Here is a 57,671-nt window from a genome sequence, read left to right as displayed (position 1 = left end):
TTTCTGGTGCAGTTTAATAGCGAATCCAAAGGACGCGTATTATTTACCGCGGATTCCGCAGGTCGACGTGAAAACTTACTTGGCTTACTAAGGGACAACCGTTTTGATGTTTCCTCGTTTAAAAGCTGGGAAGCGTTCATCGAATCAGATGCTGAAATGGGATTAGTCGTAGCACCGATGGAAAATGGTGTCTGGATTAGAAGCAACGACAATTCTGGTCCGCTAGCCATTATTCCTGAAGCGATGTTGTTCGGACAACAGGTCCAGCAAAAACGACGTCGCCAAAAACCAACGCGTGATGCTGATACCATCATTCGAAATCTGACCGATTTAACCGAAGGCGATCCAGTCGTTCATGAAGAGCATGGTGTGGGTCGTTATCAGGGTATGCAAACACTCACCACTAGCGGTATCGAACAGGAATTTATCCTGCTAACTTACGCCAAAGGCGACAAGCTTTACGTTCCTGTCTCTTCTTTGCACCTAATCAGTCGTTATACCGGCGTAAGTGCAGAACACGCGCCATTGCATACACTCGGTACCGAACACTGGGATAAAGTACGTAAAAAAGCCGCACAAAAAGCACACGATATCGCCGCCGAATTATTAGAAATTCATGCTCGCCGTGCGGCACAAAAAGGCCATGCGTTTCCGTTTAATGAGCTGGAATACCTGGCATTCGCAGATACCTTCCCGTTTGAAGAAACACCGGATCAAGCGCTTGCGATTGGTACTGTAATCAAAGACATGACATCAGCACAGCCGATGGATCGTGTTACCTGTGGCGATGTGGGCTTTGGTAAAACAGAAGTTGCGATGCGCGCGGCTTTTGTCGCCGCCAACTCGGGCAAACAAGTGGCGCTGATTGCACCCACCACATTATTGGTACAACAACACGCGAAAAACTTCCGTGATCGTTTTGCTGATTGGCCGTTTAAAATTGGTTCTTTATCGCGCTTTAAAACAGCGAAAGAAACCAAAGCAACCATCGAACAAATGAAATCGGGCAATATTGATATTGTCATCGGTACGCATAAGTTATTACAAAAAGACATCGACTTTAAAGACCTTGGATTGGTCATCGTCGATGAAGAACACCGCTTCGGTGTGCGCCATAAAGAACAGCTAAAAAAGCTACGTGCAAACGTCGATATGCTGACCTTAACCGCCACACCTATTCCGCGCACGCTGAATATGTCGTTATCTGGTTTACGCGATTTATCCATTATTGCGACCCCACCGACGCAACGTCATTCGATAAAAACCTTCGTTCACGAATGGGATAAATCAATGATACAGGAAGCCTGTGCGCGCGAATTAGCACGTGGTGGTCAGGTGTATTTCTTACATAACGAAGTGAAAACCATCCAGAAAATGACGGATGATTTATCCGCTATTTTGCCTGACACTAAAATTCGTTTTGCCCACGGCCAGATGCCAGAACGCGAACTCGAAAGCATCATGAGTGATTTCTATCATCAACGCTTTCAGGTACTAGTCGCAACCACCATTATCGAAAGTGGTATCGATGTCCCTACTGCGAATACCATCTTGATCAATCGTGCCGATAAATTAGGCTTGGCACAGTTGCATCAGATTCGTGGTCGTGTCGGTCGCTCACACCATAAAGCGTATGCTTATTTGATTATTCCCGGCAAAAAACTGATTTCAGCAGATGCGAAAAAACGTCTGGAAGCCATCGAATCACTGGAAGATCTGGGTGTTGGCTTTACCCTGGCCTCACACGATTTAGAAATACGTGGTGCAGGTGAATTACTGGGTGATGACCAAAGTGGTCAGATTCAGGAAATTGGCTTTAATATGTACAACGATTTATTGGAGCGTGCCGTCAAAGCACTCAAATCTGGCAAATTGCCTGATCTTGATGGTCGTGAAACCCGCACTACGGTAGATCTTGGTTTACCTGCGTTAATTCCTAACGATTACCTACCTGATGTTCACAATCGCTTGATTATGTATAAACGCATTGCCAGCGCCAAAGATGCCGATGCCTTGCGTGAATTACGTGTTGAAATGATCGACCGCTTTGGACTAGTACCCGACGAAGTTAAGAACCTGTTTGAAGCAACCAGACTTAAACAAATCGCTCAAGAATTAGGCATCTTAAAACTAGATGTCGGCGAAGAAGGCGGACGTGTACTCTTTAATGAAAAACCCAATATCGACCCAATAAAAATCATGCAACTGGTTCAGAAACGCCCTTGGGAGTTCACCATTAAAGGACAGGATAAACTGTACTTTGAATACGAACCAATGATGGAGTTAGACCAGCGCGTACAATGGGTAAAAAGATTGTTTAATGATATTAAGAATGGGGAGTGATTTATATTAAGTCACCCCCCTACTTTGAGGCATATTTCTAGACGAACCTACCTTCAAGCTGTTGTTTGTCTATATAAAACCCTTGATAGTAAATAACCTTATTCAAATTATATTTAGAGTAAAAACACTGATCTCCAACACGGGCAAAAACCTGTTTATCGCGCTTGTCTTGTTTAATCTTGTCTAATAAAGCACCCTCACTATGTAGAACTCTGGTTAAAGAAAACTGATCAATAATATATTGTTGTCCCTTTGCTAAAAAAGAATCTCCCGCTTTAAGCAGCCAGACATTTGGCTTGGGTAAGTGATAGATTTTTCTCAGGAAACAGCATACCCCATCTTTAATGATGAGTAAGGCATAACCATAGTTTGGAGCGTACAGCTGATATTCCACCCAATCTTCTTCCTTACCTTGTAGGGTTTCATAAACGACCAGGGCACTAATCTTAAAAGTAATTCCTTCGATATTGGCCTGCATTCCTATGCGCAAATGACTAGCTGGCTTCTGAACCTCTGTATATGCGTAGAGCGCACGCAGCTCATTTTTGTAATCCATGACTGTACCGCAATAGCCACAAACCAATAACTGACAACGCTTTGGGTTACCGATAATTTCAACAGGTGCATGACAATTTGTACATTGAACCGATTGGGCTTTTTTTATTGTATTCATTAGCTGTTTCATGGTTGCACAAGATCCATTGGGTCTAACCACCAACCTTGATAGGCTGTATATGGGTAGTGTGCACTTCCACTTTTTGGCTGGCCAGTAGATACCAATACCAGACATTCGCCTTCGGTATTACTCAAATAACTGCATTGGATTTGACTATTTTGTAACGGTAAATTTTGTAATTCGCCATAAAAAGCGACGAAATTGACTTCCCTTTTCTCTACGACCAACCACTCTGCAGTTTCAATTATCAACTGGGTATTAGGCTGCATTGAACTCCATGCGGGTAATGCGGCTTCTATCTTGGGAATCTGTTTCACAAAGAAAAGGTTCTCTTCTTCCTGATTTAAAATGTACGTGTTCTGATCATTATCTACTAACTCCCATTCGACTCTAAACCCATCTTCATACTCATAGAGGCTATAACCTTTGGGTATGCAGGACGCATTTTTTATCTGGACTGAATGGCCAATATCGAACAAATATTTATCTGTGTTTTTCACCACATTTAAATCGGAAAGACTCGTCGTATTGTTCTGAATATAGATGCTCGAATTACAAGACGGGCAACTCATTAGTTTTGTTGCACCAGTATCGATTAAATAGCCACATTGAGGGCATGAAGGCGTCATTGGCTTACTCCCATCTTTCTATCATTTGAAGCGGAGTGTCTACATTGCGTCTTTTCAAGACCCTTTCTGCGCTGGCTCTTATCAACAGTTTTTCACCCGCTATACTGTTACCCGTGATTAGATTGGCTTTTTTGAATTCTGGAAAGACTCGTCTCCATTCTGCGAGAAAATCATTCGCATCGCTTTTATTATTACCGATCAATTTAGGGATACTAAATAAATCCTGTATGGCGGGTTTTGCATATAATGCCAATAAATAACGACTGCTTCCCAATGGTTGTAAAAACTCATTCAATACTTCGAGGAAGTTCTCATTTTCCTGACGCGTATAGTCATTCAATGAAAACCTTAAAATACCATTATCTACAAAGCAGATATTAATCACGTCGTTAGTCTTATCTCTTTGTAACGCCGTTTTCATGACCCCTTTATTATGTAAACTTAGCAAAATTACTTTAGCTATTTTTTGCCCAATATCGATTGAATTACGTTTGTCATTCAGTCCTTTGGCTTTGATTAAAGCAAACGATACTGCGCCACCTGCTGACCCACCAAATGCATAAGCATAACCACTGAAACCACTATTGAATAATGTATAAGTGACTGCGGAACCCAAGCCCATCAGACCCAATGCGGTTAATTTGTATTTATTACCATGATTTCGTCTACGTTCATTCACTACGGTTAGCAAACGCTCCAGACTATATAACTTACCGTGATCATCAACCTGATGGTGTAAACCCACCTGAAATACCTGATGCTTTGCTTTGGCTAATGCGTTCTGCCAGCGTGCTTGTAGATTAAAGAGATCGTCCGTTAAACGTGTTTGCATTATTTGATTGTTCGTCTGGATAACATCTTGTTTGGGTTCGGGTAATTTCTCTTTCTTTAGCTCATTTTCTGCAACGTTTGATCCTTCTATCTCATCAATGGTTCGCAGAGATAATCGCTCAGTGCCCGACTCGATCTTCAAATCATAAGCATGCAAGCCTGCAAAAGTTCGAAAACGTTTTTGCAGGTTTTCAAAAATCAGTCCATTCAAACGTTTTTCAGGCGCGGTGGCTACAATGTGCCAGATGCTGGCAGTTTTAAAGTCATCCTGTGGATCAACACGCATCACTCTGCCACGTAATTGATTAGTCGCCACATAAGCCCTTGTCTGGGTTGCCATCACCAAAGCATTTAAAAATGGTGCATCCCAACCCTCTCCTAATAATGCACGGGTGCCTACAATAATCTGCAGATCACCTGCTTCAAGTAAACGCGTATAAGCCGCAGAAAGATAACTCGTTGCACCGCCGCACACCACAAAATCTTTATGCTCGCTAAAAGCTTTTATCGTGGGTTGAGCATGAGATGGTATGTGACTAAATAATGTATCAACCAAGTGAGATGAAAGAATACAAAGTCGCCCCGTTAACAAAGCAATTTTTGATATTACCTTGCCATTGACGCCAACGCGGTTATCTCTGTCATCGAGGCCATCAAACTTGTGAATAAAATGATGAAAAATCGGATAGGCGCCCGTTGTCACTCCAGTTGAACCGGCACTGGTATCGATCGACAAAGCCAGCTCTTCGTCTCTAATATAATCAGCCAGAACCACCATTCTCAATAATGACTTTCGGTTAGCTATTTCTATTTTTGCAATTTCGTAACAGGCTGAAATACGTTCTTCTGTTTTATTGAAGGCATCTATTTTGCTTTGGGTATTATCGAACTGAACCTGATTGTATTTGAGATAACGCTTTCTTTTTAATAAGGCGGTCAGAGTATGTCTAAATGATTCTACCGGCTCTGCCTTGGGGTAATAATCACCCTGCATAAAAGACTCAATCAGGGTTTGCCAATTATTCACGGTGAGAGGTGGAATATCATCAGCGCTAATATCCAACGCTTGTAATAAATGCAGAGGCAATGGTTTTTGCCAATGTTTCAGTAACTGCAATAAAGCGATGACCGTTTCAATATTGAGTAACAACTCCCGTTCGCTGATGGTAGTTGCCCCCTCCGTTTCAACTAAGAACTCATGTAACAGAAGCTGATAATTCAATTCATCATTTGTCGTTAGCTCTGCTAAAAACGTTTTAAGATTATCTTCGTAACGTTCTAATGACTGGATGTTTTTCTCATCGGTTTTCACCAACCAGATATAGTCTTGATGCGGACAAAGAGAACGTGATTTAACCAGTTCCGGAATGCTGATTTCTTCATCTACTGGACCACATAACTTTTTATAACGTGACCATTCCGTGGTGTTCGAGTCATAAGGGGGTGTTGCTGTAAGGCTTACGACGATTAAATCATCATTATCTTTAACCAGATCGTAAAGCACTGCCCACCAACTCGCTTTTAAATGATGCGCTTCATCTAAAATGATCAGACCAAATTTTTGGGAACGAAACCATTGTTGTAAATCGTACTTTTGATTAGCTGGAGATTCTATTTGTTTTTTCTTTAACTGCTTATCGAAACTATATAAGGCCTGATAAGTCGTTGAAGTGAAATATTCTGGTTCATCTAAAACCGAGCTTACCCAGTCAGGCAATACACTATTATTTTGATCAAGGACACTTTCATCACTATCGATAAATAAAGATAGTCGTTCGATCCATTGATCTTTGATTAGAACAGTAGGCGACAGGGTTAGGGTTTTAACGTTTAGCCGATTGAAAATCTCCAGACCTAAAACCGTTTTGCCCGCTCCAGGCGCGGCAACGATATGGACACGCTTGTCTTCCATATAATCATTTAAACGACTCAACACTTTTAATTGCTCAGGTCGCCATGGATGAATAAAACTTAAATCAGCAGTGCTAGCGTTCAAATTATTAGAATTTCCTGAGATATTTATTCATCATTAACTTAATTATAGATACGATAACTGATAGTAAAACGACACCATCATAACGAAAAAAACGAAAGTCACCCCCCTACTTTGAGGCTGTTTTTCTAGAACAGTTTTTATAGTGCTGTTTTTTTATAAAGACTGTTTATATAAATAATGTATTTAAAACGAACAGCTTTAAGCGTTATGTAGCTTTTATATTATAATTAAGCAATATTAATTTATTCACTGAGTATTACCATGAAACTTTTCACATTCCTGTTTTTATTATGCGGATTATTTTTAGCGCAAGGGTGTGATAGTCAACCACCACCAAAAAGCAAAATTGAAAATCCACTCGAAGGACATTCAAAAGCATTAGAAAAAGCGAAAGATCTACAGCGACAACTAGATGAAGCGGCGGAGAATCAACGCAAAGCGATTGAAAGCATGTCTCAATAATCTCTTCTTAAGATGTCATTTACTTAAAAAGCAATTGTCACCCCCCTACTTATGAGGCTTTTTTTAAGCGCCTTGTTATATAGCTTTAAACAACAAGTGATATTTACGACAAGCACAAAAAAGGCCAGAGCAAGCTCCGGCCTTAAAAATGTAACTATTACGGTAGTTATTTAACTACCTAAAGACTTAACGTCTAATAGTTACCTTGCGCTGACCCGATACCGAGATATCTACTCGACGGTTTTCAGCGCGCCCCGATTTAGTCTTATTACTGGCTACAGGATTCATTTCACCCTGACCCGACACCTTCATTACGCCACGATCGATGCCCTGCGCTGCAAGAAAGTTAGCCACTGAATTAGCGCGCCTTTCTGACAGTTTCTGGTTATAAGCTTTTGCACCGATGCTGTCCGTGTGACCCACTACAGTAACGTTATTCGGTGTTACGTTTGAAGACTTAACCGTCTGGGCAAAGCTAGTGAGTTCCCCACGTGCTTTATCACTTAGCTTATCGCTATCAAACGCAAAGTTAGAACCGCCAGCCTCATTGAGTCTTAACACTTTTACAATAGGCTTTGGTGGTGGTACATACACTGGCTTTGGCTTAGGTGGCGCAACGTATACAGGCTTTGGTGGAACAACTGCCACAGGAACCGGATCAGCCTTGATCGGTGCAGCTATTGGGAGCTCACCACAACCAGAAACCTTACTTCCTAAAGAAGCTGTAACACAATCGCCAGAACCATCTGTTACACCATGATTGGAACCATCGGTTACATATCCACCGATATTTGCTGATGCTGTAGAAGTCATGGTTAAAGTCACCATCACTGCACTACTCGCAATCACTAAATGTTTAAAAGCTTTGTTACAAGTCAACTTCCTGATATTCATTTTGGTACTCCATACTTCATAATAAAATTTTTTTAAAAGTGATCTCTCACTTGCACTTGCATGTTATCTGTATCAAAAATAATACAATGTATCTTTTTTGCCACACAGTAGATAAGAACACGCTGTATCAGGAAAAGTTCCGAATAATAGTTTCTTAAAAAGTGATTTATATTTCGAATTCAACCCAATCACGCTGGTCAAAATGATTATGAAAATGATTGGATAGTGCTTATAAGTGATTGAAACTATTATTCTAAAAATTCATAAAAATGCTTATTTTTATCGTTATAAAGACTCAGCAAATTGATCAAAAAATAAGCAATTTATTTTCATTAAAATTAATTAATATTCTGTAAAAGAGGGATAAAAACTTTAAAAGGGTCAAGAACAGACCAGAAAACTACTTATAAATAACACATAAAAATGACGTTAAAAACGAATTAAAACTCAATCGGAAGCTCACATAAAAATAAATGAATTAGATTAAACGCTACTAAAGGAAAATAATCCCAAATAAACGTGAATAAAATCTGATTAAGCCTTTTAAAAAAGTGCCAGCAAACTTATCATACACCCTTACCCCCTTTCTTACTTTTTAGAAGATAATTTATTCGCTATGTTAATACTCCCCGGTAGTCGTGCGTTTTCTGATTTCAACAAAACTAAACTCCTAAAATCATTACAAAATTCCATTCCAGAATTAACGGATATTCATGCCCGTTACTGGCACTTTGTTAAAGTTGCAGAAACTTTAACGGATGAAGAAAATGACACCCTCACCGAATTATTGCACTACGGCGAGCAGGAAAGAGAGAAAGAGTCCGATGAAAAACCATTAGGAGAATTATTCCTGGTCACTCCACGTCCCGGAACTATCTCACCGTGGTCGAGTAAAGCGACAGACATTCTGCATAACTGTGGCATGAGCAAAGTCGTTAGAGCAGAACGTGGCATCGCTTACTTTGTAGAGTATAAAGACGATTTTACGAATCTATCTGAAGACCAGCGCGTATTTATTACCAACCGTATCCATGATCGTATGATCGAAGTAGTGATGGAAGACGAACAAGATGCCGTTATCCTATTCAACGACGCTGAACCTGCACCACTTAAAACCATTCCTTTGGGGGAAAATGCGCAAGCCGCATTAAGCCGTGCGAATATCGATTTAGGTTTAGCATTGTCGGAAGACGAGATTCAATACCTTGCAGACAACTACGCCGATTTAAACCGTGATCCTACCAATGTTGAGTTAATGATGTTTGCACAGGCCAACTCAGAGCACTGTCGACATAAAATATTCAATGCTGACTGGGTTATCGACGGTAAAAAACAAGATCAAACCCTGTTCGGCATGATCAAAAATACCTACAAACAATCTCCTGAAGGCGTGTTATCTGCGTATCACGATAACGCTTCTGTGGTTGAAGGCTCACAAGCGACTAAGTTCTTCCCGAACAGTGCCAATCAGGAATACGGCTATTCAGAAGAAGCTGTGCACATGCTGATGAAGGTGGAAACACATAACCACCCTACGGCAATCTCTCCGTTCCCGGGCGCAGCTACTGGCTCTGGTGGTGAGATACGTGACGAAGGTGCAACAGGCAACGGTTCTAAACCCAAAGCAGGTTTGTGTGGGTTCTCAGTATCTAACTTAAAAATTCCAGAATACCCAATGCCTTGGGAAATCGATCATGGCAAACCATCTCGTATCGATAGCGCGCTTGACATCATGCTTGAAGGTCCTATAGGTGCAGCTGCATTTAATAATGAATTTGGCCGTCCAAACATCACTGGTTATTTCCGCACTTATGAAGCGGAAGTACCTGGCGCAAGTTCAGAAAAAGAACTACGCGGTTACCACAAACCAATTATGCTTGCGGGTGGTTTAGGTAATATCCGCCCGAATAACATCGAGATGAAAGACATCCCGGTAGAAACACCGATTATTGTATTGGGTGGCCCTTCAATGCTGATTGGTTTAGGTGGTGGCGCGGCTTCGTCTATGGCAAGTGGCACCAGTACTGAAAGCCTCGATTTTGCTTCGGTACAACGTGGCAACCCAGAAATGGAACGCCGTGCGCAAGAAGTTATCGACCGCTGTGTCGCAATGGGTGATGACAACCCTATTCTGTGGATTCACGATGTGGGCGCTGGTGGCGTTTCTAACGCTATCCCTGAAATTGTAAATGATGCAGGTCGTGGCGGAAAATTCGAAATTCGTATGCTTCCTAATGACGAACCAAGCATGTCACCGATGGAAATCTGGTGTAATGAAGCTCAGGAACGTTATGTATTGGCAATTGACGCTGATCGTTTAGATGCTTTTAAAGCTTTATGTGAACGTGAACGCGCTATCTATGCGGTAGTTGGCACTGCGACTGAAGAAAGACATTTACTCGTTGGTGATGCACTGTTTGAAAATAACCCCGTAGATATGTCGATGGACATGCTACTCGGTAAACCACCCAAAATGCTACGTGATGTACATCACAAAACCTTCCACAAGCCAGAATTAGAGTTAGATGGAATCGAACTGGACGATGCCATTGAGCGTGTTTTACGTTTACCAACGGTAGCTTCAAAGTCGTTTTTGATTACCATTGGTGACCGTACCATTACGGGCATGGTTAATCGTGATCAGATGGTTGGTCCCTGGCAGGTTCCGGTGGCTGATGTCGCGGTAACCTGTGCCGATTATATCGGTTATAACGGTGAGGCAATGGCATTGGGTGAAAGAACTCCTATTGCATTGGTTAACCCACCTGCATCGGGTCGTATGGCAATTGGTGAATCGATCACTAATATTGCTGCGGCAAGAATTGGCAGTATTTCTGATATTTTCCTTTCTGCAAATTGGATGGCAGCAGCAGGATATGAAGGTGAAGACGCGGCATTGTTCGACACGGTTAAAGCCGTGGGTGAAGAGCTTTGTCCGCAGCTCGGTATCGCGATACCTGTGGGTAAAGATTCGTTATCGATGAAAACAGTTTGGGATCAGCAAAGTGATGAAGGCGTCATCGAACGCGAAATGGCGGCTCCTTTGTCATTAATCACGACCGCATTTGCGATTGTTGATGATGTGCGCAAAACACTCACTCCTCAAATTAGAACGGACAAAGGTGATTCTGACCTTATTCTGATCGACCTAGGTAAAGGCAAAAATCGCCTTGCTGCTTCTGCTTTGTCACAGGTTTATTCACAAATGGGCGCGCATACCCCTGATGTGAATGACCCACAGGCGTTGATTAATTTCTTCAAAGTGATTCAGGAGCTCAATCAGGAAGGCAAATTAATGGCCTACCATGACCGCTCTGACGGTGGCTTGCTGGCTACATTATGTGAAATGGCGTTTGCTGGTAAAACAGGGATTACTATTCGCCTGGATGATATTGGCAAAACGCCACTCGAAGCATTGTTCACAGAAGAATTGGGCGCGGTGATTCAAGTTCATCATACCGATACCGAAGAAGTACTGTCTGCATTACGCGAAGCTGACTTAGGCAATTGCTCTCACGTCATTGGTAAACCTGATACTAAGGAAGCGGATTCAAACCAAGCTGATCAAATCACGTTTACCTGGGCACATGAAACCATTTACGAAGAATCTCGTGCAACCTTACACAAGGTTTGGACAGAAACCAGTTATCGCATGCAAGCCTTACGTGATAACGATCAATGCGCTAAGGAAGAATTCGAGAAACTAGACGAAGACTACAATGACACTGGTTTAATCGCTGAACCAAGTTTTGATATTACTGAGAATATTGCTGCCCCTTACATCAAAACAGGTGTGAGACCTTCGGTTGCGATTCTTCGCGAACAAGGCGTCAATGGCCAACAAGAAATGGGCATGGCATTTGACCGCGCTGGTTTCCGTGCAGTTGATGTGCACATGACCGATATAATATCTGGTCGCACTTCATTAGATGACTTCAACGGCATGGTTGCTTGTGGTGGTTTCTCTTACGGTGATGTACTTGGCGCAGGCGGCGGATGGGCGAAGACTATCCTCAACAATGCTCGTGCTAAAGACGAATTCAATGCCTTCTTTGAACGTAAAGATGTCTTTGGCTTAGGTGTCTGTAATGGCTGTCAAATGCTGTCGCAGTTACGCGATTTAATCCCCGGCGCAAGTCACTGGCCAGAATTCTATCGCAACCAGTCAGAGCAATTTGAAGGGCGTTTTGCGATGGTAGAAGTCATGGACTCACCGTCTATCTTGCTCAAAGATATGCAAGGCTCAAAAATGCCAATCGCTGTGGCACACGGTGAAGGACGTGCAGTATTCACTGGTGTGAATACTGCAGAAAATGCACTAAGCAATAGCTTTGTCAGCATGCGTTATATCGACCATAACAGTCAGCCAACGCAACACTATCCAGAAAATCCAAATGGATCTGAGCAAGCCATTACTGGTCTAAGCAGCACTGATGGTCGTTACACGATTATGATGCCACATCCAGAACGTGTGGTGAGAACAGTGAGTAATTCATGGCACCCAGACAATTGGGGAGAAGATAGCCCATGGATGAGAATGTTCAGAAATGCTCGCGTCTGGGTTGATTAAATAGAAATAAAATCATTCTTGAGCGACTTATTTCAAGTCATCACAACTTTTCATTACACTCGTCACCACGCCTTGAAACAAGAATCGTTTCAAGGCGTGGTTTCGTTCTGTTAGTGATAAGCCTAGAGAACCAGTCTAGATACCAGGTCTAGAGAACAAGTCTAGAGATAATAGTTAGATATTGAATGACTTCAGCTTTTGCTCAAGCTCGACATAAAGAGCATGCAGAAAAGCTATTCTTAAACAGCACGATTTTAATTAAGCAAACAACAAATTCTAGAAGGTCACCCCCCTACTTACAGCCGTTTTTTTTAACGCTTTTATTAATGGCCTTTAAAAAGCTGATGCTATTTAAACAAACTCACTCAACGATGAGAATGCTCATTAGCGCCATTTGGATGCACATGTCGCATCTCAGGATAACCATCTTTTGCAGGATGAATATGCGCATTGGTATTTACCTTCGTGCTTTCACATGAAATTGAATGCTCATGCTGTTTATCACCGCCAACATGCGAATGAGTTCTTGCGCCAAGACAGGCATTTTCAGGATGAATATGTGGTTTTAAGTTTTTACCCGACTTTGCTGCCGCAGAACCAGGCTTCCCAGAGTTATCACCAGAGCCAGAACAAGCTACTAACATCACGCTTAACACACAACAAAACATCGCGACAAAATACTCTGATGGCTTGTTCGTAGAGTGTTTTTTAGAATTGCTGTTTAAGTGATTTGTAAATGGGCGCATAACTATCATCAGTTGAGTAAAGTAAGTAACCGAGTATATGACAACTTTATAAAATCTTCACTACCATAAAAAAAGCCTCGACTGAATACAGCGAGGCTTTTTTGAATCTACCCTGTAATTTACTTTCAGATAGTCTTATTTTCCATAGTTATGTGTGTGTGGACGTCTTCCTGCTCTATGCGTATGCGTAACAGAATTGGTCAGACTATTAGCTGGATGCGTATGTGTGTAACCAACGCCTCTACCATTACCCATACCTTTTTTATGACCCATGCCTTTACCCTGACAGCTATAACGATGCGCGTGTTTGCCGTTGCCATTTGGGTGCGCATGTGAAACTGAGCGTGTGCATTTGTTTGCTGGATGCTTATGCTGATTTGCACTCATTTTAGCGTTACCTTGGCAACTATAACGATGTGCATGTTTACCTTTGCCATTTGGATGCGCATGTGAGATGGAACGGGTGCATTTATTCGCTGGGTGCTTATGCTGATTCGTGCTCATTTTAGCGTTGCCCTGACAACTGTAACGATGCACGTGCTCACGTTTACCGTTTGGATGCGCATGCGAGATTGTGCGTGTACATTTATTCGCAGGATGCGTGTGCATATTCGCACTCTTTCTCATATTACCTTTACAGTTATAACTGTGTGAATGGGTACTCCCACCATTTGGGTGAGAATGAGAAACCGAACGTGTACATTTTTGTGCAGGATGCGTATGTGCAACAGAAGGCTTTTTAGTAATCACTCTGCTGTTTGGCTTACAATCATAACGATGTTTATGGGCATTGCCACCATTGGGGTGCGTATGTGTGATTGAATTCGTACATTTATTAGCAGGGTGTGTATGTGCGATTCCTGTAGGAGCTACAGAGGCCACTTCATCTTGTGGTGATTGCTGACCAGTGAGAGTACCTGAGGTTTGAGAACATGCGCTAAGCATTAATCCCGAAAACAAGATTGTGCTTGTCGTGGATAATCGTTTTAAATTCATATCTTCTTCCTTGAATAATAATTTTTTAACAAAAATATTGTGATTTTATTTGTTTATTATTTTCTTTTAAATTTTTTATAGGCTCACAACCCCAGAACAATAAACCAAATACCCTTACAAATAAAGGTATTATGCTGGGCACTTATTGCGCAGCTATTTTTGTATTATTCCGTTTCTACTTTATTGCCTGAAAAGTCATCGAAGCCCATAAACTTTCCCATACTGCATTATATTTGTGGCTTGTCTCAGTGTCTGGTTCAATCATTTTTACAGCATTGATCAAATACTTACTGTTCTCTTTCAAGGGTAAATTAAGAATGCCATTATCATCCGTGAAATAGGAAGTGTGCACAACGTCATTTATTGTTTTGTTTTCTGTTGTTTTGCTTTTTGTTGTTTTGTTTTCTGTTTCTTTGGATGTAGTTTCACTAGATGAAGGTTCCTTTGTAAACCTATTGAAAACATTCACCTTAATACCTGCGTAAGGTTTACCTTCCGATAATAACTGCAGCTTGATACTACCTTTAATTTCATAAGGATTAGTTAGCGCAACCCATTCAAGTGGCATGCCCAAAGGCTTATCCTGACCTACGCCATTACCTACTTTGACCAGCGATTTAGGAAAACGACGATAGACTTCAGCAAAACCTGACTCAGGCAGGTTGCGATCCTTATGCGCTTTAAATACCCACTCAAGTCCTTCTGCGTTCAGGAACTTCTCGAATATTTTTCGATCCTTATACGTCAATTTTGATCTAGTCGTCATTGCAGATAATATCAATAGTCCTTCTTCCTGAATATTCGTTTGAATAGCGGGCAGAGAACCTAAACGTGGCGATAAAAGATGCGTCTTACCATTAATGGTGTAATTCAATCGTTGGTAACTGGAGTGCAAATAGGCGTAGTTATTCCCCTTGAAATCCTGGCCGACCTTTTCATTAGCAAGCAATTTATCACCAGCAGCAATTTCATAGTTAAGCGGTTCCAGCCACATTTCATGCGCCAAAACATTATTAAAGCACATAGATATAACAAATAATATCAGACACTTAGAGGCAGCATCTCCACCTCTGAATTGTCTCTTTCTTTTAATCAAAAACACGGTATGATTCGATCCTTTAGTTTTTAATGAGTAGCCAAGATACGCATTATGCATTTACTCCATCGCCCACAGCAAGACACTATATTCAATAGCATAATTAAGTTTAGCTTACTGTTTTTATTATTCTTTTCTTCTGTAGCAAGCGCACATGAAATACGCCCGGCAATTGTAGATTTCACTTTTAATAAGGCCGGCTATTACCAACTAATCATTCAACAAAACATTGAAGCACTGTTAGCACAGGTAGGCGATCAACACGATGATACCGAGCAATCTGAAAATGCAGCGAAATACGATCGATTAAGGCAGCTTCCAGCGGAAGAACTTACTCAGGAATTTGAAAAATTTAGCGAAACTTTCTTGAGCAAAATGACACTTAAATTCGACGGCAAAGAAGAGCCCGTTCGTATACTGGATGTAGAAGTTCCAGAAGTTGGCGACCTCGATTTAGCGCGTGATTCAGTCATCAATATTGCCGGATTAATTCCTGAAGGGGTCAAAAGCCTCAGTTGGCAATGGGATAAAAGCTTTGGTAATGCGGTTTTCAGAGTAAGTTCGGAGGACAATCCAGATTTATATTCATCCTATCTTACTGAAGGTAAAGGCAGTGATCCGGTGGTTATTGGTCTTGATTGCTCAATTCCGGAAAACCAGTCTCAGGCAGGCTGCGCATCACAAACGGGATGGTGGCAAACACTCGTCAATTACATCGCTGTTGGCTTCGATCATATCGTTCCGAAGGGTTTAGATCATATTCTTTTTGTTGTTGGTTTATTTCTGTTAAGCACTCGATTAAAACCACTGTTAATCCAGGTCACGAGTTTCACACTGGCTCACAGTGTCACGCTTGCCTTAGGTATTTTCGGTGTAATCTCGATCTCTCCTGCGATCGTAGAGCCACTAATAGCGGCATCCATTGTGTATGTCTGTGTGGAAAATATATTCCATGAAAGACTCAGTCGGCTGCGCCCCGTTCTGGTATTCCTATTTGGCTTACTGCATGGCTTAGGTTTTGCCAGCGTTCTGACAGAATTTGGCTTAACGCAGGGCAATTTCGTCAGCGGACTCATCGGATTCAATATCGGTGTCGAACTAGGACAACTCAGCGTGATTGCCGCTTGTTTCCTTCTGTTCGGTTACTGGTTCGGTAAAAAGAGCTGGTATCACGCCAGAATTACCATTCCGGCATCTATTGTGATTGCACTTATCGCTGCTTACTGGTTTATAGAGCGCGTTGGGTGGATTTAGCAAAGAGCAAAGGCACCTCCCCACTTTGAGGCACTTTTTTTTAAGTGGCAAGGAGCCTTATAATAAAACGTTGATTAAACCAGTTTAATACTGTCTTTCTCGATAAGGATTAAACGTCGCTTGTAAAGAGCACCTAAAGCCTTCTTATAGGCTTTCTTGCTCACTCTAAACTGTGCGTAAATATCATCGGGAGAACTTTTATCAGTCAGCGATGATGCGCCGCCCTGTTCTTTTATATGATCCAATATTTGATTCGCCAAATCTGATCGTGTTTTTTCAGAAGGTAAATTTAAGCTCAAATCCAGTTTATTATCCGCGCGTACTGTCTTGATATAACCTTTGAATTTATCGCCAATTTTTAACGGTTGTGGCAATTCACTCTTATACAACAAACCGACATAGGTTGTACCAACAACGGCCTTATAACCTAACTCTGTTTCGGCGTAGACCATGAGATCAACCGCTTGTTCTGCTTGGTGTGAATGTGATTCTTCCAACAGGAATTTATCCAGCTTTGAAGACGCCATGATACGTCCACTATGCTCATCGAGATAGACTCGAACCACATAGGACTTACCCTTTTCCATCTTCACGTCTTGCTCGGCGTAAGGCACGAACAAATCCTTCATCAAGCCGATATCCATGAAGGCGCCGACTTTATTCACATCTACCACTTTTAAAAAGGCACATTCATCCACCTGAGCCAATGGAATTTCGGTGGTTGCTATAATGCGATCTTCTGAATCGTAATAGATGAAAACTTTGAGTAGATCATCGACCTTACAATTTTCTGGCTCGTAGCGCTTTGGTAATAAGATTTCATCGCTTTGCGAACTGGCAGAAAGGTATGCGCCAAATGGCAAACGCTTTACTACGCGCAAAACATTGGTTCTACCTATTCTGACGCGTTTGAAAAGATGTAAATTATCATCTTCTATTAGCGTTTCTTCGCTATCAGCTTGTTTGTAGTCGGCCTGTTTGTAGTCGGCCTTTTTATAGTCGTCTTGTACATGGCTGATGGTTTCGTGATCGCTAGCGTCGTGATCATTCTGCTTATCCGCCGAAGAAGTGTCAGATGGTTTTTTGCCTTTAATTCCACCGTAATGACTCTTACTCATCAGAATCACCTTTGTTATTTTTGGGTAGAACCCTTGTGTATAAAGAGCTTCCGTCTACTTTTTCTGGCTTAGCCGTTTCTTTCTCTGTTTTTGGCTTTGCCGCTGGTTTCTTAGCAGCAGGAGCAGGTTTGTCGGCACTTTTTGTCTTGGTATCCGCTACATCCGTATTTTTAGTTTTGCCATACAAAGATGGTTTTTCTGCCTGTTTATTGTCAGAGGACATAGACTTGGATTCAGACTTAGCTGTATCTGTCTTGTTACCAGACGTTTTTAGTCGGGCTTTTTTAGAGAGTTTATTTTTCTTATTCTTTGGTTTTTTCTTTTTCTTAACACTTACAGGTATTTGAGGAGCCGTTGCATCTGCTTCAAACCCTTCGATTTGTTCGCGTTCTAATCGAATACCATTGCGCTTTTCGATAACACTGAAATGCTGATATTCATCGTGAGAAATCAATGAGATTGCCATTCCATCTTCACCCGCTCGGCCTGTTCTGCCAATGCGGTGCGTATAATCATTCGGCGATCGTGGTAATTCGTAGTTGATGACACAAGGTAATTCTTCGATATCAATACCGCGCCCTGCGACATCAGTCGCAATCAAAACTCTTGACGTACCCGCTTTAAAGTCACGAAGTGCGCCAGCGCGTGCGTATTGGTGTTGATTGCCATGCATGGCGCTTGCTTCTACGCCGAGTTTTTCTAACTTCATCACCAGATTGTCGCAACTGCGTTTCGCGCTACAAAATACCAACACCTGTTTCCAGTCATTGGTTTTTAATAAATGCGCCAATAATTCGGGCTTTCGGGAATGATTAACAGTGATAACGCGTTGCTCGGTATTCACGTCATCGTATAAATCATCGACGTTGATGATTTCTGGCTCATTCATGATTCTACGCACCAGTTTACGAATACTCGGCGGAAAGGTTGCCGTGAACATGAGATTCTGTCTGCCAGCTGGAAGCTTGGCCATAATCTGATCAATCTCTTCCGCAAAATCACCTTTCATCAAACGATCTACTTCATCGATCACCAGTGTTTTCGCCTGATGCAATAGAATCGCATTATTCTTTTCTAAATCCAGTAAACGCCCAGGAGTTGAAACCAAAACATCAGCGCCACCGCGTAAAGCTATCATCTGCGGGTTAATTTTAACCCCGCCAAACACACTCAAGCACTTGACCTTAGGTTCGATATTAATCGCGAAACGTTCGAACTCTTCGCGTATCTGAATCGCTAGTTCGCGCGTTGGAACAAGGATCAAAACACCCACTACATTGGATTTATCCAAACGTTGCTTCTTAGCAATTTTAGCGGCTTTCTGACGCAGAATTTTTTCCAGCAATGGCAATACAAACGCAGCAGTTTTACCCGAACCGGTTTCGGCACGCGCCAGTACATCTTTGCCATTTAAAATCGCAGGAATTGAATCATTCTGAACATCGGTAGGTTCTTTAAAACCTGCCTCCTGTATTGCAGAATAAATCGAGGGAGATAGAGTAAACGACTTAAAGTCAGCTTTAGCGGGTGTATTTTTCATGGGTGCTCGTGGTATCAGGGGAGATTTAGGAGAAGGGAGAATGGTCACTTCTACCTAAAACAAAATAAGAGCGCTATTCTAACGTAAAACCAAGATAACTATTACTAAAACCTCGTTAAAGACCTATAAATCCTAATATTATTTAATCCTCATTAAATTAGGTCACCCCCCTACTTATAGGCCATATTTATCAGATACTTAGAACTACTTGTTAATTACAGAAACAATCAAACAACTGAAAATACGTCTAATTTCTACTAAGCTTTCAACAATTACTACAAGCATAAGAGGCGAGAGATGAAATCTGAAGCATTTGTAGAAAGTACCGACAAACGTTATACACAAACAATAACAACGGGTAATCATACCCTGATTGCCGATGAGCCCACGGAGCTGGGTGGGGATGACAAAGGACCTGCGCCTTTCGATTATTTATTGTCTGCGCTGGGCAGTTGTACTTCTATCACGTTAAGTATGTATGCCGAACGCAAGAATATTCAACTCGATGTAATCACCGTTCGTTTAACCTATATTCCGCCTAATGAAATAGACGGCAGTAGTTCACGTATTATTCGTAAGATTCATTTAGAAGGTGATTTTACCGATGAGCAAGAACACCGCATGCTGGAAATTGCGGACCGTTGCCCGATTCATAAAACATTGCGATCGAATGTCGATATCATGAGTAGTTTTGAGTGATTCATGATCTAATACGATTATACATACATTCGAGAATTTTCAATGAAAGCAGGCTATTTAGCGATAGAAGCTCCACCAAAAGGTACGAACGATTCGGGGTTGGTAAAGTTATTAAGTTGGGATCAGTTACCTGATGCCGCTGATCCAAATCAGGACGATACGAATCAGGCAAACTACCCTGAAAATGTCCATTATGTGGCACGATTCAACGATATTCTGGCGGCTGGCATGCACTTCCATAACGGCTTACGTCGCCAACTGGTCGATATCAATGAAAAAACTTATCGAGCTGAATTAACCCACGCCATAGCGGTGATAGAAGCTGAAAGTGATTTACGCCATGAGCGTATCTGGATGGACCCGGCAATTGATCAGAATGATTTAGAAGCGATCAATCAGGACGCTGACAAGATTCGCTCAAAGAAAAAGAAAATCAATTTAGCGATTAAAATTTTAGGTTTTATCGCAATTGCTATACTGATTTTCAACGCTATCGCACCGATGCTCTAGCACATAATTATTTAGAGTCTAAAAAAACAAGGTATTATTAATATTCAAACACTAACAGCGATTATTTATCAAAATAGTTGCTGATAGTAACGGTATAGGATTGTTCATCATTGCTTAATAGCAACTCACCATCCTGGATATTGCACTGTAATTCCATATTGCGTTTAACCAGATTTTCTACACCTTCTGCTTCGATATGCATTACGCTTAAGTTTTTATATCGAGCAAGCTTTGCATTGATCTGATTCCACCAGATATCAGATTTCTGACTGTTATAGGTATGCACAATCACCTGATCTGATCTGCCACAGGCTTTACGAATTCGCTTCTCATCCAGCTGACCGAAATCAATCCAGAGCTCGATATCACCCGTCAGTGACTTCTGCCAAATCTCAGGTTCATCATCGACACACAAGCCTTTGGTAAACGTCAGCTCTTCATTTGCATTTAATGCATAGGCAATGATTCGTACCATAAAGCGAAAATCAGTCTCTGACGGGTGTTGCGCGGCAGTAAGCTCGTGACTTTGATAATAATGCCGATCCATATCTGCAATATTGAGTAATACTTTATTGATGGTGGCGCTGATTGCCATACAGGTGTCCTGAGCGATTGTGAATAATGAGAAATCGAGATTAAAACACACCCCCCTACTTTGAGGCACTTTTTTCTGGGTTCTATTTATCGAAGTTCTAGTTATCGAAGTTCTAGTTATCTGTCTTCAAGATTTTTCGACATTAATGCGCTAATACGCTGAAACTCTGAGAGCTCTTCTTCGGAGAGGTTCTTCGTCATCATCTGCATTGTATTAGCATCGATTTTTGCAATTTCGTCGACTAACGCATTCCCCGATTCTGTCACACATAGATAGTGACTGCGTTTGTCGTTAGGGTTGGGTTCTTTGCTTATCAGATCCTTTTCGATCAGTGTATTCACCAAGCGCGTTACCTGTGCTTTATCGCGCCTTAGAAAACTGGCGATATCTATCGCCGTACACGGTTTCTTGCGATCGATAATTTTCATCACCCTAATATGCATCGGTGTGAGATTTACATTGAGTTGTTCTGCTTGTTCAAATAGTTGCCGTTTTAAGGCATGAACCAGGTGAAAAAGACTTTCTAATGATTTTCGATCAGACATTCATTCACTTCCAAAAAAGAATTATAGTTGACATTGTCAATTACATTGCTATATAGTTGCTATTATCAACTATATTTAGAATTATTACAAGATTGGAAAACAAACATGAATTCACAAGTAAAAGTTATTAGTCTTGAAGAAGACAATGTAGAAGGCAATGAAACATACAATGAAAAAAACAAATTGATCTACAAGGTACTACTCGTTTTAGGAATGATGAGCATCATAGGTGGCTTATTAACCGGAGTGATGACTTATATGAATGTTGGATATTCCGATACGTTTATGACGAATTGGCGAAATGCCTTGTTTACAGCTTATGCAGTGATGCCAATAGGCTTCGTATTGATGGGATTGTTCACCAAGCTTATTAATCAACTCCTCCCTAACACTGGCGTGCACACACGTAACCTAATTGTAGGTGGACTCATGGCTTTAATTATGGAGTCATTATTAGCGTTCAGCACAGCCGTCAACGTTAATGGCTTTACAAATCACAGTGATCTGTTTACGGGTTGGTTAGAAGGTTTCTTGGCTGCTTTACCTTTAGGTCTCACGCTAATGATCATTACATCAATGACAATAAAACCAAAAATTGAGCGTTTCCTTAAAAGCTAAAATTAATGAATCCAGTAAACATACAGGACAAAACATGAACATTATCGATAGAGTTAAAAATGCCAAAAACCGTCGTGTACCCAGAACACTACAGGTAAAGTCAGCCAATAATCTGACACCCAATATGCGCCGGGTAACATTACATGGCGATGCGCTGGCTAGTTTCCCCAAAGATTCGGAAGGTGCTTATATCAAGCTTCTTTTTAATCAGGCAGGTAAAGAAAAACCAGTCATGAGAACCTACACAGTTGCAGAACAACGATCTGATCAGAATGAAATCGATGTGGATTTTATGCTGCACAATAGCCTCGACAACAATACTAATCATGGTATTGCTGCACCCTGGTCGTTAGGCACAGCCGTTGGCGATGAAATCTCAATCGCAGGCCCGGGGCCAGCCAAATTCATCAATACGGATGCAGAGTACTTTTTACTAGCAGGCGATATGACGGCACTTCCTGCACTGACAACGAATCTAAAACGATTACCGGAAAACGCCAAAGGTCAGGTATTTATTGAAGTGTTGTCGGAGTCGGACATACAGAACCTGATTAAACCCGAAGGTATTGAGCTACAGTGGGTAATCAATGACAACCCCGGCTCAGATGCCTCACAGCTGTTTCATGCCATTGAGAAAGACCTGAGGCAAACGCAAGGTCTATCCACATGGGTTGCCTGCGAATTTAAGACGATGAAAAAAATCAGACAATACCTCAGAGAAGAATGCACTATTGAAAGATCACATCTGTATGTTTCCAGTTACTGGAAAAAAGGCAATACCGAAGAGGAGCACAAAAAGGCAAAACAAACTGATGCCGATCAAGCAAACGCTTAGTTTTAAAACCTCAGGTGTTTGTGGCGAGTATTATTTGTCACAGTCATTATTTGTAGCAATCATTATTTACTACAGTCATAACAAACGTTAGTAACACTTTTTAATAGCATTAAGCTTACAAATTAACCTATAGCAATAGGAAGAAAATATGAAAATCGCAGTAACCGCAGCAAGCGGACATTTAGGAAAAGAAATTGTTAAGGCATTACTCGCTGTAGTCCCCAAAGATGATGTCATCGGTTTGGCTCGCACACCTGATAAAGCGAAGGACTTGGGTATTGAAGTGCGACCTGGCGACTACAATGACCCTGACGCCTTGGAAACATCACTAGAATCGGTAGATACTTTATTATTAGTCTCTGGCATGGATGATCCGGATAAACGTATCCAGCAGCATCGAAATGTGATTAATGCCGCCAAGAAAAGTGGCGTGAAGAAGTTTGTCTATACCAGCGTTCAAGGCGCTGAAGAAGGCACGGCTTTTTCTCCGGTGATTCAAAGTAATCGACAGACCGAGCAGGATATTATCGACAGCGGACTGGATTGGGTCATCGGCCGTAATGGCATATACATAGAGCCTGATATTGAATATATCGAAGCGTATAAAAAAGCGGGAGTGATTGCCAACTGTGCGGCTGATGGCAAATGTGGTTACACCACACGCCCAGAACTCGCATACGCCTATGCAAAAATGCTCACCGAAGATAAGCACAATGCGCAGATCTATAACTTACATGGTGAAGCTATTACACAAAGCCAACTTGCGGAATACCTGAACGCTGCATTTGGCACGGATTTGCGTTATGAAGCGATGTCTGTCGAAGCATTCCGTGAAGATAGAGTGGCTGAATTGGGTGAATTTTTAGGTACTGTTATCGCTGGGATTTATCAAGGGATTCGCGAAGGTAAGTCGGATAATCCGAGTCAATATCATGAAGCAGCAGGTAGAGACCACCAGAGTTGGGCGGCTTATTTCGCCGCGCTTAAATCCAAGGCGCATTGATACTAAGCACTGTAATACTAAGCACTTCAATAAAAGACGCTTTAATACATGGAAACAGCCAAGTTTAAAGCGATTAGGAGCCTGACTAAAATAGCATAGTCACCCCCCTACTTTGAGGCTGTTTTTTCTGTTGATGAAAAAACAGCCTTCCAGGAAAACACGAAATTTATTATTGAGTTACAGTCATTATTTAACTTTAAAACGACTTATTGTACCTGCCATTCAACGTCTACAAGTAAGTCATCATTCTCAAAGATCTTACCCACAAACACATCACCCTTATTCACCACACCCACGCCTTTAGGCGTACCGGTCATGATAATGTCGTTATCGGCAATAGTCATGAATTTGGACACTTCTTCCAGTATTTCGCTGGGCTTATAAAGCATAAGCGGGGTACCGCCATATTGAATTAACTCACCGTTGATAAACAATTCAAGACGCAACGCGTGTATGTCGCCATCGAACGGTTTGAAATCACTGAGCACCGCTGAATTATCAAAGGCTTTGGCTCGCTCCCACGGCAATCCTTTACCTTTCAGATTTGACTGGACTTCTCTTTTGGTTAAATCCAGGCCGAAACCTACCGCAGTCAGTTGCTTATCATGCACTAAAAAACTGATCTCAGCTTCGTAATGGATGGCGTCTGTTTCGTGAGTAACGATTTCATGTGAAATTGCTGAGTTCGGTTTAAGAAAAATTACTGGCTCATCAGGCATTGCATTATCCAACTCCTGAATATGCTCCACATAATTTCTGCCAATACAGATTATCTTAGACGGAGTTATGTCTTTACCATCGCAACTAATTGTTTTCATTTATTTAATCCCCGCATTTACTGATGCTGCGCTATATTTGCACTTTATTAACGTATGATTATCCGATGATTTGTAACTCACTTTCAAGTCTCCCGGACGGTCATGAGTATAGACAAAAAATTAATTTAAGCGTTAAAAAAGCTCTGAAGAATTAATATTCATTCAGAGCTTTTTTGTACTGATGATCTGTACTACTGATTTGTACTAATGATTTCTAGTACCATCAATTGGCGTAAGTGAAAATGCCTGTAGCAATACTTCTAAAAGACAGTGCCTGTTCTATAGTAAAACTTATCTTTATTTCGGCTTGAGCGACCTAAGACGTTAAACGTTGAACCATCTGGGTCTTTTGCATATCCATGACAGCTGAACTCCATACGCTTTTGTGGCGTAACTCCAACGGTTGCAGCAGCTCTGACATTACAACTTTTCATGTCCTGACGCATGGTGAAGGCATTAATTGCGGTTAACCCAAGGGCTCTATCTTTTTGCACTAATTTCGATAATTTCCAGTAACCATTACCCGTAATAGCAGAAATCCCTTTCTCATCACCGGTTGTATGTACCGCATAAATATCGCCTGTTCCACATTCGGTGATCAGTGACAGGTTTTCTGAATAGGCTAAACCTCTCGGCCATTGAGAAGGTTTTTGGGTGGATGATTCATTGATGAGTTTTAATGAAGAAGGACGACCATTAGACGTTTCTAGAATATAAAACTGATTATAGCGTGGTCTATTATCTTGTCCGCCAGGGCCAGTAGTGACGACAAGATGACGATCATCAGCCAATTTCACAATACCCAGACCACCGCCAAAATTCGCCTTTTCAATCGGCAAACTAAATTCAAGGTCTTGATTCTGGCTATTGATATCCATGAAATGAAGGCGTTTGCCTAAACCATACACCAGGTATTTACCGATAATATGCACACCACTCGGATGTCTACCCTTGGTACGGTGCAACGTCGACAAATACTTTGTGCCATTACCCGATTGTTTTACAACAAAGATGCCGCCGCGTTTTTTATGACTATGGCTTCCGGCATAAGGGTAAAGTGATGAATTAGTGCGCACAAAACCTTGAACGTGCGTATCTGGAATACCTAAAGCATGCGCAGGATCACCGTCAAAAATATCCAGCGGTCTTAAGTTTTGCGGTGGGTATTTTTGTGGCCAGGTAAATGACCATGGCTTGGTTTGCCATCTGATTTGATTCGCTGCGGCGCGCTTGAATTGCTGTTGTACGTTGGCTGCACACATATTACAGTTAGGTTGTCCAACTCTACAGTTGGTGTCGCCTTTGCTTAAGCTCCTTCTTCTATCGCGTCGATTGTCGCGATCTTTGTATTTATTAAAATAGCCGTTATTGCTGGTGGTTTTTTGTACTTGCGTATTACGCGCCGAATCACTCGGACCGAATACTAAACCATCATTATCAGATTGGTTTGAACGTTGTGTGTTGCCGTAAATAACCGTATTGGTATGTCTGGTGGTATTGCTATTTATTCGGGTACCTAGAGAACCTGCACCGTGTCGATGCGCGTACCCTTGAGCAGGTAATGGATGAGTATGTTGTCTGCCATCATGAAAGTGCGATGCACTAGAACCAGAGCTAATCACTGTTGTTGACTGATTACCACTGCTTGAAAAGTCATAGTAATCGGGCTTAGGTGGTTTAGCCGTTGATTGAGAAGGCTGAGTACTTCCGTAAACAATTGTGCCAGTGCGCCTTACAACATTTGATGTCGCCTGCCCGGTTGCGCCTCCATGTCTGTGTGCCAAGCCTTCTGCGGGTAAAACGTGACTGTGTTGTCTGCCATCGTGCGTATGACTGACTGCAGCAGGTCCGGCAAAGCTTACTGTTGCCGTTGTTGTAGCTGCTAGCATGGCTATCGCTTTAATTGAGTTTAAAAAAAACACTCTCATGGTGACTCCCCTGTTTTCAATAATGTTTTCAATAATATTTTAAATAATGTCTTAAATAATCGTTGATTGTATAGATTGATTTTCTGAAACACAGACATTTTACATACAATGGCTATTCACTGAATATTCAATGCCTTGTGTCTATTTTCTGATAATTAATTTAGTGAGCCATCATACCCAAACCCATTCGCTAAATAACCCACTATTCGATATGAAAGAAATTTAGTACAATTTCACTCACATCATTTACGAATATAAATTCACTGATAAAGTCAGATTAACGTTAATTATAAAATCATGCTTGTTAAACTATCTGTCTGATAAAAAGCGTAAATAGTTCACTGTTTCATTGACAACAATGCCTTAAGATACGCATACATTAATTTTATAGTCGTTTTAAATTAGCTTTAGATTATGGTTTATTTGAGTAAAACGTAAACCCTAAACATTGATCTCTTTCACCACATTTACCCATTAGTTACGAGGAACTCCTTATGAATGATAATGCCAATAACCCCTACACGCCGCCAGAGTCTGACGTTAATAACAATTTAGTAGCGCGCAGCTCAATACCTAAAGTCATTGGAATTATTTCAATCATATTAGGCGCATTAGGTTTAATTTTTGGTTTGTTTGGGCTGGCTTCTTTGATGTTTGCTTCGGGAGCATTAGATGCACTTTCTCAAGGTGGAGGAATGATGGGCATGAGTAAAACCTATCTTCTGGGCACGACAGCGTTATCTGTTTTAACCTCCATCTGGGCAATCTGGATTGGCTTTAAACTTCTCAAGTATTTTGATATTGGTCGCCAACACTTTAATTATTATACTATTTTTACCATCATCGTGAGCATCTTCACTTTCTTTTATACCAAAAGCATGATGGATGAAATGTTTGCAGAAATGAGTCCAGAAATGGCAAACGCCGCTGGTGGCATGTCTGCAATCTCTTCACTGGGAGCATTTATTGCTCCGATAATTCTGATCATTGTGGCGTTATTATTGAATCAGCAGAATGTAAAAGATTGCTTGAGTAAATAACTCATAGACTAATCAAGAAAACAACCAGGTTCATCACTCAACCAACAAGCAGATACAAATGATAGCCACCCCCCTACTTATAGGCACTTTTTAAAAAAGTGCCTATAAGTAGGGGGGTGGCTTTATTATTTAATCTAATCTGGATTAGCAAACTAGAAATCGGGAGATGCAGAAGCCAGGCTTTCTGTTGCCGAATACAAGTCAAACCAATGAGATTCCAGTTTTGCGCCCGTTTCCTCAACATTAATAGCGCTATATCGATTCCCATTTTGTACGACCAACTCATCTTTTTTTAATTTGGACAACGCATCAGTGACTTCAAAGTTAATCGAAATAGTAAAGTGTTCCCGTAAAAACGCTTCAGACAATGTTTTAATCTGCGCCATATCCAGATCTGTTTCCGTTGCATTCAATAAAATGTAATACGCGAGAATCGCCTCTTTCACATCTTCATCCAGGGCCTGATCGAGCAAAGTCGCAATCACCCCGACATTGATATCCAGACTATGCGTATACAGACTGCGCGAAAGCACCATTTTATAATGATTCTGCTGGTTGAGTATGCTACTCACCTGACGCCCTAATACGCCACCAAAACCCACTACTGCGATCAGAATGGTCAATGGCTTAACCGCTAACGCCAGTTTAGACAAGAACGCCATTACGCCGCCAACAGTGCCAGCACCACCGGCTGCCGTCAGTTTAATTTTATCTAATAGTGTAAAACGCAAGGTGGAATTGGGAAACAACATCTCAAGATCGGAGCACGGTATATCCCGAAACTGACGCATAAAGATGTAATCATCGGAGCTTTTATTTTGCATCAAGCGTTTGTGTCGGCGCAGATACAGCCATTGGTTAAAACGGTTTTTACCCTTATCGATTAAGAGCTGTTTTAATTCTTTCTCACCGCGGAAACGAAATACCATCGTCAAGCGACTGTAGATTGGGATATCTACATCTATTTCTTTTAGAAACAGGGTTCGCCAATGCCTTTGTTTGACTCTCACCAGTGATTTTCCGCGGGTATAAATTAATACCTGTTGATAATCGTCGAGCTCTACGCCAATCGATAAGCCACGTGACATTTCTATGTTAAGCGCTTCATTTATATCAACTTCGTCTAACTCATCATAATTCGCTTTTTGTAATAAGGCGGATACTTCTCTGAACAATTTTTTCTGTAAACAACGCTTCTCGCTATCGGTCCATGAATGATTTGAGACCACATCCCTATCCGGATTAAAGGGACGATAAGCATTTTTTAGTGAGAGATAGTGACGGTGATAACGCGCATGATAAATCGTTTGCAATACTTCGGTGAAGGTATGTAAGTGACGCACAGAGTGCTTACTTAAATTATCACTTTCTCGTGCGCAACTAATGATTTTTTTGAGTAACTCTCGTCGGGAAACCGGGATAAAGGTTTGGTCAGCAGAATCTGTATCGTTTAATAAATTATCATGGAGTAAATTATTGCTGAGCATAGAGGTCGTTTTAGTCTTCGCTTATATGGAGTGATGAATCTGTATTATTTTTTATTCGCGTTTTTTGCACGTGCAAGTCGATCCTGTTCGCGTAAGTGATTGAGCTTTTCACCAATTTTAATTTCCAGACCTCTGGGCACAGGTTCATAGTATATCTGCTCTCCCATTTCTTCAGGAAAGTAGTATTCACCGGCAGCATACGCGCCCTCTTCGGTGTGCGCATAGCGATAGTCTTTACCGAAATCCAGATCTTTCATTAAAGTGGTTGGTGCATTGCGCAGATGCATTGGTACATCCAGCGACCCGGATTCACGCGCCGCTTTCATCGCCGTATTATAAGCATTATAAACGGCGTTACTTTTAGGCGCAGAAGCCAAATAAACCAGCGCATGGGCAATTGCTAATTCACCCTCTGGGCTTCCCAGTCTTTCGTAGGTTTTCCAGGCATTTAAAGCCAATTCTAAACCCCGAGGATCAGCATTACCGATATCTTCACTGGCCATGCGTACCACGCGTCTGGCGATGTAAAGTGGATCACAACCGCCATCGATCATCCGACAAAACCAGTAAAGAGTGGCATCCGGATTACTGCCACGCATTGATTTGTGTAAGGCGGAGATTTGTTCGTAAAAAAGATCGCCACCTTTGTCAAAACGACGCACGCCTTCACTGGCAATTTCTTCGATCGTGGCTTGAGTGATCTTTCCGTTATCGGCCAAATCCGTGGCAATCTCCAGCCAATTTAAACCACGACGAGCATCACCATCGGCAGCCTTGGCGAGAAAGTCTAAAGCTTCTGGATCGATTTTCAGTTTTTTCTCGCCTAGTCCTCTTTCAGAATCATCAATCGCTGATTGTAATATGGCTTTGATGTCATCTTCGCTAAGCGAACGCAACACATAGGTACGCACACGTGATAACAAAGCGTTGTTTAATTCAAACGAGGGGTTTTCGGTGGTTGCGCCAATAAAACTAAAGGTGCCATCTTCAACATGCGGTAAAAACGCATCTTGTTGCGACTTGTTAAAGCGATGTACCTCATCGACAAATAACACGGTCGCGCGTCCGTCCAGTTCATGGCTTTGTTTTGCCAATTTAACCGCTTCGCGAATATCCTTAACACCGGAAAGTACCGCGGACATGGTAATGAATTCAGCACCACTGTAGCGGGCAATCAAACGGGCAAGCGTTGTTTTGCCTGTTCCGGGAGGCCCCCAGAATAGCATCGAATGCAATCGATCCTGTTCTATCGCTGCACGTAGTTGTTTACCCTCACCCAGAATATGTTGCTGCCCAGTATATTCTTCGAGCGTTCTTGGGCGCATACGCTCGGCTAACGGTTTATGCTCGACGTGGTTATTTATTTGATTTTGATTTGGCTTATTCACAGTCGAATTGTATCACTCAAACAAATACGCGTATAACGATAACATCTATGCAGTGAACTGATTTGTCAGTGAAAACTACTAAAAAACTGCCTATAAGTGGGGGGGTGTGAATTCAGCTATTTTATCGCGTATAATCGCTTAAAATACAAGAAGGTAGAGCAGTTTTGTAAGTTGACACTTGTAATTGGATAGCAGCTTACTTGGATTTTAGGGCTAATCTTACAATGTTATGGGCAAATACCTGCGTCATTAACTACGCAAAAACTTGTAAGTTATTGTAAATAGATGAACTTGTCTGGGCGCAAGTTGACCTATCTATCATGTGTAATCAATATTAATTAAGAAGTATAAAAATCAGGGGAATAATGTGGGTACATTAAAATCAGTTTTAATCTTAGCGGTATTTAGCGCATTGACCGCTTGCGGTGGCGGTGGAAGTAAAAGTAATAACACTTCTGACAATAATACCGATACGCCGCTTTCACCTGAACAACTCAGCACAGCGGAATTAGGCGTTTCTGCCAGCGGCGTGATTACGATTACAGGTCAGGCATCTCCTAATTCTGTGGTAAATATTACCTTTCCCGATGGTTCCAAAGAAACACTTACGACTGACTCCGACGGTAACTACTCTGCGACCAGTACTCACTCACAACCTTCTGGCGACACTACAATTATCAGCATTTCGAGCAATGGCCCTGAGACTATGATTATCTCCCCTACCGACGCCCCTACGGTGACTAATCTCAAAGCAAATTCTGATGGTTCTCTTGTTATTAGCGGTAAAGCAGCTGCGGACTCTTCAATAACAGCGGTTTTTCCTGATGGCAACACAGAAGTAGTGAGTGCAAACAGTAGTGGTAACTACAGCGTGTCTAGCGATGCATCTCAACCTATGGGTGAAGTGTTCATTACCAGTGCCAAAAACGATGTAACTTCTGCACCTACCATTATTGAAAGTAAATCAATTGAAAAAGCACTCTATCTGGCTACAGGTATATTACCTAAACTATCGTTCACACCTTCTGTGGGTGTCAATACAGAAGCACCTCAAGGTGGAGCAGATACGGCAGGAATGCCAATGCCATTTGCAGATATTTTCAGAACCGCGCGTCCTTTTGCCGAGCTTTCTGCCGATGGTACACTTTTAGATGAGAATGGCTGGGTGCTTGAATTTGCCGATGAGTCTGAGTTCTCTAATGGCACCCGTTTCGCGCGTACCAAACTATTGCAAGGCGCGTTAGACGATTCAATTCCAGAGGGTCAATACACTGTTATTTATGAAGGAGAAGGCATTCTGGAATTCGGGTCTTCCGGTGCTGTTTCTAATGTCAAAAAAGTAACTGGCGAAAATAAATACACCTTCGATTTGAATCTTCGAAGTTTTGATCTCGAAGACGAAGTCGCTGCTTCTGACACCAATGCCTTTAATATGAACGTTAAAGACATCAACACCAGCAACCCGATAAAGAATATCAGAATCGCGATGCCGGGCGGAACGTGCGCAGGCAATCCTTTCACTAGAGTTGATTCACAGGATGATTGTCCAGACGGAGACATTTACGAATCGTTTGCGGAGCGTTTAGAAGCGGACCGCAATGCAATTATCTTCAACCCTGATTACCTGGCATTTTTGCGTAACTTCAAAGTTATAAGAATGATGAATCTGATGGAAGCAAGCCTTAAAAAGCTCTGTTTTACTGCGGATGATTGCCCTGAAGGTGTAGGCACCTGGGATCATCGAGCGAAACTTGAAGATGCTGTTTGGGGCGGCAATGACGGTCGTACACCCGATGAAGATCATAAAGGCGTACCGATTGAAGTGATGGTTGCATTAGCGAATACCTTACAACGTGATATCTGGGTAAACATGCCGCATGTGGCAACCAACGATTACGTTAAAACCTATGCGAAATACGTTTACGATAACCTCGATACGAATCTGAAAGCCTATGTGGAATACTCTAACGAGGTATGGAATCCGGGCTTTTCTGCACACAGTTACGCCGTATCAAAAGGTATCGAGCTGGGATACGACACTGTTCCTGAGATATTTGAAGGCAGCAATAGAGATGCCGATTATTTTGCTCGTTTACGTTTTTACAGCAAGCGTGCCGAGGAAATATTCATTCTCTGGAAAGCCCAGTTTGATACAGAAAGTGATACCCGTTTGGTGCGCGTTTTAGGCTCATTTATTGGAGATAAAGTGCTCACCGAGCAGATGATTAAAGACAGTATCGTCAATATAAACAATATCGATGCAGTAGCGATTGCACCCTATTTCTTTGGGTGTCCTTATGAAGCGATCTGTATCGATGCTCCCAATAACCTTTTAGATGCAACCAGCGTTGATGATGTATTTGCTGCGATTGATCAGTCGAGTGATATCGATGTTAAATCTCTGGATGGCACTATCGAAGCGGTTAAAAGTCAGCTGACAATTACCAGTGCTTACAATCTTGATTTAGTCGCTTATGAAGGCGGACAACATTTAGTAACGGGTGTGCTGGGCAGCAATGATGTCAGTGAAGACGATAAAGCACGACTTCGCGCTCTGTTTAATGAGGCCAACCGAGATCCTCGGATGAAGCAGCGTTACATTACGTTCCTCAATGCATGGAAAGACCTGTCAGATGAAGGAACTGCACTGTTTACGCTGTATACATTACCGCAATCTTATTACCGTTTTGGTAACTTTGGGATGAAAGAGCATTTGAATATGTCACGTAACGATTCACCCAAATTTGATGGTGTGATGACCTTTCAGGAAGCTGTTGAAACGTGTTGGTGGGATAACTGCGAATAGTCTTTTGCCGTCACTTGATACTCATTGATATATCTTGTTATGTCATGATATCTATTGGCAAGAATTAAAATAGACACCCCCCTACTTACAGGCACTTTTTTTACCACGTATTAGCTTTTCTGTAGCTAATACGTGCCATAAAAAATCTTTTGCTTTATCCTGCTAACAGACACTGACTGGAAACCTTTACAGCTATAAGTAAGACTCGATTTTTTAGGCGAATATAGCGGTGTTTATGAACCAGATGTTTTATTTCTGGTTAAGCGCTTATTTAACGCCTGACGTGTCAAACCGAGTATTTTCGCCGCTTCACTTTGATTATTATTGGTTCGGCGTAATGCTTCTTTGATTAGATTATCGTTAAACTCTTTGATGGTTGGTAAGGTCTTGGTCTCGGGCGATATTGTTAATTCAGGCGATAAGCCCTCGCTATCTTCAACAGGATTATGATGGCTAGCATTTAAGGTAATCTGTTGTTTTAAATGTTCCACATTCAAGACTGACCCGGTTGTTTGCGTGACCGAATCATAAATCAGCATTTCAAGTTCTCTGACATTCCCCGGGAAATCGTATTGAGATAAGAACTCGTACAAGGAATCGGGGATTTCTATTTTAGACAGTTGTAATTCATTACAGGCTTTAATCGCAAAGTATTCACACAATAACGGAATATCTTCCTTTCGCTCTCTTAGCGGTGGAATTCTAATCGTGTGTATTTGTAAGCGATAGAATAAATCCTGCCTGAAATTCCCTTCGGTGATTAGCTTATTTAACTCGTGATGCGTGGCCGTAATAATACGTGCATTATTTTCTTCGAGGCTATCGGAACCCAGCGGATAATAATTATTTTCCTGAATTAATCGGAGCAATTTGATTTGTGATTGATGATCCAGATCGCCAATTTCATCGAGGAAGATAGCGCCTTCACCAGCTTGCTTAATCAGGCCTTCACGAGATGTCGATGCACCTGTAAATGCACCTTTTTTATGTCCGAACAAGGTATCACTAAACGCCGTATCATCAAGCCCTGCAATATTAACTGATACCATTTTGCCTTTTTTATTCGAAACATCATAAACCGCTTGAGCCATCAGCTCTTTGCCTGTTCCGGTTTCGCCTAATATCAGTACGGGTCGTTTCGATTGTGCGATCGCTTCGATATACACAAACAGCTTTTTCATCTCTTCATTAACGGTCAATATCGAGGAAAATGCTGGATTACTGGATTGCTTTACCGACATCAAAAAGTTTTGCACCGACATTAGCTCATCGCTAAGCGATTTGTTCTCCAGTGCATTCCTGATAACGTGTATTAGGCGTGATTGATCGACGGGTTTAACGAAATAGTCGTGCGCACCTAATTTGGTACATTCAACGGCGATACTCACTTGATCATTAGCAGTCACCATGATCACGATAATTTCCGGATATTCGATTTTGATTAATTTGAGTAATTCACTGCCTTCTATTACTGGCATGTGTATATCAAGCAAGATCACATCTGGCGTGTTGTTTTTGAGGTATGGCATTACCTCTTCTGAATTTGATATCGCCGTAACATTGGTGAATTTTTCAGTACGAAATAATAAAGAAAGACTGCGCAATACATCCTGCTGATCATCTACCAGTAAAATCGAACTTGTGTTATTCATTCCTCATCCTAGAGATATTCCTTCCTTATTATCCTTTGACTCAGATTTACCCTGCTTGATTGGAAGCTTGACGGTAAATGTTGAACCAAAGCCTTCTTCGCTCTCTACCCAAATCTCACCATGATGCAATTTGATTAGGGCATAAACAATGGACAAACCGATACCCGTTCCACCTATCGTTGACTTTGATGACTGGAACAAATCGAATACTTTATTGATATCTTTTTCCTTAATACCAATACCATTGTCTTTGATAATGACATAAACGTAATCTTCTGTCACAGATGTCTCTATTTTTACCTCACCCTGCTGATCATTTTGGAAATTCCTTGGATCACAAGCTTCCACAGCATTCAAAATCAGATTCACAAATACCTGATTGATCAACGATGAATTTGCTTCAAATGCCGGCAGTTCTACACTGTTATCAAAAACAATGTGTACCCTTCTTTTTTTAATTTGGGGCTGAAGCATCTTGATGGTTTCTACGATGATTTTGGGCAGTTCACACTTACTCATTTCCAGTGTTTCTTCGCCCCTGATGAAGGTAGATAAACCCGATATGATTTTTTCGATGCGTTTACTCGCACTCGCTGTATCTTCCATTGCAGCAGTCAGCAACCCGCGCATTTCATCGTAAGGAATATTCTGCAATTCTTGATCAGGATGCTTGGCGTAATATTCATCCAGAATCGGTAACACTTCATTCCAGCTATTCTGAATCACTTCCGCATTAATCTTGATTAAATTATTCGGATTATTAACCTCATGTGTAATACCAGTAACCATCACACCTAAGGTATTCATTTTATCTTTTTGTATTAATTTTGCCTGTTGTTGTTTTAGGCGTTTCTTTAACTCTACCGCCTCAGTAATATCAACAAACATTAACAAAGTGCCAAATTTATTGTTCCAGATGGCAGCAGAGGTATAAAAAAGAAAATCCTGATTAGTGTCTTTCAAATGAATTTCATTTCTTACTTTTCGATATTCTTCATTCTTTTTGTTCAGCGTCTGGATATCGACGTTGTAGATTTCTTTACCGTAATTAATGAAATACGGAGAAAATTGCTCGTAATCGATATCTTGCAGTGACTTTATGTCAAACATTCTGAGAAACTGTTTATTGCAAAAATCTATCTTGCCATCGGTACTAATCAAAATCCCCTGACTGGAATGGTCAACCAGCTGGAAGAAATTATTTTCACTGATACGATAGCTTTCCCAGAGTTCTTTCAAGTTTTTCAATAGTTCATTTATGGAACTGACAACGACATCCAGTTCATTTCTTTTACTCCGATTCCCTTCCAGAACTATTTCGTTATCGAGTAATTCGAAGGATTCAATTTTCTTCAAAGACTGGGTGATGTTGACAAGGTGTTTGGTAATCAAGAAATCGACAACAAACAAAATAAAGCCCGCAACCAGGAAGGTACGAATGAAGTTGATAAACAGCACGACAAAAAACTGATTAATTAATGACTGTATGGCGTGATCTTTACTTATATGGAAATCAAACTCACCGATATGAATAATTTCATTTCGTCTTTCGTATTTGAGGTTACGCTTATGTTTTATGGTATTTTTATTATTTTCATTACCCGATTCTGATATTTTTTCACCCTGAAACAATACGCTCGCATAGGTTACTTCTGGGATTGCCACCAATCCATCAAGTAACACCTGAATTTGCAACACATCCATATTCCAGGCGGCTGTTGAAAGCCCTTTCACATGACTTTTTGATATTTGTGTAGAAAGCGTATCGAGATACTCAATATCTTTTTTGTAATCTAAATATAGTTGCAAACTGGTTGCCAACATTGTGACGAACGTACTAAATATGAATACGTAAAACAGCAGGGTTCTATTTAGTTTATGAGTAATGGTATGCATTGATACTTCTTGTTAGTTAACGTTGTTAAAGACGTGACGTTCTTTGTTTAGCGTGCTTAGCTCATCAATCAATAGTTGTGATCCGAAATGACTGGTTGAAAAACTCTGGTTATAAGCCTTACTGAATTTTTTATAATCTATTTTCTTCCATAATTCCTGATCAAAAATACGCTCTATATCACTCAAATTTTCATTATTGACTGAGCTAAAATGCGTTTTCTTCTGGATGAAATCAGGATAAAAGTGATTGAATTGATCATGCAATAATACCATCAACCAGGCTCCATCAAAAATATGACCGCCTATGGAGCAAGATAAACGCTGATCTTTGATTTCCTCAAATGTCGAAGGTAACCAATCAATACCGCAGGTGAGCATGTCTTTGCCTATGACTCTGTTCATGTTCTCAGCACCTATTGCTGCGCCGCTTGCCATGTAATCTGAAGCAGACCAAATCAGATTGGTTTCGGGGAATAACTTCAGTAAGTTTTCAACGGTTTCTGTTGCTCTTTTCTTACTCCAATACGCATTCACAATGTGTAATAACTCCACATCATTATTCTCATCGACAAATGCCTGCAAGCCCTTCTTTCTGCTAATAGGTACCCGACTGCGATGGTCGCCGTTAATGCCAATAATATTTATTTTTCCATTTTTATCGGATAACTTTTTCTTTCTCGCTTCAGTGACTAATACTTTTGCTAACTGATAACCTGCCTGTTCGTCATCTGGCAATAAACTCCCTAACCATGTTTTCGATTTATACTGGTCATATTGACCTTCCTGGTAATCGGCATTGAATAAAAAGGTTTTTTGACCCAGCTGATTAGCCAATTTCATCAATTTAGCCGTGGCAACGACTTCGTTAACCATCACTAGATAATCTGGTCTTGTGGTTCTGTTTAATACACTCGTACCTATTTTTATCGTAGTGGTAGGGTTATCATCAGCATATAAAATTTCTAATGAAATTCCCAAATCATCGGCAGCATCTCGCATGATTTTATTAACAATATTAAAAAATTGGCTTTCAGCAAAATCTGGACTAATGAAAACTATTGATGGTTTTTTTATGGTACTAACTGTTGCGAGTACAGGGTATGAAAAAGCACAAACACCCGTAACAACCAATAGAGAAATCAGCTTTATAAAACATCGTTTCATATAAGTGAGTACACCTTAATTTTTATCCTTTCTTAATTGTTAATGCCGGAGGTTATCGATGAACAATAATTTGCATGCGTATATTTTTGAATATATTAGTACAGAAATCATTTATTGTTATGACTATTAAGCAGATAACCCTGTTTCATCGAAATTAACAGGGTATTTAATACACCTACTGTTATAGCAAAAATGCACAAAGATTATCGAGTTTTACACTCTTTCTGGATATATATCATGAACAATAAAATTATTAAACAAGGCCTCGATGAAATTGCCACACGGGATTCAGATGTAGCAACTGCATTACTTCAGTTGGGTTATCCAGAACCCAGGATTCGACCATCAGGGTTTGAAACTTTTTTCTCCATCGTGGTTGGTCAACAGCTATCCACGCATGCTGCAGCAGCAATTATGCTTCGTGCACGTGAACTATTACCTGAAATCACCGCCGAGAAAGTGCTCGCCGTTACTGATGAACAACTGCGAAGTATTGGGCTATCAAAACAAAAAACGACTTACATTCAAGGTATGGCAGAAGCCATCGCCCAAGGTGAGTTTACCCCTGAATCGCTTGAAACCATGGATGACGAAGAAGCGATCAAAGCGATTGTTGCACTCAAGGGTTTTGGCCCATGGAGTGCTGAAATATATTTGATGTTCTCGCTGCAACGCACCGATATTTTCCCCTCTGGGGATTTAGCCTTACTAGTAGCCTTACAAAAACTCAAAGGGCTGGATAAGAAACCAACCCCAGCCGAAGCTAAAAAAATAATTGAACACTGGTCTCCGTGGCGTTCAGTCGGTAGCTTATTTTTATGGCACTACTACCATGGTGCCCCTACCTGATTGACTACGTTCTTCTTTTAACAAAACGAAAATCGATTAAAAAATTAGTTTTATTAAACAGTATCCCTAAACCAGCCCCCCAAAACCAGTGCCCCTAAAACAATGTTTTATTAAATTTAATACACCCCCCTACTTTGGAGCCTTTTTTACGCTATTATTTAACCGAATTAAAAAACTACGTTGTTACAATAATTATACATTCACATTCATTATTTAATTTTCTCAAAAATAAAGAGTACCGCTATGAAATTAGAATCAATTGCACTTCACCACGGCTATAAATCGGAAGCGACAACTAAAGCTGCTGCCGTTCCTATCTATCAAACTACGTCTTATACGTTTGACGATACCCAGCACGGTGCGGATTTGTTCGATCTGAAAGTTCCCGGCAATATCTATACGCGTATCATGAATCCTACCAATGATGTTCTGGAGCAACGTGTTGCAGAAATGGAAGGTGGTATCGCCGGATTAGCCGTGTCATCCGGTATGTCTGCGATAACCTATGCGATTCAGGGTATTTGTGACGTAGGGTCAAATATCGTAAGCACTAGTCAGCTTTACGGTGGTACTTATAATCTATTCGCTCATGCTTTGCCTCGTCAAGGTATAGATGTTCGTATGGTCACTCACGATGATTACGAAGGTTTTGAAAATGCGATAGACGAAAACACCAAAGCCATTTTCTGTGAATCCATTGGTAACCCAGCCGGTAATATCGTTGACTTGGAAAAGTTAGCAGAAATTGCGCACAAACATGGTGTCCCGTTAATGGTTGATAATACGGTAGCGACACCATTTTTATGTCGCCCTATCGATTTTGGCGCTGATATTGTGATTCACTCTTTGACTAAATACATCGGCGGTCACGGTAACTCTATTGGTGGAATGATTGTTGATTCGGGTAAGTTTGACTGGGTGGCTAACAAAGCCAGATTCCCTATTTTGAATGAGCCAGACCCTTCTTATCATGGTGTGGTTTATACAGAAGCGCTTGGCCCAGCCGCGTATATTGGTCGTTGTCGTGTTGGTCCATTAAGAAACACCGGTTCGGCACTTGCACCACACAGTGCATTCCTGATTTTACAGGGCTTGGAAACACTCGGGCTTCGTATGGAAAGACACTGTGAAAACGCAGAAAAACTAGCCGCTTACCTTAGCAATCACGAAAAAGTGAGCTGGGTAAATTACGCAACATTGCCAGATAGCCCTTACGCTGAAACCTGTAAAAAAATTACCAAAGGTAAAGCATCAGGTATTTTGAGCTTTGGCGTTAAAGGTGGATTAGAAGCCGGTGGTAAATTCATAGATGCACTTGATATGATCTTACGTTTAGTGAATATCGGCGATGCAAAGTCATTGGCTTGTCATCCTGCAACCACTACACATCGCCAGTTAAACCCAGAAGAATTAGCCAAAGCCGGTGTCAGTGAAGATCTGATAAGAATCTCGGTGGGTATTGAAAACATCGACGATATCATTGCTGATGTGAGCCAGGCTCTGGAAAAAGTATAAGCAAACACCAAGTGTTAAAAACGCTATAAAATAGCGCTAAAACTGCCGGAAATTCTTTCCGGCAGTTTTCATTCTAGTCTACAAAAATCTAAACGCACATAATACGCTCTGAATTTATTAGTTCTTTATTCATAGCTCAATCGCCATTTATTCATCATTTACTCGTCTTGTTCTAAAAAAATACGCTCAAATTCATTACAAAATAAAAATAAATTGAGTGATAAATATCAATGCTCTGTTTTTTTTAAAGGAAGATACTCTCGTTCGCGCACACTCAATCATGGCTATCAACACTGATAAGCCATAACTAAAATGTCTTAACTAATAAACGAAGGACAAAAAAATGGAACAAAGTATTATCGATCTAAAACGTAGAAACATTCTTAAGAAAAGCCTTTTTGGTTTATCGGCAGTTGTAGCAGCGTCAATCATTGCACCAAGCGTTTACGCTGATGATCTTCCAGAACTCACTGAAGATGATCCAATGGCAATAGGCTTAGGTTACAAAAAAGATACAGCCACTGTAGATGGTGCTGTTCAGACTAAGCACACGGCTGAACAAAGCTGTTCTTCATGTGTTTTATATACGAGCAAATCTGATACAGCAGGCACTTGTACTATCTTTGCAGGAAAACAAGTAAGCGCTACGGGCTGGTGTACAGCTTATGCCAAGAAAGCTTAAGTTTGTGTTTCCGTTTGAATAAACACTTATAAAAAGCTAAGCGCATAAATCTTTCGATTAATGTAGTGAAGCCGAAAAGCTGAGATCGCTTTTCGGCTTTTTTATTTGTCTGAACGAGTATCTCGAATAACCCATTCGATCCTGCCTAATTTTCTTTATTCACCATTATCGGTATTCCTTGTTTTATTGATCCTTGTTTTATTTGACCAATTTTCCTCGTTTATCCGCTATCAATGGCTTTTAAACATTCAAGCATTTTTTGTTTACTACATTAGATTTGTTGAAATACATATTCTTTTAAGTCAGTTTTGTTAAGTCTTTGTAAATAAATGTAAAGAACTAAACCATTACCTTATCCAGCCCTCATACCTTATATAGGTTGTAACAATCTATTTAAGGAGACCTATACACGAGAATGATGCCGGATAAAAATGGCTTGAATTCCCTAGTTTTTCCGTAAAACACGATAAATGGCCTTACTATTCATCTTTTTTTACTAAAAACCTAAGAAATTACGCTCATTTATCTCTCGTCATATTCTCATCATAGATCTCGAAAATTATTTAACTCAGGAAGGAGTAACAGATGAAGAATTCACTATTAATAGCATTGCTAGGCCTAACAGTTTCGGTAGTAACGCCTTCAATCGCAGCAGCGGATGACTTTAAATTTGGTCCGAATAAAAACTATAAAAACGATCAACACAGAAACCATAAACACAAACGCGTTAAAAAAGATGTCGCGAAACATCACAACGCCAAACAAAAGCAAATTCGTCGCGTGACTAAGGTGAAACCTCCTAAGCCACCAAAACTTCATCAACTTCCGCACAAAAGAATAATCGCAAAACTAGATAACAAATCTCAAAAGAGACACAACAAGCGTTATATCGATAATCGCAAGCACGTTAAAAAGCATGTGAAACCTCATAATGAAAGACGTCATTATAATAAGCCACAGTCGTCGTTCTCAATTACATGGAGTAGCAACGCACCCCAAATCGGCTATAACAACGTGCACAGAAAAGGCGTTTACAACAAGGGGGCACGCCAAGCGTTTAATATCTATGAACGTCAGAAGAGACAACAGAGTAGAATTCATCAAGGCAGAGAAAATGGCCAACTAGTAAAGCGTGAAGTAAAGCAACTTCGTCAGGAACAGCGCCAGATTCAACATAAGATTGCTTACTATAAGCGCGATGGAAGATTAAACCGTCACGAAAAATCAAGAATCAATCATTTGCAAAACGTTGCTTCTAATAATATTCGTAACAAGATGAATAATCGTTTAACACGCTGGTCTCAACCAAGAAATAACCACTACGATTATGCCTGGTACTAAGCAACAGAGTTTGAACTAACATTACAGGTACTTTTATTAATACCTAGATACATACAAAAAGCCCGGATAAGCCGGGCTTTTTGTATGTAAAAATCGGATTAATCTTTCTTGGAAATTTTGTCTTTCACATTATCAACAAAATCATCAGTGGCATCTTTTACATTATCATAGGCCTCATCAGCTGCAGATTTCACTTCATCGGTAGCATTGCTTAACGCATCAGTGACTGATTTCTTACAAAATGCAGGGCCCAGGATTTTAGCCCCTAAACAGACGCCCGTTGCTGCGACAAATGCAGTGACTAATAGACCAATAATGGAGAAGAATTTACCGAATAACGCAGTCAGTAAGAACATGACAGATAAAACGGCAAATACGACACGCAATTCACAACTTAAATTTTTCTCAAACATAGCGATACCTCCATTTAATAAATTTAACTGATGCCAATATAAACTTAGTTACTGTTTTCTACTAGATTATCTTGCTGTTGAAATTTAAATGATTAAAATTTAGATAAAATGAATCCTAACTGCTAAGGTTAATTTAAAGATAAGCAGTTAATCATTAGCCTGATAGATATCAGCTATATGCAAGTTAATGCAAGAATATAGACATAAGCCAGTAAGTAGATATAAGTAAATAAACAGACGACAAAGATAATTTTAAAATGAAAATAATCAATGACTTAAGTCCTGAAGAAATTCAGCAATGTTTAAACAAACAAATACCATCCAGTTATGATGTTCCTACTTCTCCCGGCAATAGCAACAACAGTGAAACGGGCCAATATCCCAACCAACTGAATAAAGCACAACGCAAAGCGGCAGTCTTGATCCCTTTTCTAAGAATTGAAGAGAGCTGGCACATTCTGTTTATTCGACGCTCAATTATCGAAAATGATATGCACAGCGGGCAAGTTGCCTTTGTCGGCGGCAAGCATGAAGAAAATGATCCGTCCATCATCCATACCGCATTGCGCGAAACTCATGAGGAAATCGGGATCGATCCTAACGATGTTAATGTACTGGGAAAATTGAACCCACATTACACCGTAAGTCGGTTTGAAGTGACACCCGTAATCGCCACTGTAGCCTGGCCTTACGACCTAACTTTACAAAAATCAGAAGTCAGTCATGCCTTTACTTTACCGCTAGATTGGCTGGCAGATGAGAATAACCATGAAATCCGTTATCGCGAAGTGCCGAATGTAAAAGAACCTATTCCAGTGTTGTATTTTAAGGAATATGAAGGTGAATTATTATGGGGTGCGACCGCTCGAATGACAGATTCTTTAATTAAGACACTGAAAAACGAACCCGTAGATTACTAAAGGCACCCCCCACCTTTGAGGCGTTTTTTTATTGAGTCAGTAAATCGCCTTCTTCTGCACATAACGCTAATACTTTATCTACAATTTCACTCGTTGTATCAACATTCCCTAAAATCAAACGGATGCCACTACGACCTTTAAAGCTTGCGTAATCAATAAACGCAGACCCTTTGCTTTTCAGATTTTTACAGATGGTAATATTAAGCTCACGCAATTGTTCTTCTGTCAGTGCTTCTTCTGGTTCGTATCTAAATAGAATATTCAAATACGCTGAAGGTGCTAATAATGTAAAACGTGGGTGAATTTCAATTTGCTCAACACAATGAGCTTTCATGATTTGCAAATGATCGACTTTTTTCGCAAAACCCTGGGAACCATTGGCTTTCCAACTCATCCACACTTTTAATGAATCTGCTCTGCGCCCACACTGAATGGACTTCTCACCCAGATTAAAGTCTGCATTCTCATCCTGATGGAACAAGTACTCACCACCGCCGCCAGCAATTGCGTCTTTCAACATGCCTGGATTTTTCACCTGAATACCCGAAGCCGTCAAAGGTACACTGAGTAATTTGTGCGCATCCCAACTCATCGAATCGGACAACGAAACATCTGACATTAGATGACGATGGTCTTTGCTGAACAACACAGGTGCGCCCCATGCGCCATCAACATGCAACCAAAGCGCATAACGTTTAGCAATTTCAGCACACGGCTTAATCGGATCATAAGCACCTATAACTGTGGTACCTGCGGTTAACCCAATGTAAAAAGGCGTATGTCCTTTTTCCAGGGAAGACTTGATCTCTTTTTCGAGTTCCTCAGGTATCAGGCGCCCTTCTTCATCACTGGCCACACCGATCAAATTATCCGTACCAATCCCTAATAAATTGGCAGCACGCTGACTGGAGTAATGCGCCTGATCAGACACATAAGCGACTAGGGTTTTACCTTGTAAGCCCAAACGTTTACAGTCACCTACTTTATGATGACGACCTAACATCATGCCAATAAGATTACCCTGACTGCCACCACTGACTAGCACACCTTCACCGTGTTCGTAGCCAATCAATTGATTCCATTGCTTGATTAATTCTAACTCCATCAACGTTGCGACGGGACTCATTTGATAGGTATGCATATTTGCATTGCTTAAGCTTGCTACCCATTCACCAAACAATGCTGGTGCATTTAAACCGGAATATAAGAGTTTGAAGAAGTCTGTTTGACTGACATCTGGGTTAAGTCCCACATACTGTTTTGCAAACGCAATAAGTGTCTCTGAATCACAGCCTGAATCTGATAATCCAACATCTAATTTCTCAAGTACTTCTCTGGCAGAAGCCGCCGTATTAACGGGACGATCTTTTTCAAAATCCTGGATGACTTGCTTGAGCATTTCTAATTCATTATTCAGGTTGTGCATTGTACTTTTCCAGATTGTAATCGCTTATAACGAAAAATTATTTAAAGAGATTTGACTGGCAAACAGCTAATCAAACTAAGGATTGAGTATAGGACGATATTTTTAAATTATTCAGGATCATAACAAAACATTTTAAAGCCTTACCAATATAAAGAAAATTTAACAGGACAAGCATATTCCCTAAGCACTCAAAATAAGGTACAAAGGGTCTCTAAAATAATTGGGGTAACACGCATTAAAATTCCAAAGAGAATACAACCTCTGGTAGATGATGGTTTAGTCGATGAAGTACTAAGCCGCTTGATGAGCGGAAAAGAAGCTGATGTTTACGTAGTTCGCTGTGGTACTGAAATACGTGCTGCAAAAGTCTATAAAGAAGCGGCTAAACGTAACTTCAAGAAAGCCGTGCAATACACCGAAGGTCGTAAAGTTAAAAATAGCCGACGCGCCCGTGCCATGGAAAAAGGCTCTAAATTCGGCCGTAAAGAACAAGAAAAAATCTGGCAGAATGCCGAAGTCGATGCGCTGTATTTGCTTGCAGATGCCGATGTGCGTGTGCCCGAGCCTTATGGTTGTCTCGATGGGGTTCTGTTAATGGAACTGATTGTCGATAAGAATGGCGATGTAGCCCCACGTCTTGGTGATGTCACTATGACCGAAGAGGAAGCAATCGAGAACTTTGCGATCGTCATGCAGGATGTTGTAAGAATGTTATGCGCCGGTACCATTCATGGTGATTTATCCGAGTTTAATGTACTGCTAGACGAATACGGACCAGTCATTATCGACCTACCTCAAGCGGTTAATGCCGCTGCTAACAACAACGCGAAATCCATGTTATTTCGCGATGTACAAAATATGATCACTTACTTTGGTCAGTTTGATCCTTATCTGCATGAAACGCATTTTGCCGAAGAAATATGGCAGCTCTATGAAGAAGGTAAACTCAAGCCCGACACAATTTTAACCGGTGAGTATCTTGAAGATACCAGTGCCGCCGATGTGGATGGCGTACTTGAAGAGATTCAGGCAGCCTTCGATGAAGAACAAAGCCGTTTAGAGCGTAAACGTGAAAACGATGCTTAATATTTAAGCATCCCGCTAATTTCACTCATTTTTTAACGGATATTCACACTATCTTAAACTACGCTTAAGCTTATAAAAAAAGAAAAGTGACTTATTTAACCAGGAGAAATAATTTATGAAAACTAAATTTGCTATATTCATGGCAACCCTAGCGCTAGGTTTAACCACCAGTTTAAGTGCACAGGCAGAAACGCGCGTTACCTTTAAATCGGCGAAAACCAGCTCATCTTATTACCAGATGGCAGTACAACTTGCTGAGGCCATGAAAAAAGGCAGCGATGGCGAAGTGATTGTGACCGTCGAAGAGAGTCAGGGTTCGGTACAGAATGTTATGGAAGCGGCAAAACGACCTGGTAATTATGTATTCACCACGCCTCCGGTTCTGGTCAAATTAGCACAAAAAGAAATTGCCATGTTTAAAGGCAAAGGTAACCCTAAATTTAGCGAGATCCGTGCGTTATTCCCGATTCCTTCGTTAACCATGCACTTTGTAGTAAGAGCAGATAGTGGCATCACTGATTTCGCAGGATTAGAAGGCAAAACAATGCTTATCGGCAAAGGCTCATTTGGTGCGAAAGAAGGCACAAAATACCTAAAGCTTTTCGGCCTAGAAGGTAAAGTTAAGCAAGCCGGTGCAGAGTTAAACGCAGCCGTTGCAGCCCTCAAAAATAAACAAATCGATGGTTTTGTTACCGCAGGTTCATACCCAGCACCTAATGTTATCGAAGCTGCGGCAAGCACCGGCGTCTCTATTCTTTCTTTAACAGACGACCAGATAAAGCAAACCAAACGTACTCGTCTAGTGATCCCTGCTGGCACTTACACGGGTGTTGATAAAGACACTGTGACCACATCATTACCTGTAGTTGCTCATGCGACCACTCAAATGGATGATGACACGGCGTATTTACTCACTAAAACGTTCTGGACACAAAAAGAAAATTTAGGAAAAGATACCGCTTGGTGGAATGCTGTTACACCTAAAATGTTAGAAAACGTGCATGGCAAACTTCACCCTGGTGCGCTTAAGTATTACGACGAGATTAAAGTAGACGTTCCTGAAGCGATTCGCTAATCCGCTTTATCTATAAGATTGTTAGTAACACAATGAAGCAGGCTCTATTGCTTGCTTCATTGTTTATAACCGTTGCTAATCATCATCGTTAATAACCGTCCAAAAACAGTTAATACCCAATAAATCCAAGTAAAAAGAAACAAGTATAAAAGATGCTTAATAAAAAAGAGTCACTCGGCTCGACTGAACCACTCTGGGTGCTCCTCGGCGCACTCTCAGTGGTTTTTCATATCTGGCTTATTTTCAGTGGCTTAATCCCTAGTTTAGTTAGCCGCCCGTTGCACATGGCACTCGCACTTCCGTGGGTATTCATTTATCTGGCGAAAACAAAAAGTGCCCAAAAGTGGGGGGGTGTATTTACTGTCCTGGGACTTGCGGCGTGTTTTTATATTGTTTTTAAACACGAATTATTATCAGATCAATACGGTTCATTAGAAGGACAATGGCAAATCTGGCTTGCCGGTTTTCTGATTATTTGTGTATTGGAGATGGCTCGACGCGCCATTGGCTGGCCATTACCAACAATAGCTGCACTCGCGCTTTTATATGGATTATTTGGTAGTCACTTGCCTGGTGAATTTGGACACCCGGGCTTACCCATAGAAAGTTTTCTCGGAACCATGACCGTTGCAGAAGGCGGATTATGGGGTAGCCTTACCGGCGTTTCAGTCAATATAGTCGCCATTTTTGTGATTATGGGGGCTGTTCTTAATGCTGGTGAAGCGGGTCAAGGTTTTATGAATCTTGCAACCTCTGCGGCTGGCAGACTCAAAGGCGGAGCTGCCAAAGTCTCCGTACTATCCAGTGCTTTGTTTGGCTCTATCTCTGGTTCTGCCTCTGCCAATGTTGCATCAACTGGCGCGATTACCTTGCCGGCGATGGAAAAACTCAATTACCCTAAACGACTTGCTGGCGCTGTAGAAGCCGTGGCTTCTTCTGGTGGACAAATCATGCCACCACTCATGGGAGCTGGGGCTTTCGTCATGGTGGAGCTCACAGGAACTCCCTATACTCAAATTATGGGAGCAGCCATCTTGCCTGCGGTCTTATATTTCTTAACCGTCTGGATTGGCATCAATGCCTACGCAGATCGCTATGATCTACAACCACTCGCAAAAGACCAATTACCCGAAAAGCGCACCGTTATCATTACGGCTAGTTTTTTTGCGGTGCCTTTTATTATTCTATTAGGGCTGATGTTTATCGGCGGCTATACCCCACAATTTGCAGCAGCAGGCGCAATTCTTTCTGGCTTTGTATTGTTATTTCTTGATGCCAACTTAAGTATCGATATAAAACGAACGACGCAACGCTTAAAGAGCGTATGTCTGAATGCAGGCGAACAAATCGCCGTAATTGCATCGATTATTCTTTGTGCAGGATTAATTATCAGCGTGCTAGGACAGACTGGCCTTGGTATAAAAATTACTTCGTTAATTTTATCCGTAGGTGGCGAACAGATCTGGCCAGCGTTATTGCTCACCGCCCTAGCCTGTTTAATTCTAGGGATGGAAGTACCCACTACGGCTGCTTATGTGATTTGTATTTCAGTTGCAGGTCCTGCGCTACAAAAACTAGGATTAGAACCACTCATTGCGCACTTGTTTGTCTTTTGGTTCGCACTGTTATCTACCATCACCCCGCCAGTTTGCGGAGCTGTTTTCATTGCAGCCGGTATGATCGGCGAAAACTGGTTGAAGGTAGCGCTTACAGCAATGGCTTTGGGTGTTGGGCTATATATAATCCCATTAGGAATGATTGCCAACCCAGCGATAATTACGATCGCGACTGATCCACTTATGGCCTTATTAGTATTTGTAAAACTTGCCGTAGGATTGGCATTTGTTTCCTATGGGTTAATCGGCAAGCCAAAAATTCTCATAAAAGCAGGATTAATCGTTGCAGGTCTATTTGCTGTTTTTATCTAGTATTTATCTAGTATTTGTCTGGTTTCAAATAGCATAATTAGACTCATCGATAGAATCAGTAAGTCACCCCCTACTTTGGGGGATTTTTTTACGATATTTCTTTTAACTGGTTTACCAAGCAAAACCGTCATTTTATCGTTGACACAAAAAAGCCAGAGAGGTATTTCTGTCTGGCTTTTTTGTGTTTATAGTTCAGTGTTTAGTTCAGTGCTTAAATTCAGTCAAACACTCGTATAAAAAAATGGTCCTCAGTTTACAATGCTTCCAACTCCGCAATAACCGCATTGATATGCTTGGTCGCTTCAGTTGCTACAGCCTGAATCTCAGGATTCATATCAAGCGTGAGTACCTCTTCTGGTGCCATAAAATCAAAGAAAGTTTCACCATCCACTTCTCGTACCGCAATCGTACAAGGTAATAAAGCACCAGCCTTGGGTGAAGCAGTTATAACCTGTTTTGCCATTGCCGGATTGCATGCACCCAGTATTTTGTAAGGTGGGATATCTTCACCGAGCTTGTTTTTAATCGTAGCCTGAACATCCACTTCGCTCACGATACCTAGCTTGTGATTCATGCAGGTTGCTTTTAGTGTTTCGATAGCTTGATCAATAGGTTGTTTGATGCTGGTAGATAATGTGTAAGACATACATACTCCAAGAATATTTAGGAACAAAAAAAAGGATACTAAGATGAATGAATTCAACCCACATTGATATTAAGCAAATTAACTCATTTAGTCTCTTTAATAAGAACGACCGGTATTAGGTCCACACACGCCACACATTCAGAGAGATTTACTGTGCCTTATTATTTATCTGTATCTGACTTAGTATCTAGTTTCTTTTTCCATTGATAACCTGCTGGAGGTGCTACGTTAGACGACCCAACAGAAGAAGGTTTTGCCGCTGATGGTTTCTTAGCTGACGGCTTTTTCGCCGTGGTCTTTACAGTAGAATTCGAAGGAGCAATTTTATCGGGACGATGAATCACCTGCAGACCATGCAGGAAGTTACGTAAAATCTGGTCTTTGCATTCACGATAATGTTTATGGCCGGGTTTTCTAAAAAAAGCACTCAGTTCGTGTTTGCTCATTTTAAAATTAGCTTTTGCCAGAATATCCAGTACATCTTCGGCTTGTAAACTCAAAGCGATCTTCATTTTCATGAAAACCTGATTGTTATTGAGTCTCTTTTCAAGCGGTGGTTTAGGGCCTTCGCGTTTACCACGTTTGGATTCGATAAAGTTATTCAAAAATAATGCGAGCTGACTATCAGTCAGTGCTACTTGTTCTGGATCATCATCGCGTTTCAACCAATTACTGATTTGAGCACGTGTTACTTTTTCATCCGCAGAACTCATTAATGCGATCATTTTTGAATCATCAAAATTAAAGATAAAACGAACGCGACGCAAAATATCATTACTTTTCAAAAAATATACCCTCAAGGCAAATAACAGTGATTGTCTTTGCAGACCTTATAGTTAAGAACTGTACCAGAGTTTTAAAATATATACTCTATTAGATCAATAGGCACCCCCCTACTTTTAGGCCCTTTTTTTTACGCGCTGTTAAATCAATCCTTCTATAAACTGTTTTTATCAGTTTAAGCTAACATTCATGTCAGGTGAGATATAGTGTCCGAAAATTTTATAATAAATAAGGAAAAAACATGTCAGCGAATAATCCCTACGCAACGCCACAGGCGCCACTCACAACAAGAGGCACTGAAACTGATGGTGTCGGAGACCTAAATATATTTACTGCAGCCGGAAGACTCGGGCGTATTCGCTATTTGATGTACACCATGGGTGTGGGTCTTGTAGGCGGCATATTAGCGATGCTGTTGTTTATGATTCCGTTTATTGGCATTTTCCTAGGCATTGCATTGTATATTGGCATTATTGTGATATCTGTATTGCTTACGATTCAACGTTGTCACGACTTCAACAAAAGCGGCTGGTTTTCTTTATTGTTATTAATACCCATTGTTTCGTTGATCTTCTATTTCTGGCCTGGCACAAAAGGCGAAAACAATTTCGGGCATCAACCACCACCAAACAGTACAGCGATCACCATAGGTGCATTTATATTATTAGCACTGTTTGTGCTTAGTATTGTAGCGGCTATTGCTTTACCTGCTTATCAGGATTACGCGCTTCGCGCTGCAGGGCAGTAAGATTTATGTGATGAAGCCAGCTATATGAGCTGGCTTCATTATTAATAGCAGTTAAGTATAACGAATATAATTAAACCAGATTCAACTGGTACTCTTCACCGTTAAATTCAATCACATCACCGTTAACGACTTTTTTTCTTTTTCTCGTTTCAGTCACGCCATTCAGGGTAACAAACCCTTCAGCAATCACATGCTTGGCTTCGCCACCACTCGGTAGAATGCCTTCAAATTTTAAGACTTTATAAAGTTCTAATGGCTCGCGGGTAATTTCAATTATGTGCATGGATGATACTCTTCAATAAATCTGTAATGAAGCAGCATAATGACAAAGGATCGGGCGTGAAGATAGTCCGAGACGCAATTAAACTGAGTTAATTGGTGTAACATTAAAGAAACATTGAAACAATATTTGAGTATATTGGAGTAATGACTTTAGTAACAATCCAGATAATATTATCTGTAGATTTAATTAGGCACCCCCTTACTTATAGAGGGTTTTTACAAGGTGTTTATGCAGGCTGAAAAACGGGTCTATACACTATCGATACACTAAGAAATATCAACAACTTTGCGACTGCTTTTATAAATCGGATAAAGGATCTTTTCTTCTCGTTCGATTCTCTCTTCTAACAGCGCTCCCATCTGCTTAAACTCCTCAAGAAAAAACTCTATATTGTCTTCAGTGACTGGAATACAAGGACTCTGACTTAGAAACGAAAAGATAGAAATTGAAATGTTTTTCATCTCAGATGAAAACTTAGCCACCACTTTCTGCTCGGTAGAACTTTTAGAACTCGCCATCATTTTCAGATAGCTATAAAGTCTTTCGTCTTCTATCTGAATGTGATTTGTGAACTCGGTAGCAAACTCCACGAGGGTGAGTTGTAAGCTCACGATGTCTTTTTCTCTCGCTTGTTTTAAGGCTTTCCTATACAGCGCCATGATTTGAATATGATCATTTTCTAGTGCGCCAATCAGGCTGACATCGTAGGTGTGGAGTATTGAATTGATATCATTTTTCAGGTTATTGCTGTTGCTAATGCTGGGCTTGGAGCTCACAGTGTTATTAGCGCTTTCTTTGGCCAATTCCTTGGTCTTTTTTTTATGAGAAAATACTTTTAAAGAAGGCATGAGATATTCCGAAACAACTCTCTAATTATAATTATTTTTCTAAACCCAATAACTAACACATCAATAAACGATCGCTAATTTCCTATTTGCCATTTTCTATTCTGGTCAGTCGTATGACAGTTATAACCTTGTGTGCGAATATACTAGCACTGTTTCAACAATATCGATTAACGAATCCGATAAGCCGTATGACAAGAAACGCACGCAGCCGTGATATCAGATAACGCTTTGTATGCTGGCAACAAATCGCCTTCCTGCGCTTTTAACGCAAAACGACTGGCTGCACGATGCATATCGGTACCCGCAGCCTGCATCCCTTTGGGCATCATACTCGCCATATGGCTAGCGCCGTGGTTATCCAGCGAGCTCATGCCCAATCTGTTTTCAGCCACATCTGCCGCTTTATCTGGTTCGTTATTCCCCATAAATTCAAGAATTTCATTCAGTGCAGCGACGTGATCTCGCATATTCGCCATCATATGTTGTTGCATCATCTCAGGAAATTTCACAAGCTCACGCGAATCATTATTCGACATATTTGCGGTTACATTTGTGCTCATCGAAAATACTGAAAACAGCAGGATTAATTTAAGAACATTGAGTTTGTCTTTCATAGTAATTTCTCTATTTTAATTGGTTATACTACAGCTACTTTAAAATATGTATGGTATTTCAATCAATGCAAAGTCCACTTCAATTATTGTCGAGTGTCGTCAATATTCTTATCGCGATAAACATCGTGATGTTTATCGGCACGTCAGGAAACCAGAGTGGATTAAACGATCTGCTTGCATTGCACTTTTCCCAAAACGAAAACTACCATGTATGGCAATACGTGACTCACATGTTTATGCATGGAAGCTTGCCACACTTACTGTTCAACATGTTCGCATTGTGGATGTTTGGTACTCAACTGGAAAAAGTCCTCGGTAAATCACGCTTTATCCTGTTTTACTTTGCCTGCGGTATCGGCGCGGCGTTAATTTACAATGCGGTTAACCAGTTCCAGTTTAATGAAGTTTACGACATTCTGGTTAATGCAGGTATCAGTACCGCTGAAATTAGCTCGATGATTGCGCAGCAGGTTTATCCACCGAAAATACTCAGCGCCGATCAAGCTTCAACCATGCTTAATATCTATCATGCGCCTATGGTTGGTGCTTCTGGGGCCATTTACGGCGTGTTGGTGGCATACGCGCTGACCTTTCCTAACGCCAAGCTGATGCTGATATTTATTCCTTATCCGATTGCGGCCAAGTATTTTGTGCCGGTACTTATTGCTATAGACCTGTTTTCTGGTGTAACAGGATTTTCATTATTTGGTGGCGGTGTTGCTCACTTTGCACATGTTGGCGGTGCCATTATTGGTTTTATTTTAATGCTGGTATGGCGAAATATTATCAAAAGAAGCCAATCCTATACGGGCTTTTAACTGCCTGAAATTTGTTAGAAAGAAATGAGCAACGCAATACGTTTTACATTTCAAATACAAGAATCAAAATGACAACGTAAAAACACGCATCTATTCATCATGGGTTTGGTTTAAACATGCTATTTTTCAAGTATTTATAACAAATACTAGAAACCAGACCTGACTATTTTGATACGACGTTACTTATTAATTTTGATTGCTCTATGCCCAGTCATTGCTGGCGCATACCCGATTACGTCTTACCTTGAGATGGTAAAAGTCAGCAGTGTCAGTAATTCGTGGAAATCATTAACGTTAGATAATTCCTACTCTAATCCGGTTGTTGCCTGTACCTATAACTTAACATCGGGTGCGAATGCAGAGGGTTCGGTCAGAGTACAAGTGCTTGGGTCAACAATTCAAGTTAGAGTGCAACGCCCGCTAAATGGTGCTGTTAGCGCATCTGATGTCTACTGTACAGTCTCTGAAGCTGGCTCATACACTTCCCCGATAAAATACGAAGCGTATACCATCGATTCAACCCAGACCAACAGTAATGGTAATTGGGGGATTCCTAAAACAATTAATGTCACCGGTTCTAAAGTTCAAAACTATACCAATCCCGTAGTCACGGGTCAGGTAATGAGCTTTAACGATCCAAATTTTGTCACTTTCTGGTCAAGCGCTTGTAATAAAAACAACCCCGCCACCAACGCTGCTATCTGTGTAGGGAAGCATACAGGTGAATCGGATATTACCACCGAATATACCGAAACCTTAGGGTACTTCATTGCAGAACAAGCTGAATATACCTTAGCCAATGCTCATGTGAAAATTGCCTTGGGTGCGGATACTGTAAGAGGCGCAGTGACGCCCACACCTGCACCTCCGTATAACTACACTTTGCCGCGTTCTTACAGTTACGCAACAGCGACACTCTCAGCGATGGATGGTGGTGATGGAGGCTGGGCCGTTCTCTATGGATCAAACCCTATCTCCACTTCTATCAGCTTAGCGATTGATGAGGATACCGTCAGAAATACCGAAAGAAATCATACAACAGAGCAAGTTGCTTACTGGGTGATGGAGCCCATTCAACATCCAGAATTAAGCTTGAAGAAAACCATCGCGACAATTTACGACCCAATCAATCTGACAAGCAACCCAAAATCGATACCAGGCGCAGTACTGGAATATACGCTTCTGGGGGAAAATTCTGGTGATGGTCCGGCAGATAATAATTCCATCGTTTTAACCGACTTAGTGCCGGCAAACACAAAACTGTGCGTGGCGGATATCGCTAATTGTAAAGCACCCTACTTTACCAATGGCGCACAAAATAGCGGTTTAAGCCTCGCTTCGACAACGTATTCGAACGACAATGGCGCTACTTACACCTATACCGCAACTCCCGATGCAGAAGGTGCAAATACCGTAGTAACGAATTTTAAAACCGCAATGAGTGGAAGTTTTCAGCCACAAACAGGCGCTACAGCTCCTTCGTTTACGGTAAAGTTTAGAGTGATACTGGACTAGCAACTCACATATTCATTTGACTTGCGTTATAGCAAAAAATATAAGGGCTTATTCTAATGCCGGACGACTATCAACCATAATGCGATCCAAATCCTGTTGCGCTTTTTTCGGGTTTGCCTTGTCATTATCATCCAGCATTTCACAACCATCCTTAATCATTTCAGTAATGGTCGAAGGATAGTAACGGCAATCTTCAGGTCGATCGAAATAGATATCGCAGGTGTACACATTGGAGTCTGGTGCTTTTCTCAACCACGGGCAAAGCTCAATCAGTTTACCAGTTTCCGGACTCGTCCAGATTTTGCTATTAGCCACATACTCTGCAATATCAGGCCGGAAGACCTCCCAATATTCGATTTCATCTGGCGAAGCTGAGAGCTGACCATTGCTGTATTTGATACAGCATTTTCCGCATGAATTACATTCTTTGATAAGCGCCTCTCCTTACTGCGATAAATCTAAGACGATAATGATAATAAGGGCACCCCCCACCTTTGGGGCACTTTTTTCTGTTTTGTTTACTGCTTTATCGGTTACTCGTTTGATTTTGCTTTAACGGCATTATAAATAATCATGAGAATTAAAGAGCTTATCGCACCCGACGGCACCCCCAGCACTATCATAAAAAAGTAACCCGCACTCTCGCCGAACACAGAATAAACAAGCACCGTCAAAATCGTTGCAATCACCATTGTGCCGAGCGCTATAGTAAGAAATATATTTTTATTTTCGTTAGTCATTCTGTATTTGTTTTAATGTTCAATTGCATCACAAAATCAAGGTGCTTGGTAAGCGGGTAATTCAACCACATAAGCATCTACCGATTGACCATCGTCAGCACCACTCCAGTCAGAGCCAAACAACACACGAGTTCCCGATGGGCTAATCACCGCATGCGGCTCACCCCAGTAATCAAACTCATTTTCATCAGCACGATGATGTCCAATGCGATACACCTGCACATTATCTTTATCTTGCACGTTTGCAATGATCAATTCCTGATCTAACAATGCTTGGCCGTCTTCCTGATATCCAACCATCGATGCAGCGATCCAGCCAGGATTACGATGTGCCAATGCCGAAATATGCGTACCCGTTTTGGCATAATCATAACCTTGCCTCTGACTAATCACATCAAAGCATTCAGCCGTTGTGAGGTCATGCGCAATGATATTACCATCACAACCACCCTGAGGACCTGGGTTAAATTCGACGGAGAATAAGGCATCATTACCATTTCCTAAACGGCCCAGACTTTCATGTTCTGGATTATTCTTATTCAATTGGCGTAACGCGACACCATCTGCACCATAAACCGTTGTGTGATGAAAATAGCGCTTTCCACTGGGTGCTGGCATCGGTGCCAAATAACGAACATCAGACATACTAAACGTGGTTAAGGTATTCGTAGAAATCCGATATGAAAATGCAACATCATTGGCACAGCGGAAACCAAACACGTCAGAATCGTAAGACATCATCTGTACATCGTTACCCAAATTCACGCTGTACTGATCGCAATTCGACTTTTCTGCCAGATTCACCAATACCTTCTTATTGCGCGTGCTTACTGAATAGCGGATTAAATCCGCGGTGATTTTATCGACATAGTAAAAGTTATCGGGGTTCACATAATCCCAGAAGATCTGTTCGATATCATCGGGAATTACATCATCCAGATTGCGAATAAAGGCATAAGTGTGGCCATCCAGTAATTGATGAACGCCATTCGCCTGATCGTATAAAAGCATAAACGATTCATCCGCATTCCATGCCTGAATCGTGCTGTACATCGGTTTAATGACATTTCCCCTACCCGCATTACTGATACGACGAATGCTGGTGCCAAATGACGGATCGGTGATCGCTTCGAGATAAACAGGTTTGGCGATATCCTGCATCGGGTGCAACGCCATATCATTCGCGGTCAGCCCTTGTGCTGGGTTTGCAGAACTCGGGATTGGATTAATTTCTGTTTCTGTTTCTGTTTCTGTTTCTGTTTCTGTTTCTGTTTCTGTTTCTGTTTCTGTTTCTGTTTCTGTTTCT

General features: G+C 41.1%; 50 protein-coding genes (1 of these 50 running past the window's edge). 22 read left to right on the top strand and 28 right to left on the bottom strand.

Going from position 1 to position 57,671, the window contains the following annotated elements; translation table 11 throughout:
• Nucleotides 1-2,343 carry the 3' portion of a transcription-repair coupling factor gene (mfd, locus tag OO007_RS20015; protein WP_325810161.1) on the top strand. It extends 1,176 nt beyond the left edge of the window, so only the last 2,343 of its 3,519 coding nucleotides appear in the window; the start codon falls outside the window, past its left edge; its stop codon occupies nt 2,341-2,343.
• Nucleotides 2,344-2,380: 37 nt separating this feature from the next.
• Here the strand turns inward: mfd and OO007_RS20010 are convergent, their stop codons facing one another.
• From OO007_RS20010 to OO007_RS20000, 3 genes are read right to left on the bottom strand one after another with little or no spacing between them, the layout of a single operon-like run.
• A complete protein-coding gene (locus OO007_RS20010; RefSeq protein ID WP_325810160.1) occupies nt 2,381-3,028 on the bottom strand; it encodes a hypothetical protein in 648 nt (215 codons plus the stop codon).
• Nucleotides 3,025-3,648 (bottom strand): hypothetical protein, encoded by a 624-nt coding sequence (locus OO007_RS20005; RefSeq protein WP_325810159.1) that lies wholly within the window; start codon nt 3,646-3,648, stop codon nt 3,025-3,027. Before OO007_RS20005 ends, OO007_RS20010 begins: the two co-directional genes overlap by 4 nt.
• Before the next feature lie 4 nt (nt 3,649-3,652).
• On the bottom strand, nt 3,653-6,475 hold the full coding sequence (locus tag OO007_RS20000; protein WP_325810158.1) for a DEAD/DEAH box helicase family protein: 2,823 nt from the start codon (nt 6,473-6,475) through the stop codon (nt 3,653-3,655).
• 261 nt (nt 6,476-6,736) lie between these two features.
• Between OO007_RS20000 and OO007_RS19995 the strand changes: the two genes are divergently transcribed.
• Nucleotides 6,737-6,937: a hypothetical protein gene (locus OO007_RS19995; RefSeq protein ID WP_325810157.1), complete on the top strand. Its 201-nt coding sequence runs from the start codon at nt 6,737-6,739 to the stop codon at nt 6,935-6,937.
• A 186-nt stretch (nt 6,938-7,123) separates the two neighbouring features.
• Here OO007_RS19995 and OO007_RS19990 read toward each other — a convergent pair whose 3' ends face one another.
• Nucleotides 7,124-7,750 (bottom strand): OmpA family protein, encoded by a 627-nt coding sequence (locus OO007_RS19990; protein ID WP_442784356.1) that lies wholly within the window; start codon nt 7,748-7,750, stop codon nt 7,124-7,126.
• 697 nt (nt 7,751-8,447) lie between these two features.
• Here OO007_RS19990 and purL point away from each other — a divergent pair.
• A complete protein-coding gene (gene purL / locus OO007_RS19985; RefSeq protein ID WP_325810155.1) occupies nt 8,448-12,401 on the top strand; it encodes a phosphoribosylformylglycinamidine synthase in 3,954 nt (1,317 codons plus the stop codon).
• 365 nt (nt 12,402-12,766) lie between these two features.
• On the opposite strand, the gene OO007_RS19980 is transcribed toward purL, so the two are convergent.
• The 3 genes from OO007_RS19980 to OO007_RS19970 all read right to left on the bottom strand — a co-directional run bounded on the left by OO007_RS19980 (nt 12,767) and on the right by OO007_RS19970 (nt 15,299).
• Nucleotides 12,767-13,147 carry a hypothetical protein gene (locus OO007_RS19980; RefSeq protein ID WP_325810154.1) on the bottom strand — a complete coding sequence of 127 codons (381 nt, stop codon included), beginning with the start codon at nt 13,145-13,147 and terminating at the stop codon, nt 12,767-12,769.
• A 135-nt stretch (nt 13,148-13,282) separates the two neighbouring features.
• Nucleotides 13,283-14,143: a hypothetical protein gene (locus tag OO007_RS19975; RefSeq protein ID WP_325810153.1), complete on the bottom strand. Its 861-nt coding sequence runs from the start codon at nt 14,141-14,143 to the stop codon at nt 13,283-13,285.
• Nucleotides 14,144-14,318: 175 nt separating this feature from the next.
• Nucleotides 14,319-15,299, bottom strand: coding sequence for a DUF4198 domain-containing protein (locus OO007_RS19970; RefSeq protein ID WP_325810152.1), 981 nt, complete (start codon nt 15,297-15,299; stop codon nt 14,319-14,321).
• On the opposite strand from OO007_RS19970, the gene OO007_RS19965 reads away from it, so the two are divergent.
• Nucleotides 15,294-16,493, top strand: a complete 1,200-nt coding sequence (locus tag OO007_RS19965; RefSeq protein ID WP_325810151.1) for a HupE/UreJ family protein — start codon at nt 15,294-15,296, stop codon at nt 16,491-16,493. The two genes, OO007_RS19970 and OO007_RS19965, sit on opposite strands and share 6 nt — an antisense overlap.
• A 74-nt stretch (nt 16,494-16,567) precedes the next feature.
• On the opposite strand, the gene OO007_RS19960 is transcribed toward OO007_RS19965, so the two are convergent.
• Both OO007_RS19960 and OO007_RS19955 read right to left on the bottom strand, forming a co-directional pair.
• Complete coding sequence (locus OO007_RS19960) at nt 16,568-17,611, bottom strand: CvfB family protein (protein WP_325810150.1); 1,044 nt, start codon at nt 17,609-17,611, stop codon at nt 16,568-16,570.
• A complete protein-coding gene (locus tag OO007_RS19955; RefSeq protein WP_325810149.1) occupies nt 17,604-19,151 on the bottom strand; it encodes a DEAD/DEAH box helicase in 1,548 nt (515 codons plus the stop codon). The genes OO007_RS19960 and OO007_RS19955 overlap by 8 nt, the downstream gene beginning before the upstream one ends.
• A gap of 297 nt (nt 19,152-19,448) precedes the next feature.
• Between OO007_RS19955 and OO007_RS19950 the strand changes: the two genes are divergently transcribed.
• Together OO007_RS19950 and OO007_RS19945 are read left to right on the top strand one after the other, a co-directional pair.
• Nucleotides 19,449-19,850 (top strand): OsmC family protein, encoded by a 402-nt coding sequence (locus OO007_RS19950; RefSeq protein WP_325810148.1) that lies wholly within the window; start codon nt 19,449-19,451, stop codon nt 19,848-19,850.
• Nucleotides 19,851-19,892: 42 nt separating this feature from the next.
• Nucleotides 19,893-20,360 carry a hypothetical protein gene (locus OO007_RS19945; RefSeq protein WP_325810147.1) on the top strand — a complete coding sequence of 156 codons (468 nt, stop codon included), beginning with the start codon at nt 19,893-19,895 and terminating at the stop codon, nt 20,358-20,360.
• 61 nt (nt 20,361-20,421) lie between these two features.
• On the opposite strand, the gene OO007_RS19940 is transcribed toward OO007_RS19945, so the two are convergent.
• Together OO007_RS19940 and OO007_RS19935 are read right to left on the bottom strand one after the other, a co-directional pair.
• Nucleotides 20,422-20,955, bottom strand: a complete 534-nt coding sequence (locus OO007_RS19940; protein WP_325810146.1) for a YaeQ family protein — start codon at nt 20,953-20,955, stop codon at nt 20,422-20,424.
• Nucleotides 20,956-21,071: 116 nt separating this feature from the next.
• Nucleotides 21,072-21,500: a MarR family winged helix-turn-helix transcriptional regulator gene (locus OO007_RS19935; RefSeq protein WP_325810145.1), complete on the bottom strand. Its 429-nt coding sequence runs from the start codon at nt 21,498-21,500 to the stop codon at nt 21,072-21,074.
• Nucleotides 21,501-21,605: 105 nt separating this feature from the next.
• Between OO007_RS19935 and OO007_RS19930 the strand changes: the two genes are divergently transcribed.
• From OO007_RS19930 to OO007_RS19920, 3 genes are all read left to right on the top strand, one after another.
• A complete protein-coding gene (locus tag OO007_RS19930) occupies nt 21,606-22,118 on the top strand; it encodes a DUF2798 domain-containing protein (RefSeq protein ID WP_325810144.1) in 513 nt (170 codons plus the stop codon).
• Nucleotides 22,119-22,152: 34 nt separating this feature from the next.
• Nucleotides 22,153-22,953 carry a siderophore-interacting protein gene (locus tag OO007_RS19925; RefSeq protein WP_325810143.1) on the top strand — a complete coding sequence of 267 codons (801 nt, stop codon included), beginning with the start codon at nt 22,153-22,155 and terminating at the stop codon, nt 22,951-22,953.
• A gap of 148 nt (nt 22,954-23,101) precedes the next feature.
• On the top strand, nt 23,102-23,956 hold the full coding sequence (locus OO007_RS19920) for an SDR family oxidoreductase (protein ID WP_325810142.1): 855 nt from the start codon (nt 23,102-23,104) through the stop codon (nt 23,954-23,956).
• A 206-nt stretch (nt 23,957-24,162) separates the two neighbouring features.
• On the opposite strand, the gene OO007_RS19915 is transcribed toward OO007_RS19920, so the two are convergent.
• On the bottom strand, nt 24,163-24,774 hold the full coding sequence (locus OO007_RS19915; RefSeq protein WP_131906334.1) for a fumarylacetoacetate hydrolase family protein: 612 nt from the start codon (nt 24,772-24,774) through the stop codon (nt 24,163-24,165).
• A gap of 260 nt (nt 24,775-25,034) precedes the next feature.
• Nucleotides 25,035-26,702, bottom strand: coding sequence for a hypothetical protein (locus OO007_RS19910; RefSeq protein ID WP_325810141.1), 1,668 nt, complete (start codon nt 26,700-26,702; stop codon nt 25,035-25,037).
• A 494-nt stretch (nt 26,703-27,196) separates the two neighbouring features.
• On the opposite strand from OO007_RS19910, the gene OO007_RS19905 reads away from it, so the two are divergent.
• A complete protein-coding gene (locus OO007_RS19905) occupies nt 27,197-27,742 on the top strand; it encodes a hypothetical protein (RefSeq protein ID WP_325810140.1) in 546 nt (181 codons plus the stop codon).
• 152 nt (nt 27,743-27,894) lie between these two features.
• Here OO007_RS19905 and OO007_RS19900 read toward each other — a convergent pair whose 3' ends face one another.
• On the bottom strand, nt 27,895-29,229 hold the full coding sequence (locus OO007_RS19900; RefSeq protein WP_325810139.1) for a DUF3754 domain-containing protein: 1,335 nt from the start codon (nt 29,227-29,229) through the stop codon (nt 27,895-27,897).
• A gap of 44 nt (nt 29,230-29,273) precedes the next feature.
• Nucleotides 29,274-30,554 (bottom strand): replication-associated recombination protein A, encoded by a 1,281-nt coding sequence (locus OO007_RS19895; protein WP_325810171.1) that lies wholly within the window; start codon nt 30,552-30,554, stop codon nt 29,274-29,276.
• Between the two features lie 430 nt (nt 30,555-30,984).
• Here OO007_RS19895 and OO007_RS19890 point away from each other — a divergent pair, with 430 nt between their 5' ends.
• On the top strand, nt 30,985-33,423 hold the full coding sequence (locus OO007_RS19890; RefSeq protein ID WP_325810138.1) for a hypothetical protein: 2,439 nt from the start codon (nt 30,985-30,987) through the stop codon (nt 33,421-33,423).
• Nucleotides 33,424-33,656: 233 nt separating this feature from the next.
• On the opposite strand, the gene OO007_RS19885 is transcribed toward OO007_RS19890, so the two are convergent.
• From OO007_RS19885 to OO007_RS19875, 3 genes are read right to left on the bottom strand one after another with little or no spacing between them, the layout of a single operon-like run.
• On the bottom strand, nt 33,657-35,075 hold the full coding sequence (locus OO007_RS19885; RefSeq protein ID WP_325810137.1) for a sigma-54-dependent transcriptional regulator: 1,419 nt from the start codon (nt 35,073-35,075) through the stop codon (nt 33,657-33,659).
• A gap of 3 nt (nt 35,076-35,078) precedes the next feature.
• Nucleotides 35,079-36,971: an ATP-binding protein gene (locus tag OO007_RS19880; RefSeq protein WP_325810136.1), complete on the bottom strand. Its 1,893-nt coding sequence runs from the start codon at nt 36,969-36,971 to the stop codon at nt 35,079-35,081.
• A gap of 12 nt (nt 36,972-36,983) precedes the next feature.
• On the bottom strand, nt 36,984-38,135 hold the full coding sequence (locus OO007_RS19875) for an ABC transporter substrate-binding protein (protein ID WP_325810135.1): 1,152 nt from the start codon (nt 38,133-38,135) through the stop codon (nt 36,984-36,986).
• A 237-nt stretch (nt 38,136-38,372) separates the two neighbouring features.
• Between OO007_RS19875 and OO007_RS19870 the strand changes: the two genes are divergently transcribed.
• The 4 genes from OO007_RS19870 to OO007_RS19855 all read left to right on the top strand — a co-directional run bounded on the left by OO007_RS19870 (nt 38,373) and on the right by OO007_RS19855 (nt 42,522).
• Complete coding sequence (locus tag OO007_RS19870; protein ID WP_325810134.1) at nt 38,373-38,984, top strand: DNA-3-methyladenine glycosylase family protein; 612 nt, start codon at nt 38,373-38,375, stop codon at nt 38,982-38,984.
• 243 nt (nt 38,985-39,227) lie between these two features.
• Nucleotides 39,228-40,499, top strand: coding sequence for an O-acetylhomoserine aminocarboxypropyltransferase/cysteine synthase family protein (locus OO007_RS19865; protein ID WP_131906343.1), 1,272 nt, complete (start codon nt 39,228-39,230; stop codon nt 40,497-40,499).
• A 343-nt stretch (nt 40,500-40,842) separates the two neighbouring features.
• Nucleotides 40,843-41,181 carry a high-potential iron-sulfur protein gene (locus tag OO007_RS19860; protein ID WP_131906344.1) on the top strand — a complete coding sequence of 113 codons (339 nt, stop codon included), beginning with the start codon at nt 40,843-40,845 and terminating at the stop codon, nt 41,179-41,181.
• A gap of 585 nt (nt 41,182-41,766) precedes the next feature.
• On the top strand, nt 41,767-42,522 hold the full coding sequence (locus OO007_RS19855; protein WP_325810133.1) for a hypothetical protein: 756 nt from the start codon (nt 41,767-41,769) through the stop codon (nt 42,520-42,522).
• A 98-nt stretch (nt 42,523-42,620) separates the two neighbouring features.
• On the opposite strand, the gene OO007_RS19850 is transcribed toward OO007_RS19855, so the two are convergent.
• The gene (locus OO007_RS19850) at nt 42,621-42,935 is read right to left on the bottom strand and encodes a hypothetical protein (protein ID WP_325810132.1); all 315 of its coding nucleotides are present in this window, start codon (nt 42,933-42,935) and stop codon (nt 42,621-42,623) included.
• Nucleotides 42,936-43,192: 257 nt separating this feature from the next.
• Here OO007_RS19850 and OO007_RS19845 point away from each other — a divergent pair, with 257 nt between their 5' ends.
• On the top strand, nt 43,193-43,855 hold the full coding sequence (locus OO007_RS19845) for an NUDIX hydrolase (protein WP_325810131.1): 663 nt from the start codon (nt 43,193-43,195) through the stop codon (nt 43,853-43,855).
• A gap of 28 nt (nt 43,856-43,883) precedes the next feature.
• Here the strand turns inward: OO007_RS19845 and OO007_RS19840 are convergent, their stop codons facing one another.
• Nucleotides 43,884-45,281 (bottom strand): pyridoxal phosphate-dependent decarboxylase family protein, encoded by a 1,398-nt coding sequence (locus OO007_RS19840; protein WP_325810130.1) that lies wholly within the window; start codon nt 45,279-45,281, stop codon nt 43,884-43,886.
• Nucleotides 45,282-45,497: 216 nt separating this feature from the next.
• Here OO007_RS19840 and OO007_RS19835 point away from each other — a divergent pair, with 216 nt between their 5' ends.
• The 3 genes from OO007_RS19835 (at nt 45,498) to OO007_RS19825 (ending at nt 49,370) form a co-directional block, all read left to right on the top strand.
• The gene (locus OO007_RS19835) at nt 45,498-46,367 is read left to right on the top strand and encodes a PA4780 family RIO1-like protein kinase (RefSeq protein WP_442784355.1); all 870 of its coding nucleotides are present in this window, start codon (nt 45,498-45,500) and stop codon (nt 46,365-46,367) included.
• Between the two features lie 115 nt (nt 46,368-46,482).
• Entirely contained in the window at nt 46,483-47,442 is a 960-nt protein-coding gene (locus OO007_RS19830; protein WP_325810129.1) for a TAXI family TRAP transporter solute-binding subunit, read from the top strand.
• A gap of 152 nt (nt 47,443-47,594) precedes the next feature.
• A complete protein-coding gene (locus OO007_RS19825; protein WP_325810128.1) occupies nt 47,595-49,370 on the top strand; it encodes a TRAP transporter permease in 1,776 nt (591 codons plus the stop codon).
• A 253-nt stretch (nt 49,371-49,623) separates the two neighbouring features.
• Here the strand turns inward: OO007_RS19825 and OO007_RS19820 are convergent, their stop codons facing one another.
• Together OO007_RS19820 and OO007_RS19815 are read right to left on the bottom strand one after the other, a co-directional pair.
• Nucleotides 49,624-50,016 (bottom strand): DUF302 domain-containing protein, encoded by a 393-nt coding sequence (locus OO007_RS19820; RefSeq protein WP_325810127.1) that lies wholly within the window; start codon nt 50,014-50,016, stop codon nt 49,624-49,626.
• Between the two features lie 161 nt (nt 50,017-50,177).
• Complete coding sequence (locus tag OO007_RS19815) at nt 50,178-50,801, bottom strand: DUF1456 family protein (RefSeq protein ID WP_325810126.1); 624 nt, start codon at nt 50,799-50,801, stop codon at nt 50,178-50,180.
• Between the two features lie 239 nt (nt 50,802-51,040).
• On the opposite strand from OO007_RS19815, the gene OO007_RS19810 reads away from it, so the two are divergent.
• Complete coding sequence (locus OO007_RS19810; protein WP_131906354.1) at nt 51,041-51,547, top strand: DUF805 domain-containing protein; 507 nt, start codon at nt 51,041-51,043, stop codon at nt 51,545-51,547.
• A gap of 70 nt (nt 51,548-51,617) precedes the next feature.
• On the opposite strand, the gene OO007_RS19805 is transcribed toward OO007_RS19810, so the two are convergent.
• The 3 genes from OO007_RS19805 to OO007_RS19795 all read right to left on the bottom strand — a co-directional run bounded on the left by OO007_RS19805 (nt 51,618) and on the right by OO007_RS19795 (nt 53,292).
• Complete coding sequence (locus tag OO007_RS19805) at nt 51,618-51,830, bottom strand: RNA-binding S4 domain-containing protein (RefSeq protein WP_131906355.1); 213 nt, start codon at nt 51,828-51,830, stop codon at nt 51,618-51,620.
• A gap of 266 nt (nt 51,831-52,096) precedes the next feature.
• A complete protein-coding gene (locus OO007_RS19800; RefSeq protein ID WP_131906356.1) occupies nt 52,097-52,678 on the bottom strand; it encodes a hemerythrin domain-containing protein in 582 nt (193 codons plus the stop codon).
• A 167-nt stretch (nt 52,679-52,845) separates the two neighbouring features.
• Nucleotides 52,846-53,292, bottom strand: coding sequence for a hypothetical protein (locus OO007_RS19795; RefSeq protein WP_325810125.1), 447 nt, complete (start codon nt 53,290-53,292; stop codon nt 52,846-52,848).
• 65 nt (nt 53,293-53,357) lie between these two features.
• On the opposite strand from OO007_RS19795, the gene OO007_RS19790 reads away from it, so the two are divergent.
• Nucleotides 53,358-54,110, top strand: a complete 753-nt coding sequence (locus OO007_RS19790; protein WP_325810124.1) for a rhomboid family intramembrane serine protease — start codon at nt 53,358-53,360, stop codon at nt 54,108-54,110.
• A 192-nt stretch (nt 54,111-54,302) separates the two neighbouring features.
• Entirely contained in the window at nt 54,303-55,625 is a 1,323-nt protein-coding gene (locus OO007_RS19785) for a hypothetical protein (protein WP_325810123.1), read from the top strand.
• 48 nt (nt 55,626-55,673) lie between these two features.
• On the opposite strand, the gene OO007_RS19780 is transcribed toward OO007_RS19785, so the two are convergent.
• The 3 genes from OO007_RS19780 to OO007_RS19770 form a co-directional block, all read right to left on the bottom strand.
• On the bottom strand, nt 55,674-56,057 hold the full coding sequence (locus tag OO007_RS19780) for a YkgJ family cysteine cluster protein (RefSeq protein WP_325810169.1): 384 nt from the start codon (nt 56,055-56,057) through the stop codon (nt 55,674-55,676).
• 101 nt (nt 56,058-56,158) lie between these two features.
• Nucleotides 56,159-56,365, bottom strand: coding sequence for a hypothetical protein (locus OO007_RS19775; protein WP_325810122.1), 207 nt, complete (start codon nt 56,363-56,365; stop codon nt 56,159-56,161).
• Between the two features lie 36 nt (nt 56,366-56,401).
• Nucleotides 56,402-57,671, bottom strand: a 1,270-nt coding sequence (locus OO007_RS19770) for a hypothetical protein (protein ID WP_325810121.1), incomplete at its 5' end; no start/stop codon positions are given.

The sequence above is a fragment of the Cocleimonas sp. KMM 6892 genome (assembly GCF_035798195.1).
Lineage (GTDB): Bacteria > Pseudomonadota > Gammaproteobacteria > Thiotrichales > Thiotrichaceae > Cocleimonas > Cocleimonas flava.
The sequence above is the reverse complement of the archived record's forward strand: the minus strand, read 5'-3'. Positions and strand labels throughout refer to the sequence as shown.

Coding starts and splice junctions, on each gene's coding strand:
- OO007_RS20010 (WP_325810160.1), bottom strand. CDS start 3,028: ATGAAACAGCTAATGAATACAATAAAAAAAGCCCAATCGGTTCAATGT.
- OO007_RS20005 (WP_325810159.1), bottom strand. CDS start 3,648: ATGACGCCTTCATGCCCTCAATGTGGCTATTTAATCGATACTGGTGCA.
- OO007_RS19995 (WP_325810157.1), top strand. CDS start 6,737: ATGAAACTTTTCACATTCCTGTTTTTATTATGCGGATTATTTTTAGCG.
- OO007_RS19990 (WP_442784356.1), bottom strand. CDS start 7,750: ATGACTTCTACAGCATCAGCAAATATCGGTGGATATGTAACCGATGGT.
- purL (WP_325810155.1), top strand. CDS start 8,448: ATGTTAATACTCCCCGGTAGTCGTGCGTTTTCTGATTTCAACAAAACT.
- OO007_RS19980 (WP_325810154.1), bottom strand. CDS start 13,147: ATGCGCCCATTTACAAATCACTTAAACAGCAATTCTAAAAAACACTCT.
- OO007_RS19975 (WP_325810153.1), bottom strand. CDS start 14,143: ATGAATTTAAAACGATTATCCACGACAAGCACAATCTTGTTTTCGGGA.
- OO007_RS19965 (WP_325810151.1), top strand. CDS start 15,294: ATGCATTTACTCCATCGCCCACAGCAAGACACTATATTCAATAGCATA.
- OO007_RS19970 (WP_325810152.1), bottom strand. CDS start 15,299: ATGCATAATGCGTATCTTGGCTACTCATTAAAAACTAAAGGATCGAAT.
- OO007_RS19960 (WP_325810150.1), bottom strand. CDS start 17,611: ATGAGTAAGAGTCATTACGGTGGAATTAAAGGCAAAAAACCATCTGAC.
- OO007_RS19955 (WP_325810149.1), bottom strand. CDS start 19,151: ATGAAAAATACACCCGCTAAAGCTGACTTTAAGTCGTTTACTCTATCT.
- OO007_RS19950 (WP_325810148.1), top strand. CDS start 19,449: ATGAAATCTGAAGCATTTGTAGAAAGTACCGACAAACGTTATACACAA.
- OO007_RS19945 (WP_325810147.1), top strand. CDS start 19,893: ATGAAAGCAGGCTATTTAGCGATAGAAGCTCCACCAAAAGGTACGAAC.
- OO007_RS19940 (WP_325810146.1), bottom strand. CDS start 20,955: ATGGCAATCAGCGCCACCATCAATAAAGTATTACTCAATATTGCAGAT.
- OO007_RS19935 (WP_325810145.1), bottom strand. CDS start 21,500: ATGTCTGATCGAAAATCATTAGAAAGTCTTTTTCACCTGGTTCATGCC.
- OO007_RS19930 (WP_325810144.1), top strand. CDS start 21,606: ATGAATTCACAAGTAAAAGTTATTAGTCTTGAAGAAGACAATGTAGAA.
- OO007_RS19925 (WP_325810143.1), top strand. CDS start 22,153: ATGAACATTATCGATAGAGTTAAAAATGCCAAAAACCGTCGTGTACCC.
- OO007_RS19920 (WP_325810142.1), top strand. CDS start 23,102: ATGAAAATCGCAGTAACCGCAGCAAGCGGACATTTAGGAAAAGAAATT.
- OO007_RS19915 (WP_131906334.1), bottom strand. CDS start 24,774: ATGAAAACAATTAGTTGCGATGGTAAAGACATAACTCCGTCTAAGATA.
- OO007_RS19910 (WP_325810141.1), bottom strand. CDS start 26,702: ATGAGAGTGTTTTTTTTAAACTCAATTAAAGCGATAGCCATGCTAGCA.
- OO007_RS19905 (WP_325810140.1), top strand. CDS start 27,197: ATGAATGATAATGCCAATAACCCCTACACGCCGCCAGAGTCTGACGTT.
- OO007_RS19900 (WP_325810139.1), bottom strand. CDS start 29,229: ATGCTCAGCAATAATTTACTCCATGATAATTTATTAAACGATACAGAT.
- OO007_RS19895 (WP_325810171.1), bottom strand. CDS start 30,554: ATGCGCCCAAGAACGCTCGAAGAATATACTGGGCAGCAACATATTCTG.
- OO007_RS19885 (WP_325810137.1), bottom strand. CDS start 35,075: ATGAATAACACAAGTTCGATTTTACTGGTAGATGATCAGCAGGATGTA.
- OO007_RS19880 (WP_325810136.1), bottom strand. CDS start 36,971: ATGCATACCATTACTCATAAACTAAATAGAACCCTGCTGTTTTACGTA.
- OO007_RS19875 (WP_325810135.1), bottom strand. CDS start 38,135: ATGAAACGATGTTTTATAAAGCTGATTTCTCTATTGGTTGTTACGGGT.
- OO007_RS19870 (WP_325810134.1), top strand. CDS start 38,373: ATGAACAATAAAATTATTAAACAAGGCCTCGATGAAATTGCCACACGG.
- OO007_RS19865 (WP_131906343.1), top strand. CDS start 39,228: ATGAAATTAGAATCAATTGCACTTCACCACGGCTATAAATCGGAAGCG.
- OO007_RS19860 (WP_131906344.1), top strand. CDS start 40,843: ATGGAACAAAGTATTATCGATCTAAAACGTAGAAACATTCTTAAGAAA.
- OO007_RS19855 (WP_325810133.1), top strand. CDS start 41,767: ATGAAGAATTCACTATTAATAGCATTGCTAGGCCTAACAGTTTCGGTA.
- OO007_RS19850 (WP_325810132.1), bottom strand. CDS start 42,935: ATGTTTGAGAAAAATTTAAGTTGTGAATTGCGTGTCGTATTTGCCGTT.
- OO007_RS19845 (WP_325810131.1), top strand. CDS start 43,193: ATGAAAATAATCAATGACTTAAGTCCTGAAGAAATTCAGCAATGTTTA.
- OO007_RS19840 (WP_325810130.1), bottom strand. CDS start 45,281: ATGCACAACCTGAATAATGAATTAGAAATGCTCAAGCAAGTCATCCAG.
- OO007_RS19830 (WP_325810129.1), top strand. CDS start 46,483: ATGAAAACTAAATTTGCTATATTCATGGCAACCCTAGCGCTAGGTTTA.
- OO007_RS19825 (WP_325810128.1), top strand. CDS start 47,595: ATGCTTAATAAAAAAGAGTCACTCGGCTCGACTGAACCACTCTGGGTG.
- OO007_RS19820 (WP_325810127.1), bottom strand. CDS start 50,016: ATGTCTTACACATTATCTACCAGCATCAAACAACCTATTGATCAAGCT.
- OO007_RS19810 (WP_131906354.1), top strand. CDS start 51,041: ATGTCAGCGAATAATCCCTACGCAACGCCACAGGCGCCACTCACAACA.
- OO007_RS19805 (WP_131906355.1), bottom strand. CDS start 51,830: ATGCACATAATTGAAATTACCCGCGAGCCATTAGAACTTTATAAAGTC.
- OO007_RS19800 (WP_131906356.1), bottom strand. CDS start 52,678: ATGCCTTCTTTAAAAGTATTTTCTCATAAAAAAAAGACCAAGGAATTG.
- OO007_RS19795 (WP_325810125.1), bottom strand. CDS start 53,292: ATGAAAGACAAACTCAATGTTCTTAAATTAATCCTGCTGTTTTCAGTA.
- OO007_RS19790 (WP_325810124.1), top strand. CDS start 53,358: ATGCAAAGTCCACTTCAATTATTGTCGAGTGTCGTCAATATTCTTATC.
- OO007_RS19775 (WP_325810122.1), bottom strand. CDS start 56,365: ATGACTAACGAAAATAAAAATATATTTCTTACTATAGCGCTCGGCACA.